This is a genomic window from Bradyrhizobium sp. (assembly GCF_004799445.1).
Taxonomy (GTDB): Bacteria; Pseudomonadota; Alphaproteobacteria; order Rhizobiales; family Xanthobacteraceae; genus Bradyrhizobium.
On record NZ_SSNA01000017.1, the window covers coordinates 1 to 57,402 of the forward strand.

The 57,402-nt window shown below is 63.1% G+C and carries 52 protein-coding genes and 2 pseudogenes (1 of these 54 only partly in view); 24 read left to right on the top strand and 30 right to left on the bottom strand.

Annotated elements, in window-relative coordinates; genetic code table 11:
- Positions 1-900: 900 nt before the first annotated feature.
- The 3 genes from E8A46_RS01185 (at position 901) to E8A46_RS01195 (ending at position 4,548) form a co-directional block, all read left to right on the top strand.
- Positions 901-1,848 carry a BBP7 family outer membrane beta-barrel protein gene (locus E8A46_RS01185; protein WP_291556351.1) on the top strand — a complete coding sequence of 316 codons (948 nt, stop codon included), beginning with the start codon at positions 901-903 and terminating at the stop codon, positions 1,846-1,848.
- Between the two features lie 1,170 nt (positions 1,849-3,018).
- The gene (locus tag E8A46_RS01190) at positions 3,019-3,774 is read left to right on the top strand and encodes a proteasome-type protease (RefSeq protein WP_291556353.1); all 756 of its coding nucleotides are present in this window, start codon (positions 3,019-3,021) and stop codon (positions 3,772-3,774) included.
- Between the two features lie 15 nt (positions 3,775-3,789).
- Entirely contained in the window at positions 3,790-4,548 is a 759-nt protein-coding gene (locus E8A46_RS01195) for an SDR family oxidoreductase (protein ID WP_291556355.1), read from the top strand.
- A 170-nt stretch (positions 4,549-4,718) separates the two neighbouring features.
- Here the strand turns inward: E8A46_RS01195 and E8A46_RS01200 are convergent, their stop codons facing one another.
- A complete protein-coding gene (locus tag E8A46_RS01200; protein ID WP_291556357.1) occupies positions 4,719-5,942 on the bottom strand; it encodes an MFS transporter in 1,224 nt (407 codons plus the stop codon).
- 114 nt (positions 5,943-6,056) lie between these two features.
- On the opposite strand from E8A46_RS01200, the gene E8A46_RS01205 reads away from it, so the two are divergent.
- Entirely contained in the window at positions 6,057-7,307 is a 1,251-nt protein-coding gene (locus tag E8A46_RS01205) for a nucleoside transporter C-terminal domain-containing protein (protein ID WP_291556359.1), read from the top strand.
- 4 nt (positions 7,308-7,311) lie between these two features.
- On the opposite strand, the gene E8A46_RS01210 is transcribed toward E8A46_RS01205, so the two are convergent.
- The 3 genes from E8A46_RS01210 to E8A46_RS01220 form a co-directional block, all read right to left on the bottom strand.
- Positions 7,312-9,222: an acyltransferase family protein gene (locus tag E8A46_RS01210; RefSeq protein WP_291556361.1), complete on the bottom strand. Its 1,911-nt coding sequence runs from the start codon at positions 9,220-9,222 to the stop codon at positions 7,312-7,314.
- 103 nt (positions 9,223-9,325) lie between these two features.
- Positions 9,326-9,874 carry a cupin domain-containing protein gene (locus tag E8A46_RS01215; RefSeq protein WP_291556363.1) on the bottom strand — a complete coding sequence of 183 codons (549 nt, stop codon included), beginning with the start codon at positions 9,872-9,874 and terminating at the stop codon, positions 9,326-9,328.
- A 168-nt stretch (positions 9,875-10,042) separates the two neighbouring features.
- Positions 10,043-10,327 (bottom strand): usg protein, encoded by a 285-nt coding sequence (locus E8A46_RS01220; RefSeq protein ID WP_291556365.1) that lies wholly within the window; start codon positions 10,325-10,327, stop codon positions 10,043-10,045.
- A gap of 381 nt (positions 10,328-10,708) precedes the next feature.
- Between E8A46_RS01220 and E8A46_RS01225 the strand changes: the two genes are divergently transcribed.
- Both E8A46_RS01225 and groL read left to right on the top strand, forming a co-directional pair.
- Positions 10,709-11,026, top strand: coding sequence for a co-chaperone GroES (locus E8A46_RS01225; protein WP_291556367.1), 318 nt, complete (start codon positions 10,709-10,711; stop codon positions 11,024-11,026).
- Positions 11,027-11,066: 40 nt separating this feature from the next.
- A complete protein-coding gene (groL, locus tag E8A46_RS01230) occupies positions 11,067-12,713 on the top strand; it encodes a chaperonin GroEL (RefSeq protein WP_291556369.1) in 1,647 nt (548 codons plus the stop codon).
- A gap of 204 nt (positions 12,714-12,917) precedes the next feature.
- Here groL and E8A46_RS01235 read toward each other — a convergent pair whose 3' ends face one another.
- Positions 12,918-14,063, bottom strand: a complete 1,146-nt coding sequence (locus E8A46_RS01235) for a tlde1 domain-containing protein (protein WP_291556371.1) — start codon at positions 14,061-14,063, stop codon at positions 12,918-12,920.
- A 734-nt stretch (positions 14,064-14,797) separates the two neighbouring features.
- Between E8A46_RS01235 and E8A46_RS01240 the strand changes: the two genes are divergently transcribed.
- A complete protein-coding gene (locus E8A46_RS01240; RefSeq protein ID WP_291556373.1) occupies positions 14,798-15,631 on the top strand; it encodes an FkbM family methyltransferase in 834 nt (277 codons plus the stop codon).
- An 18-nt stretch (positions 15,632-15,649) separates the two neighbouring features.
- Here E8A46_RS01240 and E8A46_RS01245 read toward each other — a convergent pair whose 3' ends face one another.
- Positions 15,650-17,155, bottom strand: coding sequence for a glycosyltransferase family 39 protein (locus E8A46_RS01245; protein WP_291556375.1), 1,506 nt, complete (start codon positions 17,153-17,155; stop codon positions 15,650-15,652).
- Between the two features lie 7 nt (positions 17,156-17,162).
- Positions 17,163-18,296: a glycosyltransferase family 2 protein gene (locus E8A46_RS01250; protein ID WP_291556377.1), complete on the bottom strand. Its 1,134-nt coding sequence runs from the start codon at positions 18,294-18,296 to the stop codon at positions 17,163-17,165.
- A 358-nt stretch (positions 18,297-18,654) separates the two neighbouring features.
- Between E8A46_RS01250 and E8A46_RS01255 the strand changes: the two genes are divergently transcribed.
- The 3 genes from E8A46_RS01255 to E8A46_RS01265 all read left to right on the top strand — a co-directional run bounded on the left by E8A46_RS01255 (position 18,655) and on the right by E8A46_RS01265 (position 20,379).
- Entirely contained in the window at positions 18,655-18,921 is a 267-nt protein-coding gene (locus tag E8A46_RS01255; protein WP_291556379.1) for a hypothetical protein, read from the top strand.
- Between the two features lie 153 nt (positions 18,922-19,074).
- A complete protein-coding gene (locus E8A46_RS01260; protein WP_291556381.1) occupies positions 19,075-19,905 on the top strand; it encodes a DUF72 domain-containing protein in 831 nt (276 codons plus the stop codon).
- Between the two features lie 12 nt (positions 19,906-19,917).
- Positions 19,918-20,379 (top strand): DUF488 domain-containing protein, encoded by a 462-nt coding sequence (locus E8A46_RS01265; protein ID WP_291556383.1) that lies wholly within the window; start codon positions 19,918-19,920, stop codon positions 20,377-20,379.
- Positions 20,380-20,511: 132 nt separating this feature from the next.
- Here E8A46_RS01265 and E8A46_RS01270 read toward each other — a convergent pair whose 3' ends face one another.
- The 5 genes from E8A46_RS01270 to E8A46_RS01290 all read right to left on the bottom strand — a co-directional run bounded on the left by E8A46_RS01270 (position 20,512) and on the right by E8A46_RS01290 (position 24,828).
- Positions 20,512-21,678, bottom strand: coding sequence for an ABC transporter permease (locus E8A46_RS01270; protein WP_291556385.1), 1,167 nt, complete (start codon positions 21,676-21,678; stop codon positions 20,512-20,514).
- Positions 21,675-22,619, bottom strand: a complete 945-nt coding sequence (locus E8A46_RS01275) for an ABC transporter ATP-binding protein (RefSeq protein WP_291556387.1) — start codon at positions 22,617-22,619, stop codon at positions 21,675-21,677. The genes E8A46_RS01270 and E8A46_RS01275 overlap by 4 nt, the downstream gene beginning before the upstream one ends.
- Complete coding sequence (locus E8A46_RS01280; protein WP_291556389.1) at positions 22,616-23,404, bottom strand: efflux RND transporter periplasmic adaptor subunit; 789 nt, start codon at positions 23,402-23,404, stop codon at positions 22,616-22,618. Before E8A46_RS01280 ends, E8A46_RS01275 begins: the two co-directional genes overlap by 4 nt.
- Positions 23,401-24,126, bottom strand: a complete 726-nt coding sequence (locus E8A46_RS01285) for a TetR/AcrR family transcriptional regulator (protein ID WP_291556391.1) — start codon at positions 24,124-24,126, stop codon at positions 23,401-23,403. Before E8A46_RS01285 ends, E8A46_RS01280 begins: the two co-directional genes overlap by 4 nt.
- Positions 24,127-24,210: 84 nt before the next feature.
- Positions 24,211-24,828 carry a GNAT family N-acetyltransferase gene (locus tag E8A46_RS01290; RefSeq protein ID WP_291556393.1) on the bottom strand — a complete coding sequence of 206 codons (618 nt, stop codon included), beginning with the start codon at positions 24,826-24,828 and terminating at the stop codon, positions 24,211-24,213.
- A 175-nt stretch (positions 24,829-25,003) separates the two neighbouring features.
- Here E8A46_RS01290 and E8A46_RS01295 point away from each other — a divergent pair, with 175 nt between their 5' ends.
- On the top strand, positions 25,004-27,235 hold the full coding sequence (locus E8A46_RS01295; protein WP_291556395.1) for an outer membrane beta-barrel protein: 2,232 nt from the start codon (positions 25,004-25,006) through the stop codon (positions 27,233-27,235).
- A 71-nt stretch (positions 27,236-27,306) separates the two neighbouring features.
- On the opposite strand, the gene E8A46_RS01300 is transcribed toward E8A46_RS01295, so the two are convergent.
- The 10 genes from E8A46_RS01300 to E8A46_RS01345 all read right to left on the bottom strand — a co-directional run bounded on the left by E8A46_RS01300 (position 27,307) and on the right by E8A46_RS01345 (position 35,234).
- Positions 27,307-27,717: a DUF2000 family protein gene (locus E8A46_RS01300; protein WP_291556397.1), complete on the bottom strand. Its 411-nt coding sequence runs from the start codon at positions 27,715-27,717 to the stop codon at positions 27,307-27,309.
- Between the two features lie 139 nt (positions 27,718-27,856).
- Positions 27,857-28,249, bottom strand: coding sequence for a DUF4189 domain-containing protein (locus tag E8A46_RS01305; RefSeq protein ID WP_291556449.1), 393 nt, complete (start codon positions 28,247-28,249; stop codon positions 27,857-27,859).
- A 105-nt stretch (positions 28,250-28,354) separates the two neighbouring features.
- Entirely contained in the window at positions 28,355-29,959 is a 1,605-nt protein-coding gene (locus E8A46_RS01310) for a molybdopterin-binding/glycosyltransferase family 2 protein (RefSeq protein WP_291556399.1), read from the bottom strand.
- Positions 29,956-30,654, bottom strand: coding sequence for an XdhC family protein (locus tag E8A46_RS01315; RefSeq protein WP_291556401.1), 699 nt, complete (start codon positions 30,652-30,654; stop codon positions 29,956-29,958). The genes E8A46_RS01310 and E8A46_RS01315 overlap by 4 nt, the downstream gene beginning before the upstream one ends.
- Positions 30,655-30,656: 2 nt before the next feature.
- Positions 30,657-30,980, bottom strand: coding sequence for an XdhC family protein (locus tag E8A46_RS01320; protein WP_291556403.1), 324 nt, complete (start codon positions 30,978-30,980; stop codon positions 30,657-30,659).
- A 12-nt stretch (positions 30,981-30,992) separates the two neighbouring features.
- Positions 30,993-32,192: a VWA domain-containing protein gene (locus E8A46_RS01325; RefSeq protein WP_291556405.1), complete on the bottom strand. Its 1,200-nt coding sequence runs from the start codon at positions 32,190-32,192 to the stop codon at positions 30,993-30,995.
- 135 nt (positions 32,193-32,327) lie between these two features.
- Positions 32,328-33,236, bottom strand: a complete 909-nt coding sequence (locus E8A46_RS01330; protein ID WP_291556407.1) for a MoxR family ATPase — start codon at positions 33,234-33,236, stop codon at positions 32,328-32,330.
- A gap of 37 nt (positions 33,237-33,273) precedes the next feature.
- Positions 33,274-34,080 carry a xanthine dehydrogenase family protein subunit M gene (locus E8A46_RS01335; protein ID WP_291556409.1) on the bottom strand — a complete coding sequence of 269 codons (807 nt, stop codon included), beginning with the start codon at positions 34,078-34,080 and terminating at the stop codon, positions 33,274-33,276.
- Between the two features lie 45 nt (positions 34,081-34,125).
- The gene (locus tag E8A46_RS01340) at positions 34,126-34,611 is read right to left on the bottom strand and encodes a (2Fe-2S)-binding protein (RefSeq protein ID WP_291556411.1); all 486 of its coding nucleotides are present in this window, start codon (positions 34,609-34,611) and stop codon (positions 34,126-34,128) included.
- Between the two features lie 176 nt (positions 34,612-34,787).
- Positions 34,788-35,234, bottom strand: a complete 447-nt coding sequence (locus E8A46_RS01345) for a carbon monoxide dehydrogenase subunit G (protein WP_291556413.1) — start codon at positions 35,232-35,234, stop codon at positions 34,788-34,790.
- A gap of 167 nt (positions 35,235-35,401) precedes the next feature.
- Between E8A46_RS01345 and E8A46_RS01350 the strand changes: the two are divergent.
- From E8A46_RS01350 to E8A46_RS01360, 3 genes and pseudogenes are all read left to right on the top strand, one after another.
- Positions 35,402-35,668: pseudogene (locus E8A46_RS01350) on the top strand (3-carboxy-cis,cis-muconate cycloisomerase); the annotation flags it as partial.
- Between the two features lie 174 nt (positions 35,669-35,842).
- Positions 35,843-36,625, top strand: a complete 783-nt coding sequence (gene pcaD, locus E8A46_RS01355) for a 3-oxoadipate enol-lactonase (RefSeq protein WP_291556415.1) — start codon at positions 35,843-35,845, stop codon at positions 36,623-36,625.
- Positions 36,626-36,642: 17 nt separating this feature from the next.
- A pseudogene (locus tag E8A46_RS01360) lies at positions 36,643-37,033 on the top strand (carboxymuconolactone decarboxylase family protein); the annotation flags it as partial.
- Here the strand turns inward: E8A46_RS01360 and E8A46_RS01365 are convergent.
- From E8A46_RS01365 to E8A46_RS01375, 3 genes are all read right to left on the bottom strand, one after another.
- On the bottom strand, positions 36,998-37,525 hold the full coding sequence (locus tag E8A46_RS01365) for a hypothetical protein (RefSeq protein ID WP_291556452.1): 528 nt from the start codon (positions 37,523-37,525) through the stop codon (positions 36,998-37,000). The pseudogene E8A46_RS01360 and the gene E8A46_RS01365 overlap by 36 nt on opposite strands.
- Before the next feature lie 241 nt (positions 37,526-37,766).
- On the bottom strand, positions 37,767-38,810 hold the full coding sequence (locus E8A46_RS01370; RefSeq protein WP_291556417.1) for an SMP-30/gluconolactonase/LRE family protein: 1,044 nt from the start codon (positions 38,808-38,810) through the stop codon (positions 37,767-37,769).
- Between the two features lie 254 nt (positions 38,811-39,064).
- Positions 39,065-39,220, bottom strand: coding sequence for a hypothetical protein (locus E8A46_RS01375; protein WP_291556419.1), 156 nt, complete (start codon positions 39,218-39,220; stop codon positions 39,065-39,067).
- A gap of 325 nt (positions 39,221-39,545) precedes the next feature.
- Here E8A46_RS01375 and E8A46_RS01380 point away from each other — a divergent pair, with 325 nt between their 5' ends.
- From E8A46_RS01380 to E8A46_RS01405, 6 genes are all read left to right on the top strand, one after another.
- Positions 39,546-40,463: a branched-chain amino acid ABC transporter permease LivH gene (locus E8A46_RS01380; protein ID WP_291556453.1), complete on the top strand. Its 918-nt coding sequence runs from the start codon at positions 39,546-39,548 to the stop codon at positions 40,461-40,463.
- Between the two features lie 11 nt (positions 40,464-40,474).
- On the top strand, positions 40,475-41,800 hold the full coding sequence (gene livM / locus E8A46_RS01385; RefSeq protein ID WP_291556422.1) for a high-affinity branched-chain amino acid ABC transporter permease LivM: 1,326 nt from the start codon (positions 40,475-40,477) through the stop codon (positions 41,798-41,800).
- Complete coding sequence (locus E8A46_RS01390) at positions 41,797-42,627, top strand: ABC transporter ATP-binding protein (protein WP_291556424.1); 831 nt, start codon at positions 41,797-41,799, stop codon at positions 42,625-42,627. Before livM ends, E8A46_RS01390 begins: the two co-directional genes overlap by 4 nt.
- Positions 42,624-43,370 carry an ABC transporter ATP-binding protein gene (locus E8A46_RS01395; protein ID WP_291556426.1) on the top strand — a complete coding sequence of 249 codons (747 nt, stop codon included), beginning with the start codon at positions 42,624-42,626 and terminating at the stop codon, positions 43,368-43,370. The genes E8A46_RS01390 and E8A46_RS01395 overlap by 4 nt, the downstream gene beginning before the upstream one ends.
- 160 nt (positions 43,371-43,530) lie before the next feature.
- On the top strand, positions 43,531-44,649 hold the full coding sequence (locus tag E8A46_RS01400) for a branched-chain amino acid ABC transporter substrate-binding protein (protein ID WP_291556428.1): 1,119 nt from the start codon (positions 43,531-43,533) through the stop codon (positions 44,647-44,649).
- 78 nt (positions 44,650-44,727) lie between these two features.
- On the top strand, positions 44,728-45,723 hold the full coding sequence (locus E8A46_RS01405; protein WP_291556430.1) for a P1 family peptidase: 996 nt from the start codon (positions 44,728-44,730) through the stop codon (positions 45,721-45,723).
- Between the two features lie 149 nt (positions 45,724-45,872).
- Here the strand turns inward: E8A46_RS01405 and E8A46_RS01410 are convergent, their stop codons facing one another.
- Positions 45,873-46,643: an EF-hand domain-containing protein gene (locus tag E8A46_RS01410; RefSeq protein WP_291556432.1), complete on the bottom strand. Its 771-nt coding sequence runs from the start codon at positions 46,641-46,643 to the stop codon at positions 45,873-45,875.
- 250 nt (positions 46,644-46,893) lie between these two features.
- Between E8A46_RS01410 and rpe the strand changes: the two genes are divergently transcribed.
- The 3 genes from rpe to E8A46_RS01425 all read left to right on the top strand — a co-directional run bounded on the left by rpe (position 46,894) and on the right by E8A46_RS01425 (position 52,470).
- On the top strand, positions 46,894-47,595 hold the full coding sequence (gene rpe / locus E8A46_RS01415) for a ribulose-phosphate 3-epimerase (protein WP_291556434.1): 702 nt from the start codon (positions 46,894-46,896) through the stop codon (positions 47,593-47,595).
- Positions 47,596-47,966: 371 nt separating this feature from the next.
- Positions 47,967-48,956: an AraC family transcriptional regulator gene (locus E8A46_RS01420; protein WP_291556436.1), complete on the top strand. Its 990-nt coding sequence runs from the start codon at positions 47,967-47,969 to the stop codon at positions 48,954-48,956.
- A 328-nt stretch (positions 48,957-49,284) separates the two neighbouring features.
- Entirely contained in the window at positions 49,285-52,470 is a 3,186-nt protein-coding gene (locus E8A46_RS01425; protein WP_291556439.1) for an autotransporter domain-containing protein, read from the top strand.
- Between the two features lie 273 nt (positions 52,471-52,743).
- Here the strand turns inward: E8A46_RS01425 and E8A46_RS01430 are convergent, their stop codons facing one another.
- The 4 genes from E8A46_RS01430 to E8A46_RS01445 all read right to left on the bottom strand — a co-directional run bounded on the left by E8A46_RS01430 (position 52,744) and on the right by E8A46_RS01445 (position 56,682).
- Positions 52,744-54,207, bottom strand: a complete 1,464-nt coding sequence (locus tag E8A46_RS01430) for a bifunctional serine/threonine-protein kinase/universal stress protein (protein ID WP_291556441.1) — start codon at positions 54,205-54,207, stop codon at positions 52,744-52,746.
- Positions 54,208-54,209: 2 nt separating this feature from the next.
- A complete protein-coding gene (locus E8A46_RS01435) occupies positions 54,210-54,950 on the bottom strand; it encodes a metallophosphoesterase family protein (RefSeq protein WP_291556455.1) in 741 nt (246 codons plus the stop codon).
- Positions 54,951-55,063: 113 nt separating this feature from the next.
- On the bottom strand, positions 55,064-55,660 hold the full coding sequence (locus E8A46_RS01440; protein WP_291556443.1) for a TetR family transcriptional regulator: 597 nt from the start codon (positions 55,658-55,660) through the stop codon (positions 55,064-55,066).
- Complete coding sequence (locus tag E8A46_RS01445) at positions 55,657-56,682, bottom strand: aldo/keto reductase (RefSeq protein ID WP_291556445.1); 1,026 nt, start codon at positions 56,680-56,682, stop codon at positions 55,657-55,659. The genes E8A46_RS01440 and E8A46_RS01445 overlap by 4 nt, the downstream gene beginning before the upstream one ends.
- A gap of 359 nt (positions 56,683-57,041) precedes the next feature.
- Here E8A46_RS01445 and purB point away from each other — a divergent pair.
- Positions 57,042-57,402 carry part of the coding region annotated (gene purB, locus E8A46_RS01450) for an adenylosuccinate lyase (protein ID WP_291556447.1) on the top strand (this coding region is incomplete at its 3' end). Its footprint extends 704 nt past the window's final position, so 361 of the 1,065 annotated nt are shown.

Genomic DNA, 57,402 nt, shown 5'->3' on the forward strand with positions numbered 1-57,402 from the left:
TGCTCTGACTGCGGTCATCGCCAACGACAAAGCGTGTCATCGAATCCTCCGGCCAAATCGCAGGAGAATCATATCATTTGATGGTGTTTTCACACAGCCTGGACCCGAAGGAGACATCGCAAGTCACCTCAATCATCGCGACCGTATGCGCTAGACCCCTGTCTCCCCGTAGTATTACGGTCCTGAGTGAAGTCGTCGGACCGACGTGCGGCAACGTATTTTTTTAACCTGTCGGGTGGACTACTGTAAGGCTGCATCCGCCTGTGACAAACGAAACCGGACAAGTGTCGTCCTGAGAATGTCTCGATAGCGGACGCGGTGGTTGCGTTGCCAACTTCCTGAGATCTTGAGCATCCCGTCGATAGGCCTGGGCGCATCTTCGGTTCAGATCCGAGCCTGTGTTATTCGCGACCGACGACCGAGAGCTTGGCCGGGATTGATTTGGAGCAACTCGTTAGCGGCGCGAATCACTTAGCGACCTTAGGTCGCGACCGTGTTCGACGGACACGTCCCAGGAGGCTGAGGAATTCAGATGGGCCACGACCTTCCGCGGACGCTCTCGATTTCGGTGCAATGGAATCGAACTTTCGCCGTTTACGGTAACGGCGACCCGCCAGGATGGCTTATCGAAGGGCAAACGCTTGGCGAACTCGAACGGCCGGCGACAAACCCATGAGAACTCTTTTTAGATCGTTTCGCAATAGACATCGGTTTGTCGCCAGCTGTTTCCTCTTCACTCTGCTCGCCACGCTATTTCTGCCGATGACTGCCTCGGCCGGAGACCAAGATAATTCATTCGGCAAATCGGGCGAAGGGTTGCACCCAACTCGGAGTCTTCCCGAACGCCAGTTGACCAGCAGCAGCACTCCGCGATGGACTGTCTCAGCCGAGGCTATCGTCTTGGGCCGTTTTGGCGGCGTCAATCAAACGCTCGTTGCACGAGTGCCGGGCGTCGTACCGTTCTACCTTACGTCAACCGCCCCCGGCACCGAAGCTTTCAACAGCAACCAGTTCCAACAAGGGTTTTCCGCCGGACCGAAAATAAGCCTAATTTACCATGGTGATTCCGGCTACGGTGCGGAGTTGTCGTATTTTAACATCTTCAACCAGAGCGCCACCAAAGCCATCGGCCCCGACAGTCCTGCAGACTGGCTGGTGATGAAGGCTCCCGGCTTCTGGCAAACTCAAGATTTCCCGTACCAAGCAATGGAATGGAAATCCACCACGAACCTCTATAATGCCGAGGCCAACGGGCGGTTGGATCTCTCCAGCCAAGTGACCATGCTGGCCGGGTTCCGCTGGCTCCAACTGAATGACAATCTTCAGGGTACATTGCCCCCCGCAGATCTCACCGCACCTACATGGAAGCAGAATTATGGTTTCAATATTTTTCAGATCACACCGGGTGGGCCAGCAGGAAATTACCCCCCCTTCTGGAATACGCGCACGACGAACAACCTTTATGGCGTCCAAATCGGCGTGGATGCAAAAATGCTGGAGCTTGGTCGCTTTTCGCTTCACGGACTGATGAAGACCGGAATATTTGATAACAATGCCCTGCAGTCAACCGGGGTCAGCCTCGAGAAGGTGGTGTACCCATCGCAAGCCACGACGAACCACGTCGCCTTCGTCAGCGAAGCCGGCTTGCAGTTGAAATATCAAGTTAGCAAGGGGCTGGCACTAAAGGTGGGCTACGAAGCGCTATGGCTCGACGGCGTTGCTTTGGCGCCTGGACAGATCCAGCAAACTTCTTCTTCGATGCCGTCGACTGTGCGTGCACTTGGTGTCAATTGCGGGTCAGGTGTGCTCTTTCAAGGAGCTACTGCCGGATTGGAATATTCGTTTTAGAATTGGCTGTGCGGCCAAATGCTCCATCGCATGAGTCCGCTATCGGTACTTTTCGGACCTCGCGCGATGTCCGACATGAGTCCGCAATACGCACCAAAGCGGACGTCCGCCGCTCACGCAGAATTTCCGTGGTTTCTAACCGCTTGCGCTGCATGCTCCGGCTGGCCTGCACCGCCGCGCTTGATTTGCCCGTCGGGCAAATCAGCTGATCATTTTTCCGCGCGACGCCTGGTTTGACGGATCGAAATCTCCGCAAACCGCGTGCGCGTAAACCGGAATTTGCGTAACCGATTCAATCTGATTTGGGCTGTCCAGTCCTTCAACGCAAAAAATTCCGCTTTCATCCGCCCTCGACCGGTGGCTATTTCGGCACTGTTCCGGCCCGCCAGAGGGGCGTATCGCGATCGTCACGGACGTTGGGCACGGAATGCGGTGGACGCGGCAGCGACGCGAGACGAGCGGCGCTGATCCGCCTTCGCTGAAGCTTCGGCGGGACTGGTACCAAGACCGTCGAGTGGCTTTTGTGAGGACGGGCGCGGACGGTGAAGTCGTGTGGTCCTGACGCCCCGACGCTGGCGTCAAGTTCCTGGGAAGCAAGCTTCTCAGGGGCGACGGTGGCAAACAAGCCCGGTCGCCGGGGAGAGCACGAAGCAAACCGTTAAAACCATTGCGCGGGGAATGCCGGGTGTTTCCGGTGTGACCGTGGTGACTAACGCGCGTGTTTACTACCACTACACGCGCGGCTGCGGGCGCATCGGGCGCCCGGCATTCCCTGCGCCCTCTGTCGAGAGGGCGGGAAGTTTTCGGCACAACCCGCGCGAATCGCGCCGCGGGATCGAGAAGGTGTGTTTGCCGTCGTTGCGAGGAGTGCAAGCGACGAAGCAATCCATTCTTTCTTGGTGCGGTACGATGGATTGCTTCGCGGAGCCTGTCATCGGGCGGCGCTTTGCGCCGACCCGTTGGCTCGCAATGACGGCTGCCTGTTGTTTGAAACCCGAATCGAATTGTGATGCTGGCGAAGAATATTCCCTGGTGGCCGTCGCGGTGGAGGGGCCCGATAGCAAGACGCTGGCGGGCCGGGACGACCTCGAACACCGGAATGGGGTTGGACGCCCCCAACGAAATTGGCTAGTAATTTGCGCGCCGTCGATGCGCATCGGGGATACGAAAATGACCTATTGCTGCGGAGTGCTGGTGCGGGACGGGCTGGTCATGATCGCCGACACCCGAACCAATGCCGGGCTCGACAATGTCTCGACCTTTCGCAAGCTGCACATCTTTTCAAAGCCGGGCGAGCGCGTCATGGCGATCGCGAGCGCCGGCAATCTTGCGATCAGCCAGTCGGTGCTGTCGACGCTGACCGAGGGGCTGGAGGATCCGCACAGCGGCGAGATCGAGACGCTGCTGAACGCGCCGACCATGTTCCAGGCGGCGCAACGCATCGGCAAAGCGATCCGCGCCGTGCACGCCACCGAAGGCACCGCGCTGCAGTCCGAGGATATCAATTTCGACGTGTCGTTCCTGTTCGGCGGCCAGATCAAGGGGTCGCGGATGCGGCTGTTCATGGTCTACCCGGCCGGCAATTTCATCGAATGCACCACCGACACCCCTTACCTGCAGATCGGCGAGCACAAATACGGCAAGCCGGTGCTCGACCGCGCCATGCATTACGATGTCGAACTCTATGAAGCGCTCAAGACCAGCCTGATCTCGATGGATTCGACGATGCGCTCCAATCTCGGCGTCGGCCTGCCGATCGACGTATTGGTAGTGCGATCGGACGTCTGCGACGCCGACCTCAATCACCGCATCGAGGCCGGCGAGCCGTATTTTCACGACCTGCGCTCGCGCTGGTCAGCGGCGCTGCGCGCGGCGCATCAGAATATCCCACGACCGCCCTACAAGACCGAAACTCCAAAGACATAACAAGGCAGGAAGCAAATGACCGAAACCAAAAACAAGATCGCGGTGGTGACCGGCGCCGGCACCGGCGTCGGACGCGCGGCATCGCTGGCGCTGATGGGCGCCGGCTTCACCGTCGTGCTCGCCGGGCGGCGCCTGGAGAAGCTGGAAGAGACCCAGAAGCTCGGCGAAAAACTCGGCAAGAGCCTGCCGGTGTCCGCCGACATGGCCGATCCCGGATCGATCGCCGCTCTGTTCGCCAAGGTGATGAACGTCTATGGCCGGCTCGACGTGCTCTTCAACAATGCCGGCATGGGCGCGCCGCCGGTGCCGTTCGAGGATCTCGGCCTGGCGCAATGGCAGGCGGTGGTGAATACCAATCTCACCGCGCCGTTTTTGTGCACGCAGCACGCGTTCCGCATCATGAAGGACCAGACCCCGCGCGGCGGCCGCATCATCAACAACGGCTCGATCTCCGCGCACGCGCCGCGGCCGTTCTCATCGGCCTATACCTCGACCAAACACGCCATCACCGGCCTGACCAAGGCCACCAATCTCGACGGCCGCGGCTACGATATCGCGGTCGGCCAGATCGACATCGGCAATGCCGCCACCCCGATGACCGACCGCATGGTCGACGGCGTGCTGCAGCCCGACGGCCGCAAGATGCCGGAGCCGCGCATGGACGCCAAGGCGGTCGGCGACGCGGTCGCCTATATGGCCAGCCTGCCGCTCGACGCCAACGTGCTGTTCATGACGGTGATGGCAAGCAAGATGCCGTTCGTCGGACGGGGGTAGGCAGCCCCCTCACCGCCGTCATTGCGAGCCAACGGGTCGGCACAAAGCGCCGCCCGATGACAGGCTCCGCGAAGCAATCCATCCATCCGCACGGAAGGTGTGGATTGCTTCGTCGCTGCGCTCCCTTGCGCAAACGCTTCGTGTTTGTCGCAGGCAATTACGCCTGCCCCCTACTCCAGCCGCTCGACGTCGCGCAGCGTCGGAAACAGTTTCATCCACAACAACGCGGTCACGACGGTCGCGACGCCGCCGAGCACCGCTGCCGGCATCGCGCCGAACAATGCGGCGGTGACGCCGCTTTCGAACTGTCCGAGCTGGTTGGACGCGTTGATGAACAGGAAGTTCACGGCGCCGACGCGGCCGCGCATCTCGTTCGGCGTCGAAAGCTGAACCAGCGAGAAGCGGATCACCACGCTGACGGTATCGGCCGCGCCCAATACCGCCAGCGCCACAACCGAGAGCCACATCCACTGCGACAGCGCGAACACCACCGTCGCCACGCCGAAGACGATGACGGCCTGAAACATCCGCATGCCGATGCGGCGGCGGATCGCGCGTCGGGCCAGCACGGCGGTCATCAGCAGCGCGCCGACCGCGGGCGCGGCGCGCAGAATTCCAAGTCCCATGGGACCGGCCTGCAGGATATCGCGCGCATAGATCGGCAGCAGCGCGGTGACACCGCCGAACAGCACCGCGAACAGGTCCAGCGAGATCGTGCCGAGGATGGCGGAATTGCCGCGGATGAACCGGACGCCAGCGAAGATATCGCCTGGCGTTGCCGTCTCCCTGAGAGCGACGGGTTGGGCGACAAGGATCGCGCCGGTAAACAACATGCCCAGCAGCCAGAACACCACCATGATGCCATAGGGCAGACCGGGCGACACGGCATAAGCCAGGCCCCCGAGCGCGGGGCCAGTGATGGTCGCGACCTGGGCAGCGCCGCTCGACAGCGCGGTCGCCCGCTGCAGCGAGCCTTGCGGCGCGATCAGCGGCAGCAGCGCGGCGGTGGCCGGACTTTCGAACGCGCCGGCTGTCCCCAAGAGCGCGGTGGCGATGAATATCTCGGTCACGGTCAGCCAACCCGCATAGGCGCCCCAGGCGAGAAACAGCGCCGTCAGCGCTTCGGCGAGCTGGCAGAGCTGCACGACGCGCTTGCGCTGGTAACGATCGGCGGCGTGTCCGGCGACGAACACCAAAAGCGCAGTGGGCAGAAACTGCACCAGCCCCACCATGCCGAGCATGAAGGCGCTGCCGGTGAGATCATAGACCTGCCAGCCGATCGCGACGCCGGCGATCTGGCTCGAGAAGCGCGAAAGGCTCCGCGACAGCAGGAAGAAAACAAACGCGCCTTGCTTGAGGAGCGTGCCGCCGGGCGCCGGCATCGTGGAGGACATGGTGGATCGGTGGCCGACCGTCGCGGTGTTGTCAATGGCCGCAATGACGGCAGCGCATGGCATTGCGCTTTGATCTGCGCCACTGCCATAATCGCCCTCGGCTTCGGGGGAATCATGCTTCAACTGCAATCGGCGTTCGGCGTAGTTGCGTTGCTGGCGATCGCCTGGGCGTTTGGCGAAAACCGCGGCGCGGTCTCGTTGCGGCAGGCGGCCATCGGCCTCGCCGTCACTTTGCTCACCGCCGTGGCTCTCATCAAACTGCCTTTCGTGGCGCATGCGTTCGGCGCCATCAACGACGCGGTCGGCGCGATCTCGTCCGCCTCGCGCGCCGGCACGTCGTTCGTGTTCGGCTATCTCGGCGGCGGCGCGCTGCCGTTCGACCTGAAGGCGCCGGGCGCGGATTTCATCCTGGCGTTCCAGGCGCTGCCCGTGGTGCTGGTCATGAGCGTGCTCACCACGCTGTTGTTCTATTGGCGGGTGCTGCCGCCGGTGGTGCGCGGCATGGCCTGGCTTCTGGAGCGCACGCTCGGGGTCGGCGGCGCGGTGGGCCTGTCCACCGCCGCCAACATCTTTCTCGGCATGGTGGAAGCGCCGCTGTTCATCCGGCCCTATCTCGCGCAGCTGACGCGCAGCGAACTGTTCCTGGTCATGACCGGCGGCATGGCGGGGATCGCCGGCACCGTGCTGGTGCTCTACGCCACGCTGCTGGCGCCGCTGATATCGGATTCGGCGGCGCATTTTGTCATTGCCTCGGTGCTCGGGGCGCCGGCGGCGATTCTCGTCAGTCTGATCATGGTGCCGGAGATCAGCGACGTCAGAACCGGCGGCGCATTGAATGATCCGGAGCTGCACGCCTCCTCCACCATGGACGCGATCGTCAAGGGCACGGCGGCCGGCCTTGAACTCCTGCTCAACATCGTCGCGATGCTGATCGTGCTGGTGGCGCTGGTTTATCTCGCCAATGCGCTGCTCGGGCTGTTGCCCAATGCCGGCGGCGCCGGGATCACCCTGCAGCGGATGCTCGGTTACGCGATGGCGCCGGTGTGCTGGCTGATGGGCCTGCCATGGCCGCAGGCCATCACGGCGGGCGGCCTGATGGGCACCAAGACCGTGCTCAACGAACTCATTGCCTATGTCGATCTGTCGAAACTCGGCGCCGACGCGCTCGATCCCCGCTCGCGGCTGATCATGCTCTATGCGATGTGCGGCTTTGCCAATTTCGGCAGTCTCGGCATCATGATCGGCGGTCTCGGCACCATGGCGCCGCAGCGCCGCGACGAGATCCATTCGCTCGGATTGAAATCGATCGTCTCGGGCACGCTGACGACCTGCCTGATGGGCGCGATCGTCGGGGTGCTGACGTGACGCGTCACTTCCCTGCCCCCAGCATCGGCGCCACCTTGCCCATCACGTAAGACGATCCCTCCGCGGTGAGATGGGCATGATCCCAGGAAAGCGGAATGCCGCCGTCGACCGTCAGCGGACATTGCCGCGAGGGACAGACGGCATCGACCACCGATATGTAGGCGAATTTCGCCTGCGCCGGCAGCGCGGCTTTCATCGTCTGATCGAGTGTAAAGATTTCCGGCAGCACGAAGTCGTCGGGCCGCGCCTCGATAGAACGCAGATGCGCACGCATCAGCATCGATGGCAGCCGCGCCCTGAATTGCACGGCCGGACCGAGCAATACCACGGCGATGCCACGTTCATTGAGCTTGGAAATCGTTTGCCTGAGATCGGCGATCATGCCGTCGATGCGCGGCGGGCGGGCGTATTCCAGCCAGTCCGCGGACATGATGACGAGGTCGGGCCTGCGGTCCCGAAAGAAGGCCTCCATCTGCGCGGCAAAACTACGGCAGGACGCATTGCCTTGTGCTGCCGCGTTAAGCGTCGGCATGCAGGCCGCCTGTGTCGCCTGCAGAATGTTCACGGCTTGCGGATTGGTTGTCTTGGTCAGCCCGTAGAAATAATGCGCGGCCAGGCTGTCACCCCACAGCAGCCAATTGGTCTTGCCGGCTGCCAGCGCGAGACAGGAATCGCCGAACACACCGCTCACCGGCGCAAAGCAGTCTCCGAAGCGATACAGCGGCTGGTGATTATAAGCATTGTAGGACTCAAGCTGCAGCGCGGCGCGGTCGGCTTCCGACGGGGTCCGGCTCAGCGCGATTCCAAGGGCGCTACCCGCGAGCAGAACCACACTCGCAAGGCCCGCGGCCTGAAACGCGGCGCGCCGCGTCGGCGCCAGGGCTTTCGATCGGAATGGCTGTTCGATGAACCGCCACGACAAATACGAGATTGCAACCGTCAGCGCGAACAGCGCGACCTTGTCGGTGGCATCCAACACCAGGCTATTCTTCGAAAATCGCGCGAAGGTGAACAGCGGCCAGTGCCAGAGATACAGCGAATATGAAATCTGTCCGAAAAATCTGGCGACATTGAGCGGCGAAGCGGCATTGCGCTTCAGCGTGGGCACGCCGATGCCGCTCCAGATGAACACCGCCGCGCCGACACAAGGCGCCAGTGCATTGAAGCCGGGAAAGCCCGGCCCCTGGCGCAACGAAAAGATCGGGATCGCGATCAGCACCAGCGCGACGCCGCGGGCTATCTGTTGCGCCAGCGCGTGACGCAGCACCGGAAAGCCCGGGGTTGCGACGAGGCCGCCGATCAGGAATTCCCACGCCCGCGGCGGGCTCATGAAGAAGGCGTTGGCGGAACGGTCCGAATTCATCAGCCAGATGCTCAGCGCGAAAGATGCCAGCGTCAGCGCGCCGAGCGCTGCAGACAGCGCGAGACGGCGGCCGGCGACGCGCGCCAACCCCCACAGCATCAGCGGCAGCGCCAGGTAAAACTGCTCCTCGACCGCAAGCGACCAGGTATGCAGCAAAGGCTTCTCCACCGCGGCGTGGTCGAAATAGCCGGTCTGGAACCAGAAGAAGAAGTTCGAGGTGAAGGTCACGACCGCCGCGACCGAGCGGAAAAACTCGGCGCGTTCGGAGGTCAGGAGATAATGGAAGGACGGGATCGCCGTCAGCGCCACCATGGCGTACAGCGCCGGCAGCAGCCGGCGCACCCGGCGCTCGTAGAACCGCGCAAAGGAAAACGTGCCGCCTTGCAGCTCGGACTGGATGATCCCGGTGATCAGATAGCCCGAGATCACAAAGAAGATGTCGACGCCGACAAAACCGCCGAACACCGCCGGCGCCTCGAAATGGAACGCGACCACCGCCAGCACGGCGATGGCGCGCAGCCAGTCGATGTCTTCACGGTAGTCGCGCCTCACGATCGCTATGCCGCCCAAGCCTGATTGAGACAAGCCCGAATCAGACAAGCCTGATGGAGGGAAGTCCGGCTGCGCGTTGAGCACATCTCGAGGCGCGGATGCATCATGCCCCGAGTTCGACCGTCTTGAATTCCGCCGGCAGGATCACCTCGAGCATTTCGACGTCGTCGGAATAGTCCATGATCAGGTGCTTGATGCGCGGCGGCTGGGTCCAGCTCGAGCCTTCCTTCATCAGCGTCTCGCCCTGCCCCTCCATGTAGGTTTTGACCCAACCTTTGAGGACATAGACCATCTGAAAGTCGACGTCGTGGAAATGCAGCTTTGAAACTTCGGCCGGATCGCACGGCCCGATCAGCCGGATCACATGCGCGCGCGCCAGGCCCTGGCTTGCCTCGGCGATGCCGAGATCGCGGTATTTCGCGTAAGTGCGCAAACCGTCGGCTTTGAAATCCTCGTCGCGATGATGGCTGATGGCGATGCGCTGCTTCGGACGGGCGCGCTTGACCGGCGCCGGCGTGCGCGCCTTGGCCTTGAGTTTCTTGCGGGCGGTGGATTTCGCGGCGGTCTTTCCGGCAGCACTCTTGCGCGCGGGCGATTTCTTCTGCGCAGGCTTGCGGGCCGCGGCCCGCGATTTGTGCTTCTGCTTGGCCATTGACGTCCTCCCCTTTCCGTTCGATGAGGAAAGGTTAGCACATATCGCCGTTTGTAGGGTGGGCAAAGGCGCACTCGCGCCGTGCCCACCGCATGCACCATCGGTGGAGATGGTGGGCACGCTTACGCTTTGCCCCACCCTACAAGCTATCCTGCGTCTATCTCTGTCTCAGTGCAGCCGGAACACGCCATCGACGGCGCGCAGCTCGGCGGGCTTGATCAGCTTGGAATGGGCGACGGTGACGGCGTAAAGCGGGCCTTCGAGCTTTTGCTGCCAGAAGCTGAGAAAATCCTTCAGCACGGGGAAGTTCGGAAACAGATCGTAGTTCTGCCAGACATATGTCTGCAACAGCGAGGGATGATCGGGCATCCGGTAAAGAATCTCCGCCGTCGTCAGCCCATAACCCAGCACCTGTTTCCGGAAGTCTTCGGAAACCCCAACCCGCGAGACCATGCCAACCTCCATTGCTGGAGCGCATTTTCCAAAGTGGCCGCCGACCGGGAGCCACCCGGTGGAGATGCGCTCACATGAGAGAAATGTGACGCACGATACCAACCCATCACAAGCCTAAATGTTTAACGATCTGTTGAAAAAGGGTGCGTTAGCAGCAGCTTACCGCACGTGCTAATACTGGGTTTCCCGCTCTGTTCCGGCTGGTTAACGATGACGGAGAAAATTGGCAGGCGTCATATTTGAGTGCCAGTTTTTCTGCTAAAGGCTCTTGTTCCCCACACAAGTCTGGCTTATGTCCACTTCGCCTAGGCTGGCACTCGCTGGCTGGGACTGCTAATTTTCAGAAACTCGACAACATCTTCAAAAGCTTAGGAGGACTGCATGAAATTCCGTCCGCTTCACGACCGCGTCGTGGTCAAGCGCATCGACGCCGAAGAGAAGACCTCAGGCGGCATCATCATTCCGGATAGTGCCAAGGAAAAGCCCTCGCAGGGCGAAATCACCGCCGTCGGTCCGGGCGGCCGCGACGAAGCCGGCAAGCTGATCCCGATCGACCTCAAGGTCGGCGACCGCGTGCTGTTCGGCAAGTGGTCGGGCACCGAGGTCAAGCTCGACGGCCAGGAGCTGCTGATCATGAAGGAGAGCGACATCATGGGCGTTCTCACCGACCTCCCCGCCGCCAAGAAGAAGGCCGCTTAAGCGCCTTTTCCCGCAATCCAGATTTCAAGGAAGCAACAATATGTCAGCTAAAGAAGTCAAATTCGGCGTCGATGCCCGCGACCGCATGCTGCGCGGCGTCGACATTCTCGCCAACGCCGTCAAGGTGACGCTCGGCCCCAAGGGCCGCAACGTCGTGCTCGACAAGTCGTTCGGCGCTCCCCGCATCACCAAGGACGGCGTCACCGTCGCCAAGGAAATCGAACTTGAGGACAAGTTCGAGAACATGGGCGCCCAGATGGTGCGCGAAGTCGCTTCGAAGTCGGCCGACGCGGCCGGCGACGGCACCACCACCGCGACCGTTCTGGCGGCAGCGATCGTCCGTGAAGGCGCCAAGTCGGTCGCCGCCGGCATGAACCCGATGGATCTGAAGCGCGGTATCGACATGGCGGTGGAAGCCGTCGTCGCCGACCTCGTCAAGAACTCCAAGAAGGTCACCTCGAACGAGGAAATCGCCCAGGTCGGCACCATCTCCGCCAACGGCGATGCCGAAATCGGCAAGTTCCTCTCCGACGCCATGAAGAAGGTCGGCAATGAGGGCGTCATCACGGTTGAGGAAGCCAAGTCGCTCGAAACCGAACTCGATGTCGTCGAAGGCATGCAGTTCGACCGCGGCTACATCTCGCCCTACTTCGTCACCAACGCCGACAAGATGCGCGTCGAATTCGACGACGCCTACATCCTGATCAACGAGAAGAAGCTCTCCAACCTCAACGAGCTGCTGCCGCTGCTCGAGGCCGTGGTGCAGACCGGCAAGCCGCTGGTCATCGTCGCGGAAGACGTCGAAGGCGAGGCTCTCGCTACCCTCGTCGTCAACCGTCTGCGCGGTGGTCTGAAGGTCGCCGCCGTCAAGGCGCCGGGCTTCGGCGATCGCCGCAAGGCCATGCTGCAGGACATCGCGGTTCTGACCGGCGGCCAGGCGATCTCGGAAGATCTCGGCATCAAGATGGAGAACGTCACGCTCGCCATGCTCGGTCGCGCCAAGAAGGTGATGATCGACAAGGAGAACACCACCATCGTCAACGGCGCCGGCAAGAAGGCCGACATCGAAGCCCGCGTTACGCAGATCAAGGCGCAGATCGAGGAAACCACCTCGGACTACGACCGTGAGAAGCTGCAGGAGCGTCTGGCCAAGCTCGCGGGCGGCGTCGCGGTGATCCGCGTCGGCGGCGCGACCGAGGTCGAGGTCAAGGAGCGCAAGGATCGCGTTGACGACGCGATGCATGCGACCCGTGCGGCCGTGGAAGAAGGCATCGTACCGGGCGGCGGCGTCGCGCTGCTGCGCGCCTCCGAGCAACTCAAGGGTCTGCGCACCAAGAACGACGACCAGAAGACCGGCGTCGAGATCGTGCGCAAGGCACTTTCCTGGCCGGCCCGCCAGATCGCGATCAACGCAGGCGAGGACGGCTCCGTCATCGTCGGCAAGATCCTCGAGAACAAGGCCTATGCTTACGGCTTCGACTCGCAGACCGGCGAATACGGCGATCTCGTCAAGAAGGGCATCATCGACCCGACCAAGGTGGTCCGTGCGGCGATCCAGAACGCGGCTTCGGTCGCGGCTCTGCTGATCACCACCGAAGCCATGGTGGCCGAACTGCCGAAGAAGAACGCCGGCGGCGGCGGTGGCGGCATGCCTCCGGGCGGCGGCATGGGCGGCATGGATTTCTGATCCATCCGTTCAGGCGGTTATCCAAGAATGCAAAACCCCGGCAGCGATGCCGGGGTTTTTTTGTCATTCCAGGGACGCCTCTTAGCGCGAGCCCAGATGCTCGTGGTTATGGATTCCGGGCTCGACGCTGTGCGTCGCCCGGGAATAACGGGCCAATATGCAGCACGACATCAAGCCCGGAAGCGCGATGTCCGCCTCCCGCCTTCAATCCACCCGTGCGACCACCGCGAGTCGCTTGATGCCCTGGTTGCGGTAGGCATTGAGGAAGGCGTTGTAATCCCTGAACGACACGCAGCCGTTGGAATCGCCGTTGGGGCCGAGCATGAAGGTATGGGCCAGCAGGCCGGACCGGCCATAGATCGATTCCTCGCCGCCGATCGGGTTCAGCCGCAAGGCCGGCACGCCGTGAAACAGCGCCTCGCGCGGCGTCAGTTCGTAGATGTGCGGTGGCGTCACGCCGCGCATCCTGATGTTGGCGGAGCTCGGGTCATCAAGCTTCGAGCCAAGGCCGGAATGCGCCTCAAGTTTTGTGCCGTCGGGCAGATAGACCGTATGCGCGGAGATGTCGTAGACCGCGGTCGATTGATCGTAGCGCGGCGTGTTGCCCGCCAGCGCCGGATTTTGTGTCGGGCCGAGGCTGCCGGTCACGCTGGCGTCGGCGGACGCGAACGACAGCAGCGACGGCCCGTGCGGCTGCGGTTGCGGCCTGCCCCAGAGTTTTTCGACGATCGTCTGCCTGTCGTTCGAGGCGAGCGACATCACCGCCGCCTTGGCGCGCTGCGCCATGTCGCGCACCGTCGTTGCCGGCGTCTTCGCCGGCTGAGATTCGGCGGGACGCGGGGCCGGCGCGATCGCGGCCATTCGAACCGGCACCGGTGGCGGCGAAACTTCCTTAGGCTTTGCGGCCTCTGCCTGCTTCGGCGCTCGAATTGGCGGAGACGCATCCGCAAGCGTCAATGTTTCGGCCGGCGCGACGGACGCGACGCCTTGCCGCGCCGCGGCCGAAAATCGGTCATCGAACGAAAGCGAGGGACCCGACGGGATGGTTGCGGGTGCGGAAATCAGTGGCCGCGCTTCGAGCCGAGCCGTTCGGGTGTTGTCGACGACCGGCGGCGCGTTGCGGACCGCAACACTCTCCGGACGCCTCATCAAAACTGCATCGGAGCCCGCGTTGCCGAGCTGCGGATAGGGGCTGGCCGCAAAAATATTGGCATAGACGGTCCAGGCGCAGCCGAGCACGAGAGCTGTGACCGCCGCGCTGGCGAAAAAACTCTGCGAGCTGGCTTTCGGGGCTGATCTCCTGGGTTCGGGCGCCGCGAAATTGTAATACGCAACTGTACTGGTACTCATCCGCTTCGCATCCAGACTGGTTCCACCTTGTTGCCCCTGCGGCCGGCGTTCGACGGAGTGCCCTCCTCGGGCACATTCGAAGACCGATCCGCGCGAGATGATCAGCCGAAGTTCCGACGAAGCATCTCGCAGAGGGGCGGAGCATCATTAAGGCGACTTTTAGTTAAATGCGGATTAAGTGCAGGGCGTTGTCGGGCAGTCCCAATTTGAGACGTAAATGCACGGGCAGAGCCCGCACATTTACGGAGTAAGCCGCCCCAAAAATGCCAGATTGTGCCAGCTTTCCGCGTTAACGCATTGAACGCCGCGTCATCGTCGCGGTGTTCGATCAGGCGTGATCGTTGCGGCTGAACTCGCCGGACGTCGGGCCGACAGAGGGCGGAGATTTTTTCGGACCGTCATACGCGAGTTTTCATGTCCCGGTTCTGCGATGCAGCGCGCAGCGGTGCATCGCAGAACCGGGACCCACAGCTCGACTATTGAGCGACTGGACCCCGGATCAGCAGCGCACCGCAAGAGGCGCTGCGCCGCATCCGGGACGCGTAACTTCGCCACCCGTTCTGGGCTGCGCGGGTATGCATGCCAATCCGGAAATGGCGGCTCACCCCCATTTGCCCGGGAAGAATGGGAAAGAACCGCCAAGCCATGGCCGCCCGCGCGAAGTGTTTGTAAGCTCCGCATTAAGGCGATTCGTTTGCGGTTCGCTGTGCTTCCCCAGCCTTCAGGAGACACCAATGCAGAGCGTGGCCCGCAAGCTGGCCTTTGTGCTGGCTTCGTCCAATCACGGCACCTTGATTGTTAACCGGTTCGACTATCACATGGTCGGTCCGCAGCAGGGCTATGGCGTGGGCTTTCAGATTCTGGAAACAGCGTCCTTCGACCCCTTGGAAGTCAAGCTGCTGGTTGACCTGCTTGCCCTTCGCCGCAAGCATCACGGCGACGGCGTCGTGGCGATCGATTGCGGCGCCAATATCGGCGTCCACACCATCGAGTGGGCGACGTCAATGACGGGTTGGGGATCGGTCCTCTCCATCGAGGCACAAGAGCGCGTCTACTATGCGCTTGCCGGCAATATCGCGATCAACAACTGCTTCAACGCCATTGCGGTGCACGGCGCGGTATCATCCCAGAGCGGAATTATGCAGATTCCGAATCCCAATTATTCGGTTCCGTCCAGTTTCGGCAGCCTCGAGCTGCGCGAGCGCGACGGCAACGAGTCCATCGGCCAGCCAATCGATTATAAGAATACCGTCGCGGTCAGGGAACTGAAACTGGATGAGTTCAATCTGCCGCGCGTCGACCTCATCAAGATCGACGTCGAAGGCATGGAATTGGACGCGTTGGAGGGCGCAAGCCGCACCATCGACCAAAGCCACCCGATCATGCTGATCGAGAGGATCAAGACAGACGCCGCAAAACTTCGTCAATGGCTGGGAGATCGCGGCTACGAGATCATCGACGCCGGGATCAACATGCTGGCGATCCACAGGAGCGACAAGACGCTCTCGGAAGTCAGGCCGGCCCAGCCGTCGGCCGCGCAGCCATCAGCCGCGCGGCCCGTGGCCTGAACTCCGGCGAAGGGCCGTTCACTGCAGCAATTCCGGCGGCGGGGAGCGGTCGAGCACGTCGCGCTTGGCGCCGTCGAGCAGATCAAGCGCAAAGGTTTCGATCGTCAGCGGCCCGCGCATCCGCTTGAGCTCGGCGACCCGCTCGATCCGCGCAAACGTCTCTTTCACATAGGGCTGCACGGTGCTGCGCACTTCATCGACATATAACAGCTTGCCCGACAATTGCGCCGGATCGGGCTCCGGCATGTTGACCCAGCGGATACGCTGTGTTGGCTGCACCACACAGGTGTCCTTCGGCAAATAGAAGGCGAGCCAGCTCGTGGTGCCGTAGTCCGGCGCCAGCACGCACGCCGCACCGGTGCGGACGCGCACCGCCTCGATTCCAGCGGCGAGCTCGGGCCAACCGACGCCGACGCTGCGAACGGTGGCATCACGGCGGAAGCCCGAGAGCACACCGGTGTTGGCCTGCACGATCAGGAGCGCAAACATCAGGATGCCGACCGGCGAGGCCCACCGCAAGCAAAAATCGACGACGCGCTGCCGGCGCAGGTCCCATCGCGTCAGATGGGCGGCCACCGCGGCCGCTATCGCGAATGCCGGGTAAACCGGCGCGAACCAGTTGGCCTCGACGCGGGCATGCAGCGAATGCCACATGAAATAAACGACGATGGTCCAGAATATCGCATTGATCAACGCGCGCGCGGCCAGTGCGCCGCTGTCGCGCTTGAGCAGCGCGTAGAGTCCCATCGCGCCCAGCACGAAGACGAGCGGAGTTGCGAATGCGATCTGGGTCGGTATCAATTCGCCGATGAATGACGGCTTGAAATCCTCGATCCGCGACCGGCCGATCTGCTTGACGAAGGAAACCCAACCATGGTCGGCATTCCACAGAATAACCGGAGAGAATATCGCTAACGCCACGGCCCCGCCGAGATAGGGCCATGGCGAGACCAGCCAGCGGCGCAGTTTTGGGACGCTCACCAGCCAGACCAGGATCGCGGGACCGAAAAACAGCGCGGTATATTTCGACAATAGCGCCATACCTACCGCGGCGCCGACCGCGAGCCACCACGTGCCGCGTCCGGTCTCCAGCACCTTGGCGAGAAAAAACATCACAAAGCTGGAGGCCACCAGCAACGGCGAATCCGGCGTCACGATCAGGGTTCCGACCGCCGCCATCAGGGTGACGTTGAGCAGAATGGTGGCGGTTGCCGCCACGCGCTGGCCGCCGAACAGGATCGCGGCCGTGCGATACAGCGCAAAGCTCATCGGCAATGCCAGCAGGATCGACACCAGCCGCACACCGAGCTCGGTGTCGCCGGCGATCAGGGTGCCCGCGCGTATCACCAATGCGACCATCGGCGGGTGATCGTAGTAGCCGAAGGCGAGGTGCTTCGACCACATCCAGTAGTAGGCTTCGTCGAAGGTCAGCGGCGTCCAGGCCGCACCGACCAGCCGCAGCGCCACCAGCGCCAGAACCGTGACCGTGGTGTTGCGGACAAGCCGAGCCTCGTTCGGACTCATGGCAGGTTCATCGCTTGCGCCAGACGAACAGTCCGGACATCGCGTAGTTCCAGACCACGCCCATCAATGCGCCGGCCGCGCCCGCCAGCCACCAGATCGGTTCCTGATCGTAGACCGAGAACGCCACGCCGACATTGGCGAGCAGGCCGACGCTGCAGACGAGATAAAACAACAACAGGCCGCGCAGGATCGCAAACCCCTTCAGGCGCTGATCGCGGTAGGTGAGAAAATTGTTGAGGATGAAATTGCTGGTCATGGCCGAGATCGCCCCGCAGGCCTGCGCTTCCGCAAACGGCCAGTCAAACGCGACTAACGCTACAAACAGCATCGCGAAATGCACGATCAGGCCGATCGATCCGACCATCGCAAACAGCAGGAAGCGCAGCGACACCACGTCATGGGTCAGCTTCGCCAGCACGAGACCGAGGAAATCCAGCGCCACCATGGAATCGAGCTTGCTCTCGCCGTGCAGCCGCGAGCCGAAGCTGTAGGGAATTTCCTTGATGCGCAAATTGCCGCGCGCGGTGGCGACGATATCGAGCAGGATCTTGAAGCCCTGGGTGGACAGCTGCGGCGCCAGTTGCTCGAAGCGATCCCTGCGGATCATGAAGAACCCGCTCATGGGATCGGCGATCTTGACCCGCAGCACGCGCTTGGCGACCTCGGTAGCAAGCGCGCTGGCGCCTGCCCGCTGCTTGTTGAAGCTGTCGGCGCTGCCGCCTTCGATGTAGCGGCTGCCGACCACGAGGTCGAACTCACCGCCTTGCAGCAGCGCCAGCATTTTCGACAGTTGGGTCTCGTCGTGCTGCAGGTCGGCGTCGATCACCGCGGCGCATGGCGCGCTCGACGCCAGGATGCCCTCGATACAGGCGCCGGAGAGGCCGCGCCGTCCGATCCGCCGGATACAGCGCACCCGGCTGTCGTCGTGCGCCAGCGCCCGCACGACTTGCCAGGTGCCGTCAGGGGAATTGTCATCGACGAAGATGACTTCGAACGCCGTGCCTGTCAGCGCGGCTTCCAGCCGCCGAAACAGCGTGGTGACGTTGTCGCGCTCGTTGAAGGTGGGGACGACGACCGAAAGCTGAGGCAAACCAGCGGCCTGCGGCGGGTTCACGGGCCCCGGTTGGATGGCGACATTCATGCCGCCAGCGTATATCCGATAGCCCTTGGGGATGCCAAGGCAGAGTTCCCGAAAGACCGGTGGGGAACCGGCGAAAAGCGGCCCGGATTTTTGATCGGACGCGGTTTCTTGACGCGAACCGGTACCCACTTCGCTTGAAAACGCTTTAGAAATGCCAACGACCACGAACAGAGGGCGCGCGTACATCCGGCGCAGCCGAGCTATTCAGTGGTCGTCCCAGCGCCGGAGCTATCAAGCATCGACGTCGCCGTTAAAGCCTAGATAGGGACCGCCGGGGCGTTTCGCAAGGGGGTGGGCGTTTAGCAAGTGTTTACAGGGGCAGGCTAGATTGGACGGATAAAGCGCGCCGAGGCTGAGCATGTTTGGAGAAGGCTGCCGGATCATCTATGACGCTCCCGCCGACCTCAAGAAATGGCCGTCGCTCAACGGCCAGCGGCTCAACGGCGGCCGCCAGCCCTATCTGGTGTTCAAGGGCACGCTGGCCGACTGTATCCGCGAATTGCTGGCCAAGCCCGTGAAGGGCATTTCGCTGTACGACATCGTCACCGACCCCTTCGACAAGAACGTGCTGTCGCCGGCTGACGCCGCCGAAATCGCGATGCGCCAGGATTTTCCGAAGGCCTGAGCCGTTCAACAGCTGCCGTTTCTCCCCTGAACAGCGGGAACGCGGGCGGCGCCGCAACGCCGGCGCGACGCCTCAGCGAACTGGCCAATCCCCGCCGATTTCTTTAGGCTTCACCCGACATTCCCTTTTGCCCTTTTGCGACGAGAGTGACCGGTGAGCAAGACCCCCGCCTCCAAATCCGCTTCGAAACAATCGGGCCGCATCTATATCGGCGTCGGCGGCTGGACCTTTGCGCCGTGGCGCGGGGTGTTTTACCCCGAGAAGCTGACCCAGGCGAAGGAGCTGGAATACGCGGCGTCGAAACTGACCTCGATCGAGATCAACGGCACCTACTACGGTTCGCAGAAACCGGAGAGTTTTCGCAAATGGGCGCGTGAGGTGCCCGACGGTTTTGTGTTTTCGGTGAAGGGACCGCGCTTTGCCACCAATCGCCGCGTGCTGGCCGAGGCCGGCGATTCCATCAAACGGTTTTATGATTCCGGCGTGCTGGAACTCGGCGACCGGCTCGGTCCGGTGCTCTGGCAGTTCGCGCCGACCAAGAAATTTGACGGGGCGGATTTCGGCAAATTTCTCGAGTTGCTGCCGCGCAAGCTCGAGGGCCGCGCGCTTCGCCATGTGGTCGAGGTGCGGCACGACAGTTTTTGTGTCCCCGATTTCGTCGCGCTGTTGCGCCGGTTCGAGACGCCGGTGGTGTTTGCCGAACACGGCAAGTATCCGGCGATCGCCGACGTCGTTGGCGATTTCGTCTATGCGCGGCTGCAGAAGGGCAATGACGAGATCAAGACCTGCTATCCGCCGAAACAGCTCGATGCCTGGGCCAAGCGGCTGCAGTTATGGGCCGACGGCGGCGAACCGGACGACCTGCCGCGCGTCGATCCGGCAAAAGCGAAAAAAGTCCCGCGCGACGTCTTCGCCTATGTCATCCACGAGGGCAAGGTTCGCGCGCCGTCCGGCGCAATGGAATTGATCGCGCGCGTGGCCTAGTCAGGTGCCCCCATGGCCAAATCCAGAAAACTCTTCACCATCGGGTATGAGCAGACGCCGGCCAGTTCCGTGCTCGACGAACTCGAACAGGCCGGCGTGAAGCTGTTGGTGGATGTGCGCGCGGTTGCCGCCTCCCGCCGTCCCGGCTTTTCCAAGAACCAACTGGCGGCAGGACTAGACGAGCGCGGCATCTCATACCTGCATCTCCGCGGCCTCGGCACGCCGAAGGACGGCCGCGACGCCGCTCGCGCCGGCCACTTCGACACGCTTCACAAGATCTATGCGAAGCATCTGAAGACGCCACAGGCGAAAGAAGAGCTCGACGAATTGTCGGCGCTGGTCAGGAAATCCGGCCCGGTCTGCATCCTCTGTTACGAGCGCGACCACCGCCATTGCCACCGGCAATGGATCGCCGAGATCATCGAAGACCGCGACGGGGTCAAGGTGGAGAATTTGGTGGCAAAGCCGGTGTAAGGGCTCGTCATTGCGAGCGGCAGCGATGCAATCCAGAGCCTCGAAGGAAGCATGGATTGCTTCGTCGCTTCACTCCTCGCAATGACGGAGGGAACCACCCGTCCTTGCCATCGGCCGAACAACGCCGCGCCCTTAATCCAGGGTGCGGCGGAAGCGCGTCACCGCGATCGTCATGGCGAGCACCATCAATGCCAACAGCGCGAGCGAATCATATTCCAGGTTATGCAGTGTCGCGCCCTTCAGCATGATGGCGCGGACGATCCGCAGGTAATGCGTCAGCGGCAGGCCTTCGCCGATATATTGCGCCCAGACCGGCATGCCCATGAATGGAAACATGAAACCGGAGAGCAGGATGCTCGGCAAAAAGAACATCATCGACAGCTGCATCGCCTGCAGCTGGTTCTGCACAATGGTCGAAAACGTGTAGCCGATCGAGAGATTGGCGGTGATGAACAGCGTCGAGAGCAGCGTCAGCATGACCAGGCTGCCGCGCACGGGCACCCCGAACAGCAGCACGCCGATGCCAATAATCAGCGCGGCCTGGATGAAACCGACCAGCACGTAAGGCAGGATCTTGCCGAACATGATCTCGACCGGCTTGATCGGCATCGACAGCAGGCTTTCCATGGTGCCGCGCTCGACCTCGCGCGTCACCGAAAGCGCGGTGAAAATCAGCATGGTCATGGTGAGGATGGTGCCGACCAGACCCGGCACGATATTGAGCCGCGACGACGCCGCCGGGTTGTAGCGCGCATGGGCCCGGATCTCGAACGGCAAGGACGGCGGATCGCCCGCGAACAGGTCGTGCGCAAGCGCGGTCTGAACCACGACACCGAGCGCCGACATCGCCGAGCCAGCCGCCACGGGATCGGTGGCGTCGGCGGCGACCAGCAGCGCCGGATAGTCGCCGCGCCGCACCGCGCGCTCGAAGCCGCGCGGGATCTCGACGCCGAACAGCACCTTTCCCGACGTCAACAGATCGTCGAACTCGGCAACATCGTGCACTTCCCGGGTGAAGTGGAAATAGGAGGTGTTCTCGAGCGCCTTCAGGATCGAGCGCGCGAGGTCGCTGTCTTCCTGCAGTAGGACCGCCGTGGGCAGATTGCGCGGCGTGGTATTGATGGCGAAGCCGAACAGCAACAGTTGCATCACCGGAATGATCACGATCATGGCGAACGACACGCGGTCGCGCCGCAGCTGGATGAACTCCTTGACCACCATCGCGTAAGAGCGCCGCCAGAAGCCGAAGCGCGGCTCCGGGATTTCGCTTCGATGTTTCGGGGGGCTCGTCACGCTCACTGGAAATTATCCTTCGAGCGGGTCATCAGTTCGATGAACACGTCCTCCAGTGACGGCTCGCCGTGCTGCCAGTGCAATTCCCTGTGCTCGCGCCAGGGCGCGATGGTGGCATCGAGCGCCGCCCTGTCGCGGCCGGACACATGCAGGCTGGTCCCGAACGGCGCCACCATGTCGACCCCGGGCTTGCCGGTGAGCTGGTCCTGCAGCGCATGGAGATCGTCGCCGGTGACGGTGTAGGTCGACAGCGCCGATTTGGCGATCACTTCCTCCACGGTGCCATGCGCCAGCAAATAGCCATAGGCGATATAGGCGATCTCGTGGCAACGCTCGGCTTCATCCATGTAGTGGGTTGAAACCAGCACCGTCAGCCCGCCCGCCGCCAGCGCGTGGATCTCGTTCCAGAAATCGCGGCGTGCCTTGGGGTCGACGCCCGCGGTCGGCTCGTCCAGGAGCAGCAATTGCGGATTGGGCAAGGTGCAGGTGCCGAGCGCCAGTCGCTGCTTCCAGCCGCCCGAGAGTTCGCCGGCGAGTTGCTCTTCGCGGCCGCTTAAGCCAAGCCGCCTGATCATCTCGCGCGCCGCCCCGTGCGCATCGCGCATGCCATAGAGCCGCGCGACGAATTCCAGGTTCTCCCGCACCGACAGATCCTGGTACAGGGAAAAGCGCTGCGTCATGTAGCCGACCTGGCGCTTGATCTTGTCGGCGTCGCGGCGAATGTCGTAGCCAAGGCACCTGCCCTCGCCGCTGTCGGGCGTCAACAGACCGCACAGCATGCGGATGGTGGTGGTCTTGCCGCTGCCGTTGGGACCGAGGAATCCGTAGATGGTGCCGCGCTTCACCTGCATCGAGAGGTCATGCACGACCTCGCGACCATCGAATGATTTCGACAGGCCGCGAACGTCGATCGCGATGTCGGAGGTGGACGCCGGCATCGCGGTCATCGCTTGTCCGCAACCGGCGTCTTGGGGTTGATAAATACGCTGATCGGCTGGCCGACCCGCAAGGCATCGGGCCGCGAGGGCCGCGCCTGAACGAGGTAGACGAGCTTGTTGCGCTCATCCAGGCTGTAGATGACGGGCGGGGTGTATTCGGCCGAGGTCGCGATGAAGTAAATTCTCGCGGTGAGGTCGGCGGCGCAGTTGTCGCAGGTCACCCGGACCTCCTCGCCGATCGCAAGCTTCGGCAAATCGGTCTCCGGCACGTAAAAGCGAACTTTCATGTTGCCGGGCGGCATGATCGAGAGCACCGGCCGCTGCGCCGGCACCGTCTCGCCTTCGCGGAAATAGATCTGCTGAACGGCACCGCTCACCGGCGCATAGCCGATCCGGCGCGCCAGCCGCGTCTGCGAGGTCACGACCTGCGCCTCGGCCACGCGCAGCGCCGAGACGGCAGCATCAAGCGTAGCCTGCGTGCCGGATCCCGTTTTGCTCAATGAGGATGCCCGGTCATAGCTTTGCTGCGCGTTAGCGAGTGTCGCCTTGTTCTGGTTGAGATTGGCCTGCTGCATGTCGTCATCCACGGCATAGAGCTGATCGCCGGCCTTGACCTCGTCGCCCTCGCGAACGTTGAGCTTGGTCACGCGTCCGGATTCGTCGGGGCTGACGAAAATCATGTCGGCCTCGACCCAGCCCTGATAACCGGGATTCCGCGTATCGTTGCAGCCGGAGAGCACGGTCCCAAGCGTGAGTGCCATCAAAATTCGCAATACCGCTCGCGACGAGGTCATGCCGTCCTCCGTTCGCCAAAAATCATGTCGAGATGCACGCCAAGCATCTCGGTCGCGTCCAACGGCGCGTGCCTGCCGAACAGGCTTTGCCAGATCACCGCGATGAGCGCGGGTGCGACAAGGATCTGTGGAAAGCGGGCCAAATTCTTTTGCTTGATTTCACCGCGCGCGACGCCCAGTTCGATCAACGCGCGGATGGCGGCAAGGCCGCGCGAAACCACTTCGCGGTAGTAGAAATCGGCGATACTGGGAAATCGCGGCCCTTCCGCAACGATCAAGCGCACGATCTCGCCGCGCCGGGTGGACGCTACCTCCTGGACGAAGGTGCGGGCGAAACCTTCGATCGCGTCCCGAACCGATCCGCCGATGGCTGGCGGCGCGTGCAGCCGACCGATCAGCGGCACGAGCGCCGTCCGGATCAGTTCCTCAAACATCGATTCCTTGTCTTTGAAATGCAGGTAGATCGTGCCCTTGGCGACGCCCGCCCGCTTGGCAACGTCGTCAAGCCGCGTGGCGGTGAACCCCCGCGAAATGAATTCGTCCAGCGCCGCATCGATGATCGCCTGCCGCCGGCCCGCCGCGCGCTCGGCGCGGCTCGAGGCAGGTTCGGACGAGGACGCCTTGGCCGGCTGCGGCGCCCTGGCCGAGCCAGCCTTCTCCCCGCGCCGATGATCGGCCGGTTTTGATCGGGTTTTCGCGGTCGTTGTTCGGGAACTTGGCATGAATCAAATATGACTGACTGGTCAGTCATTGTCAATCCGCCGCTGATGCCGGGGCATCAAGTCCTGGGCCTGTCCCGGCCAGGTTTATTCCGGCTTGGGCGCCATGGCGGCTTGGCTGCGGCCAAGCCTGGCCTTCTTCCATTCGTGCCAGGCTTCCCGGCTCTGGCTGAAGAAGCAGAGGTCGAACATCCGATCGTCGGTATTGGATTTGACGTGCCGCTCGATGGTGCGGTCGAGCGTCCAGCCGGTGCTGTAGAGGTAATGAATGATCGGGCGGTTATGGGCGAGCGCGGTCGCCAGCATCACCTTCATTCCCAGGGTCTCGAAGAAATAGTCGCGGAACGGGATCGTCACCGAGTTGGTGACGCCCGAATGGCGATATTCCGGCTCGCCGATGATCATGCTGACCAGAAATTGGCCGCTGGCAAAATCCACATCGTTGCGCAGGAAGCCGAGCAGCAGTCCGCTCGCCTTTTCGAAAATGCCGATCAGGATGTGCGTCCGCTGATCGAAGCCCTTGATATAGGCGACGATGTCCGCCTTCGTCATGGTCCGGGGCGCCGCGTTCAGCATGATGCTCGCCTCCGGATCCGCCATCCAGTTCGCCCATCGATCCGAGGCATCCTCGACCGTAATGGTGCGGAGGATATATTTCCCGCAGTCGAGCCAGACTTTTCGCTTCGGAAATTTCGGTTGGGGCATTGGCAGTCCTGGGAGGTTTCTCGCCTAATTTGTGAACAATGGAAGCCAATACGGCATCCGGCAAATTTCGGCGGCTGTGTCCCATGCGCAACAGGCCTGGCACAAGCTCGGTGCTATGTTCGTCAGCATACTGCGCCGTTGCTTTGGCTGTCGATTCGAAATGGGGCTGGATTTGATGAGGCATTTGCTCTCAGGCGTTGCGGTCGTGGCATTGGCCGCTGCGAGCCCGGCCCTCGCCGCCGATCTGCCATTGAAGGCACCGCCGCCGGCCGTTGCCGCGTGGGGCTGGAGCGGCTTCTATGTCGGCGGTCATGGCGGCTACGGCTGGGGCCACGATTCGCAGACCGACCCCAACGACCCGTTTTTCTTCGGCAAAGTCCCGGGCTTTGGCGGCTTCACGGGTTTCGATCCGAAGGGCGCCCTCGGCGGCGTTCACGCCGGCTTCAACTGGCAATCCGGAGCCATTGTCGGCGGTCTCGAAGGCGATCTCTCCTTCACCGATATCAAGGGCTCATCGTTAAATTCCGCGAGCGCGGCGACCACGTTTTCCGTCAACTCGTTGACAGCGACCAATTCCGGAGCGTTCGACATGCTCGGGTCCGGCCGCGGCCGGCTCGGCTACCTCGTGTCGCCGAATGTGCTGCTCTACGGCACCGGCGGACTGGCATGGACCCGTTTCGTCAATAACCAGGACTCGACCTCTCTTTCGGTCAACATTCCGCCGCCCGGAGCCTTCGGCATTAATACATCGGTCTCGAGCCCGAGCTGGCGGTTCGGGTGGGTTGCCGGTCTCGGTGTCGAGACCCGGCTCTTCGACAGCAACTGGCTCGCGCGTCTGGAATACCTGCATTACGACTTCGGCAACTCCGGCAGTTCGGCGAGATCGGACTTCCTGTCTTCGCAGACCACCGGCAATCTGACCCTCGATGTGGTTCGCGCCGGCATCAGCTACAAGTTCGGTCAGGACTCCTTCGCCGGCGGCGCATCGAATCCCGCTTTGGTCTACAAGGCAGCGGCGCCCGCGTCGCAACCCTGGACATGGAGCGGCTATTACCTAGGGGCCCATGCCGGTTACGGATGGGCGAGGGATCCCTTCACCAATTTCCTGGTCAATTTCGTTCCCTTGAACGGCGTCGACTCCCGCGGTTTCGTCGGCGGCTTCCAGGCCGGCGCCAACTGGCAATCCGGTTCATTCGTGGGCGGCCTCGAAATCGATCTTTCGGGCACCGGCATCAAGGGGTCCACGTCAAATTCGACGAGCGCCAATGGTATTATCGACCAGGGGACGCAAACTGACAAACTTGATTGGTTCGGTTCGGCACGTGCCCGCCTTGGATATCTCGTCACATCGGACGTCCTGCTCTACGCCACCGGTGGTCCCGGATGGGCGCGCATGGTCACCGATCAGGAAGGCGTCGCCACGACCGTTGGATTCCCTCCTCCCACCACGACATCGTCCGTATTCCCGACATGGATATTCGGGTGGGTCGCTGGCGCGGGTGTCGAGACCAGACTATGGAATACCAACTGGCTCGCCCGGCTCGAATATCTGCACTACGACTTCGGCTCAGGCAGCTCGTCGCAGAACATTCCAGCAGGCGGCGGTCTTGTCACCACCAGGACATCTGGTCATCTGACCAACGACGTGGTGCAGGCCGGGCTTAGCTACAAGTTCGACTGGCCGGGAATGGGCGGCGGTCCCCGCTCTGCCTACAACGCCATGGCGGCGATGCCGCCTGCCGCTGCAATCTGGAGCTGGAGCGGCTTCTATGTCGGCGTGAATGGCGGTTATGGCTGGGGCCGCGATCCCATCAGCGACGTTGTGGCGACAACGCCGTCCGGCGCAAACCTCATATTGTCCGGCGTGAATTCCCAGGGCTTCATCGGGGGCTTCCAGGCCGGCGCCAACCTGCAAATGGGCTCCGTGGTCGGCGGGCTGGAAATCGATCTTTCCGGCAGCGGCATCAAGGGCACTTCGTCGATCGCGGGCCTCGACGGCAGCGGCTTTCCGATCTCCCAGATGCAGACCGATAAATTCGATCTGCTCGGCTCGGGACGCGCCCGTGTTGGATATCTGGTTTCGCCAAACACCTTGCTCTATGGCACGGGCGGTCTGGCCTGGACGCGGATCACCCAGACCACAACCATCGTGAATTCCGACGGCACGACAATCGATACAACGCCGAGCTGGCGATTTGGATGGGCCGCGGGCGCCGGTGGCGAAATGCGGCTGTGGAATACCAACTGGCTGGCCCGCGTCGAATATCTGCATTACGATTTCGGCGATTCCGGCAACGTGATCGCAGCCTTCACCAACGGAACCACCAGCTTCAACTTCGCCAATATGACGTCGCATCATCTGACGGCTGATACCGTTCGCGCCGGCTTCGGTTACAAGTTCAATTGAGGTCCCGACGCCGATAGTAAGGCGGGCGGCCTGCAGGCGAACGGTCGCTCGACGGTGAAGCGCTGAGCCTGCTAGCTATGGAACTTGAGCCCGTCGACGATCTTGTCGATCACCTTGCGTTCGGCGCGCATGGCAAGGCCCACCAGATTGAGTTCGGCGCGGATCACCGCCCTCACCGCTTCGCGGTTGGCGGCATCATGCGTCGTCTTGAACATCTCCTCGGTATAGACCGCAGGCGTGACGTTTCGCGCCAGCGCCCGCTCCAGCGCGCGGGTCAGCGCCGCACGGTCGCCGCCAAAGATCAGAACGGGTTGACCGATCAATGACATGTAACGCGTACCTGAACCATCAGAATAGGGTTCGCCAATGCATTCGGGAAAGGCGGCCGCGATCCCGCTGCTCAGGAACGCCGCGACGTTGAGCTTCTGCCACGCTTCAAGGTCAGTCCGGATCACGATCGCGATCTTGGTGTCGAATTGCATGATGGGGTTTCCCGCCGTCATTCCGGGATGGTCCGAAGGACCAGCCCCTGAAACGCGACTTGATCATATCGGGATTCTCCGATGTGCAACTGCACATCGGAGTTCGCGCTGATGCGCGCCCCCGAATGACGTAAGAGGCCTACCCCTTGGCGTCGCAGGCCCAGGCGCGGATCACGCATTCCTTGCCGCCGAACTCGTAGCACTTGCGCGTCGCGGCGTTGAGCGAACTCGATATCCGCGGCTTGACAGCGTAGCCGTGGGCGCCGCAGGGATTGGCCATGTCGACCGCGAATGCGGCGCAGGCGCGCTTCATGGTCACCGTGGTGGGGCAGTTGCCCTTGCATTGCCTGCGCGCCGCGGCCAGCGCCACGTTCTCGGCCGGATAGTCATAGGCCTGGCCATAGGCGCCGCATTTGCCGATCGCGAAGGCGCCCGCCGCCCAGGTTTCGCTGACCAGCCGCGATGCGCCGAGCACCAGGGTCAACGCAAGAATGCACAACGCGCGGCGTTGCGCGACAGCCGTCGAAACGATCAACATCCCCTCCCCGAGATCAGTCCGCCGCAAATCTAACGGAGAGGACGTTTCAACTTGGTGAACGGGAAATTGCAACCGGTCGACGCGGGAGCGGTCACGCGCTCAGCCGCGCCGCGCGGCTTCCAGCGCCTGCGGCGTATCGATATCGAGAAACGCGCCAAAGCCTTCGACTGGGACTTCCGCCACCGCCTCACTGTGCTTCGCAATCAGATGACGGGCGCCGATATCGCCGTCGAGCGTCATCAATTCGTTGAAGAAGCGGCGCGACCACAGCACCGGATTGCCGCGCCTGTTATCGCTGACGGGGACCGCGATCAAATTGCCGCGATCGGGCGCGAAGACTTCGATCAGGCGGTCGATCAATGGTGCCGAGATCATCGGCATGTCGCCGAGACAAATCACCGCGCCATCGGCATTGTCGGCCACCGCCGCGACTCCGGCCTTGACCGAACTCGCCAGTCCCAGCGCGAAATCCGGATTGCGGACGAATTTCACGTCGAGACCCTGCAGGGCCTTCTCGACCAATTCAGCCTGGTGGCCGGTGACGACAATGACCCCCTTGGCTTTCGAGGCGAGTGCCTGCTCGGTCACGATCCTGACCAGCGGTTTGCCGCCGAGTTCAGCCAGCAGCTTGTTGGGACCGCCCATCCGGGTCGAGCGGCCCGCGGCAAGAATGATCGCGGCCACATGGTGGTTGCCGTCGGTCCCGAGACTGGCGCGCGGCTGCGGCCGCGTCACGATTTCCATCAACAGCCCGCCAACGCCCATTCTGGTGAGTTCGGCGCGGCTGACCTTCAGCCCGGCCAACAGCCGCATCAGCACCCAGTCGAAGCCGTTCTCGACCGGGGAGCGCGCGCAGCCGGGCGCGCCGAGCACCGGCACGCCGTCGGCATTGCCGATCAGGAGCAGGTTGCCGGGATCGACCGGCATGCCGAAATGCTCGATGGCGCCGCCGATCCCGGCGATCGCCGCCGGGATCACATCGCGCCGGTCGGCGATCGCGGAGGCACCGAACACGATCACGAGCTCCGCGCCAAGGCCGAGCAATTCCTTGATCGCAGTCTTGAGCGCCGCCTCATCATGCGGCACGCGACGCTCGGCTATAATGGCGGCGCCGGCCGGCGCCAGCCGCTCCGCCGTTACCCGCAAGGTCTTTTCCACCACCTTCGGCGCCAGCCCCGGCAGCAAGGTCGAGATGACGCCGACGCGCTTGATGACATAGGGCGCAATCCGCAACGCGCCGCCGCTTGCCGCCTTGACCGCGGTGTCGCGCAGCTTCGCCTCGACCCCGAACGGAATCAGTTTGACGGTTGCGACCATTTCACCTTCGACCACGGATTTGAAGGCGGCAAGGGTGGCAAAAGTAATGGCCTCATCGACGCCATTGATGCGGTCGACCGCGTCGCGGTCCACCACCAGCACACCGGCGCGGCCTGCGAAAAGATTGGCGCGGCCGGTAAAGGCGCGCTCGACATTGACGCCTTCGCCGGCGACGGCCTGCGCGATGCCAGCGGCGGCGACGTCCTCGGAGACGTCACCCTCTTCGAGCCGCACGACCACGATTTCCTTGACCCCGGCGCGGATCAGCGCCGCGACCTCGGCTGCACCGATCGTGGTGCCTTTCTTGAGCACCAGCGAGCCCTGACGCAGGGTGTGGACGGTGACGCCGCCGATGGCGTCCGTCGGACTGGCGGGACCGAATTTCATGCCGCGGCTTCTTTTTCCTTGGGCAACCGCAACTGCGCGGTGATCTCGGCCATGATCGAAACCGCGATCTCCGACGGCGAGACCGCGCCGATCGGCAGGCCAATCGGTGCGTGGATGCGGGCGATGTCGCTATCCTTGGCACCTTGCGCCCTCAGGCGCTCGCCGCGCTTGGCATGGGTCTTTCGCGAACCAAGCGCCCCGATATAGAAGCAGTCGCGCTCAAAGGCATGCAACAGCGCCGGATCGTCGATCTTGGGATCATGCGTGAGCGCCACAAAGGCGGTGTAGTGATCGATATTGAGCGGCGGCAGCGCCACGTCGGGCCATTCCGCGATCAGCGGCACATCCGGAAATCGCTCGGGGCTGGCAAAGGCGGTGCGCGGGTCGACCACCGTCACATCATAATCCAGCGAGCGCGCCAGCGGCGCCAGCGCCTGGCTGATATGGACGGCGCCGACAATCACGAGCTTTGCCGTCGGCGCGTAGACGTTGAGAAACAGCTTTTTGCCGCCGGCCTCGATGGTGCCGCTCTTGCCCGTGCGCAACTGTTTGGTCAGCTCGGTCCGCAGCGGATCAGCGGCGAAATCTTTGACCTTGACCAGCCGCTGTTCGCCATCGGCGGTATCGGTCACGACAATAACCGGCCGCCGCGCGGCGCGTTCGGCATTGAGTTCAGCTAGCGTCTGAAGCTTCACGGCTAACCGACTTTCTCAACGAACACGCGGATGGTGCCGCCGCAGGACAGGCCGACATTCCAGGCGGTCTCGTCGGCGACGCCGAATTCGAGCATTTTCGACCGCCCGCTGGCGATCACATCCAGCGCCTCGGTGACGACGGCCCCTTCGACGCAGCCGCCGGAGACCGAGCCGAGAAACGTGCCGTCATCGTTGATGACCAAGCTCGATCCGGCCGGCCGTGGCGCCGAACCCCAGGTCTCGACCACGGTGGCCAGCGCCACGCCATGGCCGGCCTTCTGCCAGTCCTCAGCCGCTTTGAGAATGTCTTGGTCGCGATTGAGCATGGAAAGCCTCTTTCAAGCTGCGGATCGGATCAGGTTGCGATGATGCGGCGCCGGCACCGAGGACAGGGCCGCGATCAGCCCTTCGATAGAACTCAAATTATGTACCGGACGGAATTCGTCAACGTGCGGCAGCATCATTTTGATGCCCTGTGCCTTGGCCTCAAAGCCGCCATAGCGCAACAGCGGATTGAGCCAGATCAGGCGGCGGCAGGACCGGTGCAACCGGTCCATCTCGAATGCCAGTCTGGCATCGGCTTCGCGTTCTAGCCCGTCGGAGATCAGCAGCACGATGGCGCCCTGCCCCAGCACCCGCCGGCCCCAGAGCTTGTTGAAGGTATGCAGCGAGGTCGCGATCCGGGTGCCGCCGGCCCAGTCCTCCACCGACGACGAACAGCTGGCCAGCGCCTCGTCGGGATCCCGAGCCCGCAAGCTGCGCGTCACATTGGTCAGGCGGGTGCCGAACAGGAACACCGACACGCGCTTGCGCGCATCGGTGATGGCATGCAGGAAATGCAGGAACAGCCTGGTATATTCGCTCATCGACCCCGAAATATCGAGCAGCGCCACGATCGGGGCCGGCTTGTCGATCCGCCCCAGCCGACGGATGTCGACGATGTCGCCGCCGGTGCGCAACGATGCGCGCAAAGTGCGGCGCATGTCGAGCCGCAAGCCCCGCGCATCCGGCTGGTAACGGCGGGTGCGCAATTCGGCCTGCGGCAGTTTCATTTTCGCAATCGCGCGGGTCACTGCCGCGATCTCGGCCGCGCTCATCTGCGCAAAATCCTTTTTCTGCAGCACTTCCCGATCGGAGACAGAAAGCCTGAGTTCCTGCTCCTGCGCTTGCGGCGTCTCGATGATCTGGGATTGCGACAGCGCCTCCTGGACGCGGCGCGAGGCCGGCGGCGGCTTCTTACGGGCCTGATCGGGCAGCGGCACCGAATCCAGCATGTGCTTCCATTCCTCGGCGGCGCGAAAGAACAGGTCGAAGGCCTGCGCGAAGATCAAAGCATGCTCATGGCGTTTGACGAAGATCGCCTCCAGCGTCGTGAACACGTCGGCGCGGTTGCCGATCTCGATCACCCCCAGCGCGTTGAGGGCATCGATGACGGCACCGGGTCCGACCGGAATCCCGGCCGCGCGCAACGCCCGGGCAAAGCCGATGACGTTGTCGGCCATTTGACCGGTCGCGGGCGAGAGATGATTGATAGCCATCGGACAACTGATTCCTGTCATTCCGGAGCATGCGCAGCATGAACCCGGAATCTCGCGCCGCAAATTCCAGATTCTCCGATGTGCAATTGCACATCGGAGATGGCTCGTTTTACTCGCGCCCCGGAATGACGAGCGTCAATTCTCGCTCGTCGCCTCTTTCAGGACCTTCTGCAAGCCGTCGCCCTGCATGCGCGCGATGTCATCCTGGTATTTCAGGAGCGCGCCGATGGTATCGCCGACCACTTGCGCGGTCAGCGAGCGGGCATCGAGTTCGGTGAGCGCGGTCGCCCAGTCGATGGTCTCGGCCACACCGGGCGATTTGTAGAAATCCTGATCGCGCAGCGCCTGCACGAAATTGACGACCTGCTGCGACAATTTTGCGGAAATACCAGGCACGCGCGACTTCACGATCGCGAGCTCGCGTTCGGCAGAGGGATAATCCACCCAGTGATAGAGACAGCGGCGCTTCAGCGCGTCGTGGATTTCGCGGGTGCGGTTCGAGGTGATGATGACGATCGGCGGATGCGGCGCTTTCACGGTGCCGAGTTCGGGGATCGTGACCTGGAAATCGCTGAGAATTTCCAACAGATAAGCTTCGAACGCCTCGTCGGCGCGGTCGAGTTCATCGATCAGAAGCACCGGCGCCCCCGCGACATCCGGCTCCAGCGCCTGCAACAGCGGCCGCTTGATCAGATAGCGCTCGGCGAAGATGTCACTGGTGAGCTGCTCGCGATCGGTATCTCCGGCCGCTTCCGCAAGCCGGATCGCGATCATCTGCGCCGCGCTGTTCCACTCATAGACCGCGGAGGCCACGTCAAGACCTTCGTAGCATTGCAGCCGGATCAGCCTTCGCCCGAGCGCTGCCGACAAGACCTTGGCGATCTCGGTCTTGCCGACACCGGCCTCGCCTTCGAGAAACAGCGGCCGGCCCATCCGCAGCGCCAGATAGGTCACCGTCGCCAGCGAGCGCTCGGCGAGGTAGCCACGCGAGGACAAGAGCTCGAGCATGGCATCGACGGAATTGGGCAGCGCCGATGCGGTCATGGGAGAGCCAGCCTTGATGAGCCAGAAATTGGCAACGTCACGATTTGGCGGTCGCGGCCTCGACCGCGCGCCGCGCCAGCACCGCGATCAGATGCGCGCGGTACTCGGCGCTGCCATGCAGGTCGCTGTTCAGGCCTGTCGCCGGTACCGTCAAGCCATCGAGCGCCTTCGGCGAGAAGCGCTTCTTCAATGCCTCTTCGAACGCGGTGACGCGGAAAACGCCTTCGGAGCCGGCGCCGGTGACGGCCACGCGCACGTCCGACGGACGCTTGGCGACGAACACACCGACCAGCGCATAACGCGAGGCCTGGTTGCGGAATTTGATGTAGGCGGCCTTCTTCGGCACCGGGAACATCACCTTGGTGATGATCTCGTCACCCTCGAGCGTCGTTGTGAACAGCCCCTGAAAGAACTCCTCGGGCTTGAGGCGGCGCTTGTTGGTGACGATGGTGGCGCCAAGCGCGAGGCAGGCGGCCGGGTAATCGGCGGTCGGATCGTTATTGGCGAGCGAGCCGCCGATGGTACCCTTGTGGCGCACCGCCGGGTCGCCGATCAGGCCGGCGAGCTCGGCCAGCGCCGGGATCGCCTCGCCGACCAGGGCGGAGGTTGCGACCGCATGGTGGGTCGCGGTGGCGCCGACGACGAGCGAACGTCCCTTCATCTCGATGCCGTCAAGCCCCTCGATATGGGAGAGGTCGACCAGATGCGGCGGGCTGGCGAGCCGCTGCTTCATGACTGGCAGCAAGGTGTGGCCGCCGGCGATCACCTTGGCGTCTTCATTTTTGACCAGGAGATTGGCGGCCTGCCGCACGGTCGCCGGACGATGATATTTGAATTCGTACATAGGGTAATCCTTGGAATATTCCTGATCGCCGTGCGGTGACCTGCTTTACGCGAGATCGGAGTTCGCCATCGCCTTGGCGCCGGCCGCGATCGATTGAACGATGTTCTGGTAGCCGGTGCAGCGGCAGAGATTGCCCTCGAGCTCTTCGCGGATGGTATGGTCGGACAGGTCGTGGCCCTTGCGATGGACCAGATCGACCGCGGTCATGATCATGCCGGGCGTGCAGAAGCCGCATTGCAGGCCGTGATGCTCGCGAAACGCCTCCTGCATCGGATGCAGCGGCGCGCCGTCCGCGGCAAGCCCCTCGATGGTCCTGACCTCGTGCCCGTCAGCCATTACCGCAAGCGTGGTGCAGGATTTGACCGCCTTGCCATCGAGATGCACGACACAGGCGCCGCATTGCGAAGTGTCGCAGCCGACATGGGTGCCGGTCAGCCGCAGATTCTCGCGCAGGAACTGCACCAGGAGCGTCCGGGGATCGACATTGGCATTGACGGGATTACCGTTGACGATGATGGAGATTTTGGCCATTCAGCACTCTCTTCATCTGTACCGCTGCGTTGCACGGCAGCACAGTCATTAAAATCATTGCAAAGCCATAATATGGGCCATCCCGGCAATGAGCAACCTCATCGCGGCATGGCCCCCCATGACCAAGGAGACCTCGCCCGGGGCCAGTCTTTTCAGCAAATTAGCCTTACCAGAGATCAGCCCTGCACCGCCTTGGCGAAATTCGCGAAAAACTCGTCGGCCAGTTTCTTTGCCGAACCGTTGATCAACCGCTGGCCAAGCTGGGCCAGCTTGCCGCCGATCTGCGCCTCGACGTCATAGGTCAATAGCGTGCCGCCGTCCTTGTCGGCGAGCGCTACCGTCGCGCCGCCCTTCGCAAAGCCCGCGACCCCGCCCTCGCCTTCCCCCGATATCTTGTAGCCATTCGGCGGATCGAGGTCGCTGAGCGTCACACGGCCCTTGAAGCGGGCCGATACCGGACCGACCTTCATTTTGGCCACGGCGCGGAAACCGTTGTCTTCGGTTCGCTCCAGCTCCTCGCATCCGGGAATACAGACCTTGAGTACCTCCGGGTCGTTCAGCTTGGCCCAGACCGCCTCGCGCGGCGCCGCAAGCTGGACTTCGCCGTTCATCGTCATGGCCATGGCTGCCTCCCGGTTCGCTTACGGTCTTTCAACCAAGTAAAGCACGCCCGGCCCAAAAGGAAGGGGATGAATGGACGAGGAGTGTTGCATATTCGCGGCGCAGCAGACTTGCCTGACGTGCTTTGGGATTGGCAGAGGCCGGCCGGGATGGTTAGGTCGCGCCCGACATGAGCACCTCGCTTTCGCCCCTGCTCGCCCCCATGCTGTCGAGCCCCGCCATGCGCGCCGTCTGCGACGATGTGGCATGCCTCCAGCAAATGCTCGATTTTGAGGCGGCCCTTGCGCGCGCGGAAGCCGCAACGGGCGTGATCCCGGCGGCCGCCGCAGGCCCGATCGGACGCGCCTGCAAGGCAGGTCGCTTCGACCTTGCCGCCCTCGCCGAGGCCGCGACGCGATCCGGCAATCTCGCAATCCCCCTCGTCAAGGCGCTGACCGGGGATGCCAGGGTCACCGCGCATCTAAGTGCAGACAAGATCGCACAATTATTTGAGCCGATGGCCTATCAGGGCGTCTCGCAGGCCCCGATCGATCGTCTGCTCGCTTCACTCGACGACAAGCAAAACGCCTGAAATAAGAAAACTTGAAACAAGAATCCTGGAGAAATGCCGATGCCGATGATCGACGCCGACGGTTGCCTGCTCAACGTATCCGTCGAAGGCCGCGATGGCGGTCCCACTTTGATGCTGTCAAACTCGCTGGGCTGCACCATGCAGATGTGGGAGCCGCAGATGCAGGCGCTCACGCAGGTTTTCCGCGTGATCCGCTATGACCGGCGCGGCCACGGCAAATCAAGCGTTCCCCCGGGTCCCTATTCCATGGAGCGCTTCGGCCGCGACGTGCTGGCGATCCTCGATGATCTCAACATCAAGAAAGTGCACTGGTGCGGGCTTTCGATGGGCGGCATGGTCGGACAGTGGCTGGGGGCCCATGCACCGGAGCGAATGGCCAAGATCATTCTCTCCAATACCGCCTGCTACTATCCCGATCCGACCAATTGGCTGAACCGCATCAAGGCGGTGAAGGAAGGCGGCATCGCGGCGGTCGCCGACACCGTCATCGCAGCCTGGCTGACGGCGGATTTTCGCGAGCGCGAGCCGCAGATCACCGCGAACCTGAAGGCCATGCTGCTGGCTTCCCCGGCACAGGGCTATATCGCCTGCTGCGAGGCCCTGAGCACACTCGATCAGCGCGCGCTTTTGCCTGGCATCAAAAGCCCAACGCTGGTGATCGCGGGCCGCCATGACATGTCGACCCCGGTCGCAGCCGCTGAGTACATCCGTAGCCAGATCCCCGGCGCCTCGCTGACGATCCTCGACGCCGCACATATTTCCAACGTCGAACAGCCGCACGCCTTCACCGACGCCGTGATCGGCTTCCTGACGCAACCCTGATCCGAGAGGGGCCAACGATGGGCGATCAGAAGCGCCGTGACGACGACATGGTCCAGCGCCGCAAGGAGCTTGTGGACGCCTAGGTCGATAAATCCATCGCGGGCAGGAATTTCTTCAACGCTGATTTCATCGACCTGATCACGCGCCACGCCTGGGGCGAAAATCTGGACCCGGCCGCATTTCGATCAGCGCACCCGGCGCGTGCTGGTGATCGGCACCATGGTTGCGCTCGGCCAATGGGACGAATTCCGTCTTCACGTCCGTGCCACGCTCACCGAGGGCGGATTCACGCCTGATGATATCAAGGAAATCCTGCTGCAGCAGGCGCTCTATTGCGGCGTGCCGGCCGCCAACCACGCGGTCAAGGAGGCATCAGCCGTTATGGCTGAGCTGGGACTGCTCAAGAGCTGGCGAGTCCGACGTCACGGCGGGATTTGTCCGGGGCTGTGCCGGAGGTTCGAACACCAGCACGACCGCGGTGCCGAGCAGCATCAAGAGTTCGGTCGCATGCAGCCGAAGGGCCGCGGTCTCGCCGACCTGCGACGCCATCCACATGCTGGCAAAGCTGATCAAGCTGCCGATCGCCAGCGCCATCGCCAGCGCCTCGTCGCAACCGCCGGTCTTGCGGATCGAGGCGCGCGCGGCGAAAAACACGAATATCGCAAAGAACCCGACAACGGTGAGCCTGCCCAGCGCAAGCAGCCACGCGACGCGCACCGTGGCCATCGATGCCATGTGCAGATGGTCGCTGATGAACAGCGCCACCGATATGCTGGGCCGATCATAGAGGCCGTGGACCGGCGCGACCATGATCCTGAAGGCGATGATGGCCCAGGTCGGAATGAAATACGCCGCCAGCAGCACGCCGTTGAATGAACTGATCCGCCAGTTTGTGGGCATGTCGCTTCCCGTTGGTCCGCCAGCTGGTGGGAGAGCTGCGGCTTCTCGGGTGACGTAACGCCCCTAAACAGCGACGGGCAATTTAAACCCTTTATTTACCTTAACGGCGGGGCCGCGCGGGGTCCGGGAACCGGAATTTGCCGGAATGCAGCCAAATCTCCACGCTAGGCCGCACGGGTCAGCGCGGCCAAGGCGGATCACCTGCCAAAGTGCAATTTGCCCGGCGCCTGCATGAGCTGTTTCAGACGGCGCCCCTCGCCTCGACATACAAGGCGTAGAGCGAATGCGAGCTCGCCATAAACAGGCGGTTCTTCTTGGCTCCGCCGAACACCAGATTGGGGCAGCGCTCGGGAAGGCGGATGAAGCCGATGGCCTTGCCTTCGGGATTGAACACCTTGACCCCGTCCAGTTCCTCAGGCTTGGCCGTGGGCGCGCCATTGCTTCCCCAGCCGCACCAGATATTGCCGTCGGTGTCGACCTTGATTCCGTCGAGCGCGCCGGCGCCGTTGGCGTCGATCACCTTGGTCTTGTTGGACAGCGTGCTTCCGTCCGCTCCGACGTCGTAAGCCCATACCAGCCGGTTCGGCTGCGCGCGCGATTCAACGATGTAGAGCTTCTTTTCATCCGGCGAGAACGCCAGCCCGTTCGGGCCCGCAAGATCTGCGGTCACCAGTCCGAGCTTGCCGTCGGGCGCGATGCGGTAGACGGAATGCGGCAATTCCGGCGTCGCCTTGTCGCCCTCCCACTCTCCCGAAATGCCGAACGGCGGGTCGGTAAACCAGATCGAGCCGTCGGACTTGCACACGATATCGTTGGGCGAATTGAAACGCTTGCCGTTGAAATTATCGGCCAGGACCGTGATCTTGCCGTCGTACTCCGTGCGCGTCACGCGGCGGGTCAGATGCTCGCAACTGATCAGCCGCCCCTGCCGGTCGCGCGCGTTGCCGTTGGCAAAATTGGAAGGCTGGCGAAAAACGCCCCAGGCCCCGGTGGCTTCGTCGTATCGCATGATGCGATTGTTCGGGATGTCGCTGACCAGCAAATAACGGCCGTCGCCGAACCAGACCGGCCCCTCCGCCCAACGCATCCCCGTGGCCAGTTGCTCGACGGTGCTGCTGAACAGACGATATTTGGCAAAGCTTGGGTCGAGGATCTCGACCGACGCGTCGGGGTAACGCTGGTTCGGCTTGAATTCAAAGGACTGCGCGTTAGCGCGCTGTTGAAAAGCAAAAGCGGTCGCGGCAGCACCTGCAGTAGCGATCATACCCCGGCGGGTCACGTTCATCGACTTTCCTCCCTGATTTTCGCACGGTCGTTTCGCCGGCGAATGGTGGAAACCCTCGCGCCGGCGCTGCCGCTTGCGCGGAACGTAGTTGAGGTTCCATTGCAGGTCCAGAGCACCCGACGGGGCGGCCGAGCCCGAGTGGCGAGAAAAGCCCGCGCTCCTCCTCCAAAAAGAAAAGTCCCGCCTTCCGGCGGGACCTTCCCTCACTCACTCCTTCGACCAGCCTGGTTCGACGAGGAGTTAACGACCGCGAATTAACGACCGCCCTTGCCTTGCTGGTTGGGGTTCTGGCCCTGACGGTTCGGATCTTGCTGCTGCTGTCCGGGTTTCTGGCCGCCGCCCTGCTGCTGGCCCGGCTTTTGGTCCGGTTTCTGATTCTGCTGGCCCGGATTCTGGTTCTGGCTGGACATCGGGATCTCCCTTGTTGAATGTCGCGGGAGATAACCGGGAAATCCGCAGTTGGTTTCACGGAAACCCGGTTCCCGCGGCAAGATTTCCATGGCGATTCTCCTGCCGCATTTGAGGTTTTGCGGAGCCCGGGCGGGAAACTAGCTCTGTACAAGCCCTCGAAGCGGTCCCCGGCGCTGTTGCCGCCCCGGGTCGTCACTGTTAGAAAATGGCACGACGCGCCGTCCGGCTGCCGGGGCCATCGCCGCGTAACCTATTGAAGTGGATGCTTTCTTTGCGGCAAACTGGATCAGTCTGGTCTGGAAGTGCCCCAAACAGCGGCAGCGCATGGATTATTTCGCCCAGCAACTGATCAACGGCATCGTACTCGGCTCGATCTACGGCCTCATCGCCATCGGCTACACCATGGTCTATGGCATCGTCGGCATGATCAATTTTGCTCATGGCGACATCTTCATGATCGGCGGCTTCATTGCGCTGATCTCATTCCTGATCCTGGTCTCGATCGGGCTGACCGTGGTTCCCGTGATCCTGCTGATCGTGCTTCTGGTATCGATGGCGATCACCGCGCTTTATGGCTGGACGGTGGAACGCATCGCCTACCGGCCGCTGCGGCACTCGTTCCGGCTTGCACCGATGCTGTCGGCGATCGGCATGTCGTTCGTCCTCACCAACTATTCGCAGATCGCGCAGGGCGCGCGGGTCAAGCCGGTGCCGCCGATCATCACTGGCGGCTACACCTTGCATGAGGGCAGCGAGGGCTTCGTGGTCCGGCTGTCCAATGTGCAGATCATTGTCGTCATCACCACCGTGGTGCTGCTCGCGATCTTCACCTGGCTGGTGTCCCGGACCCGGCTGGGGCGCGACATGCGCGCCTGCGAACAGGACCAGACCATGGCGGCACTGCTCGGCGTCGATGTCGACCGCACAATCTCCATGACTTTCGTCATCGGTGCCGCGCTGGCTGCGGTGGCGGGCATGATGTACCTGCTCTATTACGGCCTGGTCGATTTCTTCATGGGCTTTGTCGCAGGCATCAAGGCGTTCACCGCGGCCGTCCTCGGCGGCATCGGTTCGTTGCCCGGCGCGATGCTCGGCGGGCTCCTGATCGGCCTGATCGAAACGCTGTGGTCGGCCTATTTCTCGGTCGAATACAAGGATGTCGCAGCGTTCTCGATCCTGATCGTGGTGCTGATCTTCCTGCCCACAGGCCTGCTCGGCCGGCCCGAAGTTGAAAAAGTTTGACAGGCGAGCGCGTGACAGCACCCGCGCCCGGACCTGTGCAAGCCTCGCGGCTACCTGGCGTCGCCTTCATCTTCAAGAAAGCCCTGATCAGCGCGCTGGTGGCGCTGGTGCTGTTCTCGCTGATGATCGGAATCCGCACCGAGGCGGGGCCCACCGGCCAACTGATCTATTGGACGCGGTTCGGCGACCTCGCGGCCATGGTTGCGACCGTGTTTGGCGGCAGCATCGTCGTCGAATTGCTGCGGCAATGGTGGGGGCCGGTCGGCACCGTCAGGATCGTTCCGCCATCCGTGCAAAGCACTCTTGCGGTCGCGCGGCGTGCGATCGCGCCGATCCTGCTGATCTTCACCTTCCTGGTGCCGGTGATCTTCTACGATCAACGCTACATTCTCGATCTCGGCATCCTGGTGCTGACTTACGTGATGCTGGGATGGGGACTGAATGTCGTGGTCGGCCTCGCCGGCCTGCTCGACCTCGGTTACGTCGCCTTCTACGCGGTCGGCGCCTATTCCTACGCGCTATTGTCGACCAATTTCGGGCTGTCGTTCTGGGTCTGCCTGCCGCTGGCCGGCATCCTCGCCGCGTTCTGGGGCGTGCTTTTGGGATTTCCGGTGCTGCGGCTGCGTGGCGACTATCTCGCCATCGTGACGCTGGCCTTCGGCGAGATCATCCGGCTTGTCATCATCAACTGGCAAAGCCTGACCGGCGGCCCGAACGGCGTGTCCGGCATTCCGCGGCCGTCGTTCTTCGGCATTCCGCTGACGCCGGGCGATGACGGGCTGGCCGCGAAGCTCGGTATCGAATTCTCCACGACCCATCGCATCGTATTTCTGTTCTACCTGATCCTGGCGCTCGCGCTCTTGACCAACTGGGTGACGATCCGGCTGCGCCGCCTGCCGATCGGCCGCGCCTGGGAGGCGTTGCGCGAGGACGAGGTCGCCTGCCGCGCGCTCGGCATCAACACCACCACGACCAAACTGACCGCGTTCGCCACCGGCGCGATGTTCGGCGGTTTCGCCGGCGCGTTCTTTGCCACCCGGCAAGGCTTCATCAGCCCGGAATCCTTTACCTTCCAGGAATCGGCGCTGGTGCTGGCAATCGTCGTACTCGGCGGCATGGGCTCGCAGCTCGGCGTCGCGCTTGCCGCGCTGACCATGATCGGCGGTTTCGAACTGTTTCGCGGCTTCGATCAATACCGCATGCTGGTCTTCGGCCTGGCGATGGTGCTGCTGATGATCTGGCGGCCGCGCGGTCTGATCGGGCACCGCGCGCCGACCGTGTTCCTGCGGCACAGCCAGGCCATCTCCTCCGAGCTTGCCAGGGAAGGCCGGGGATGAGCGGCGATCACATTCTCAGTGTCGATCACCTGACGATGCGCTTTGGTGGTGTCGTCGCGGTCAACGACCTGTCGTTTGAGGCCGAGCGGCGCAAGATCACCGCGCTGATCGGACCGAACGGCGCCGGCAAGACCACCGTGTTCAACTGCATCACCGGATTCTACAAGCCAACATCGGGCGCCATGCGCCTGACGCATGATGACGGCCGCAACATCCAGCTCGAACGGCTGAACGATTTCCGGATTTCCAAACAGGCCAAGGTCGCGCGCACCTTCCAGAACATCCGGCTGTTTCCCGGCATGACCGCGCTCGAAAACCTGATGGTCGCGCAGCACAACACGCTGATGCGCGCCTCCGGCCTCACCTTTCTCGGGCTGATCGGCGCACCGTCATGGCGCGTTGCCGAAAAACGCGCGATCGATCAGGCGACGCGCTGGCTCGAGCGCATCGGCCTGCTGGCACGCGCCGACGACGCCGCCGGAAATCTGCCCTATGGCGATCAGCGCCGGCTCGAAATCGCGCGCGCCATGTGCACCGAACCGGCTTTGCTGTGCCTCGACGAGCCGGCCGCCGGGCTGAACACGCGCGAGAGCGCGGCGCTTAGTGAGCTGTTGCTGTCGATCCGCGCCGAAGGCACCTCGATCCTGCTGATCGAGCACGACATGTCGGTGGTGATGGAAATCTCCGACCACATCGTGGTGATGGATTACGGCGTCAGGATCGCCGAAGGCGCGCCGCAGGATATTCGTGACGACCCGAAGGTGATTGCGGCCTATCTCGGCGCCGACGAACAGGAAGCCATCGCTGTCATGGAGAGCGGAACGTGACCGCGCCCTCCGCCGCGCCCATGCTCGAGGTCCGCAGCCTTCGCGCCGCCTACGGCAAGATCGAGGCGCTGAAGGGCGTCGATCTCGACATCAGCGCCGGCGAGATCGTCGCGCTGATCGGGGCCAACGGCGCCGGCAAGTCGACGCTGATGATGACGATCTTCGGCAAGCCGCGCGCCCGCGCCGGATCGATCCTGTTCGATGGCCGCGATATCACCGATGTGCCGACTCACGAAATCGCGCGGCTGCGCATCGCGCAATCGCCCGAAGGCCGCCGCATTTTCCCGCGCATGAGCGTGGCGGAAAACCTGCAGATGGGCGCGGACGCCACCGACAGCAGCGAGGTCGACCGGGCCGCCGGGCTGGAGCGCGTGCTGACGCTGTTTCCGCGGCTGAAGGAGCGCCTGAGCCAGCGCGGCGGTACCTTGTCGGGCGGCGAACAGCAGATGCTGGCGATTGGGCGAGCGCTGATGAGCCGCCCTCGTCTGTTGATGCTGGACGAACCCTCGCTGGGCCTCGCCCCCTTGATTGCCCGCCAGATTTTCGACGCCATCCGGACCCTGAACCGGCAAGACGGCCTGACCGTGCTGATCGTCGAGCAGAACGCCAATCATGCCCTGAGGCTGGCCCATCGCGGCTATGTCATGGTCAACGGCCTGATCACCCTCAGCGGAACGGGCGCGGAACTGCTGCAGCGCCCGGAGATCCGCGCTGCCTATCTGGAAGGCGGAAGGCGGGGGTAGGCCCCGCCACCGGCCCTCGTCCCGGCGAACGCCGGGGAACGTGGATTTGCCCGAAATTTGCCGATGACTTCGCCGCAAATTCAGTCGACAATGGCCGTGCTTTTCGAACCCGGCGGCCTGCCGGCGACTTCCCATGGCGAACTAATCGCGAGGATCCCTCATGAAATCACTAAAGCTCATCGGCTTGGCATTGGGCGCGTCGCTTGCGCTGTCGACGGCAGCGCTTGCGCAAGACATCACGATCGCCGTGGCGGGTCCGATGACCGGCGGCGAATCCGCTTTCGGCCGCCAGATGAAGAACGGTGCCGAACAGGCGGTCAAGGATCTCAATGCCGCCGGCGGCGTGATCGGCAAGAAACTGGCGCTGGATGTCGAGGACGACGCCTGCGATCCCAAGCAGGCGCGCTCGGTGGCGGAAAAAATCGCCAGCGCCAAGATCCCGTTCGTTGCCGGCCACTACTGCTCGTCGTCGTCGATCCCCGCGTCGGAAGCCTATGCCGACGGCAACGTGTTGCAGATCACGCCGGCCTCGACCAATCCGCTGTTCACCGAGCGCAAGCTCTGGAACGTCGCGCGCGTCTGCGGCCGCGACGATCAGCAGGGACTGGTCGCCGCTGCGTACATCGCTAAATTCTACAAGGGCAAGAACGTCGCCATCCTCAACGACAAGACCACCTACGGCAAGGGCCTCGCCGACGAAACCAAGAAGGCGCTCAACAAGATCGGCTTTACCGAAAAGATGTTCGAGTCCTACAACAAGGGCGACAAGGACTTCACCGCGATCGTTTCGCGCATGAAGCGCGACAACATCGACCTGGTTTACGTGGGCGGCTACCATCAGGAATCCGGACTGATCGTGCGCCAGATGCGCGATCAGGGACTCCAGACCGTGTTGATGGCCGGCGATGCGCTCGCCGACAAGGAGTTCGCCTCGATCACCGGACCCGCCGGCGAAGGCACGCTGTTCACCTTCGGCCCCGACCCGCGCAACAAGCCCACCGCGAAGGCCATCGTCGAGAAGTTCAAGGCCAACAACATCGATCCCGAAGGCTACACGCTCTATACCTATGCCGCGATGCAGGTGTGGTCGCAGGCGGTGGCGAAGGCCGGCACGACCGATCCGAAGAAGGTCATGGAGGCGATCAAGGCAGGCTCCTGGGATACGGTGATCGGCAAGATGGAGTTCGACGCCAAGGGCGACATCAAGCAGATTGATTATGTCGTCTACAAGTGGGACGCCAAGGGCGGCTACATCGAGATCAATCCGAAGGGGTCGTAAGGCCCGGCCATTTGATCGAGTCCTGCATTGAGCGCCCCGGTTCGCCGGGGCGTTTTGCCTTCCGCCGGGAGAGTTTCGTTGAACAATCTCCTCACCGACATTGCCGGGGTTCGCGTCGGTCACGCCGATGATGCCGCACTTGCATCCGGCGTCACCGCGGTGATCTTCGAGCGGCCCGCGGTGGCGGCCATGGACGTGCGCGGCGGCGGCCCGGGCACGCGCGAGGGCGCGCTGCTCGACCTCGCCAATACCGTTGAAATGATCGACGCGATCGCGCTTGCAGGCGGCTCGGCGTTCGGGCTCGAAGCCGGCGGCGGCGTCCAGGCCTGGCTCGCGGAACAGGGCCGCGGCTTTGCCGTGCGCGGCGCCATCATTCCGATCGTGCCCGGCGCGATCTGTTTCGATCTCCTGAACGGGGGCAACAAGCAGTGGGGCCGCTTCGCGCCGTACCGCGATCTCGGCTACGCGGCGGCCGCGGCGGCCGCCGGGACTTTCGCAGTCGGCAGCGCCGGTGCGGGCCTCGGCGCGCAGACGGCCAACTTCAAGGGCGGCCTCGGCTCCGCCTCGGCGAAAACCCAGGGCGGCGTCAAGGTCGCGGCGCTCGCGGTGGTCAATGCGCTAGGCGCCGTCACGGTCGGCGACGGACCGTGGTTCTGGGCCGCGCCATTTGAAATCGACGGCGAATATGGCGCGCGCGGATTTCCGCCGTCTTTCACGCCGGACATGCTGAAGATGCGTATCAAAGGAGGTCCCGACGCAACGTCCGTGGAGAACACGACGCTGGCCGTCGTGGTAACCGACGCCACACTGACGAAACCGCAGGCCAGGCGGCTTGCCATCATCGCGCAGACCGGATTCGCCCGCGCGATTTATCCGGTGCACGCACCGATGGACGGCGACGTGGTGTTCGCCGCGGCGACCGGCGAAAAGCCGATCGACCCGCTGGTCGGCCTCACCGAACTTGGCATGGTCGCGGCCAATGTCGTGGCCCGCGCCATCGCGCGCGGCGTCTACACGGCCGCCGCCCTGCCCTTCCCCGGCGCGCTGCCGGCATGGCGGGATCGTTTTGGGTAGAAGTTGGCGGCGGGAACGCCGCGCATCCCGAGAAATGGAAGGAGCTTGGGGGAGTCCGCGAGGTCACGATGATGAAAAAGGGCCGGGATCAGGCGTCCATCTGATCCAGCGCCATTGCTGTGCACCACAAGCTTGCGTGTCGAGCCTTCTCAGGCGTTGACCGAAAGCGGGGGTTTCGACAATGAAATCGCGTTTGCCTCACGCTGAATCATCTGCTCGATGATGTTGTAGGATGACGACGCGGCGCTGGATGACGTCGTCGGCACCGCCGACGTCATCGTGACCTTGGACCCGTCGGCATAGGTCAGCGATGTCGTGGTTGAACCGTCGCTGTTGGTTGCCGACGTAGAGGACGCGCCCTGCAATGCCTGCAGCAGCGGATCGGTGCTCGATCCGCTCGTGCTGCCTGCGTCGCCGCCGGAACCACCGATATGGGCGTGACCGTGATGGCCATGGCCGCCCGATCCCCGCAGCGCCGACGACAATTCGCCGAGGCTGACCGTGCCGTCGCCGTTCTTGTCGAGTTGGCTGAACACATGATCGGCCTGCGCGATGTTGGTTCCACCGGCGCCAAGGGCGCTTTCAAATTCCGATTGGGTGATCTGGCCGTCACCGTTGGCGTCAATCTGCGAGAACAGGCTTTGCAGCGCGCTCGCGTGGCTGGTCGGCGTGGCCGGCGTCGTTGGCGATTGGCTCTGGGCTGCGAGCAGCGCGCTCATGGTGGCCGGCGATATCTGCGAAAACCCGGTGGACCCGGCAGCCGCCGCCGGGCTCCCCGAAGCCGGGGCACCAGCGGAGAGACCGAACAGGTCCGCCGAGGCCTGGCTAAAGCCGGTGGATTGCGTCGGCGACGAAGCCGATGAAGTCAACGATTGGATGGCGTCCAGTGCGCTCGACGCAGCGCCAAGAGCAAACAGCATGGCAGAACTCCAACAAATGCCGCAAAGCGCGGCCCTCCTCTGGAAGCAAACGATCAGCAAACCCTGTGCCATCGTGAAAAGTCCAATAAAATGAGGCCGTTCTGCATCCAGAATGGTCCGGATCCGTCGGCAATTGATGCCGCCAGCGGCAGAATTTTCCGCCCCCATCGCCCCGCATTGCCCCCGGCCCTTGCGCGTGTTACGCGGAAATCGCCCTCGCCGCATCGAAGTGGTTTTGGAAAGAGCGGACATGTCTGCCCAATTTGCGTCACGCCCCCTCGTCATCGCGCCGTCGATCCTGGCGTCCGATTTCGCCAGGCTCGGTGAAGAGGTTCGCGCCGTCGACGCGGCGGGCGCCGACTGGATCCATCTCGACGTGATGGACGGTCACTTCGTCCCCAACATTTCCTATGGCCCCGACGTCATCAAGGCGATCCGACCGCACACCAAAAAGATCTTCGACGCGCATCTGATGATCTCGCCGTGCGATCCGTATCTCGAAGCCTTCGCCAAGGCCGGCTGCGATCACATCACGGTGCATGCCGAGGCAGGTCCGCATCTGCATCGCTCGCTGCAGGCGATCCGCGGGCTCGGCAAGAAGGCCGGCGTGTCGCTCAATCCGGGCACGCCGATCACGGCAATCGAGTATGTGATCGACATGATCGACCTAGTGCTGGTGATGTCAGTCAATCCCGGCTTTGGCGGTCAGGCCTTTATTCCCTCCGCGCTCGGCAAGATCCAGGATTTGCGCGCGATGACGGCCGGGCGGCCCATCGACATTGAGGTGGATGGCGGCGTCGGGCCCGATGTTTCCGGCCAGCTCGCCGCTGCCGGAGCCAACGCCTTTGTCGCGGGCTCCGCGGTATTCAAGGGCGGCACCATGGAAGCCTACAAGGCCAATATTTCCGCGATCCGCAACGCTGCGGCGTTGGCGCGCGGCGAAGCGATCTAGCGTTCGGTCCCGGACATACGCTGACAAGTCGCGCGAATCTTCCAAATCGTTGCCACACCAACTGGTTGTAGCCTTGCATGATCGCCATCAGCGGCAACCGGAATGATTCAAATTTGAGCAAAAGGGCCGTGCACGCACGCCCTGCCTGTGGCGGCACCGTCACATCGCCGCGGTAATCGAGCGCTGGCTGCAACTCGATCTTGCCGGCCCCAACTCCTGTCGCTTAAATCGGATAGAATGTGCGTGAGCACGTTGGGTTTGGTTGCATTGCGGGTTACCCAGAGCGCTGCAAAGCAAAGCTTCTGGCGATTATCAATCTCCGCAAGTTCGGGACAAGTCTTCGAGCCGGCTGCTTTTTGCGAGGTGCTTCGATGCCCGTTTTTCAAAGATTGTTTTTTGAAACGCAACCATCGGAGCAGCCGATCGATCCCGCGATACGTGCGAATATCTGGGCGGACCGGTTCAGGGAACTGATCACCAGCATGGACGTCGATTTCCTCGCGGGCGATGCGACGCTGTTTGGCCGTCACAATCTGCTCTCGGACGGAACGATCGTCGTCGGCGAGATGGTGAGTTCATCGTTCAGGGGAATACGGGCCAAGCAACATATTCAGCCGAACGACGACAGCCATGTCTATTTGAGTTTCAATATCGGAAATACGACGCAAGCCAGCCGGCAATTTGGCCGCGAGGCCGAAGCCCGGCCCGGAGAGGCGCTGCTGGCGGTGCTGGAAGCCGGCATCGAGGCTTTGGCGCCTGCCAACGGGCATTGCGTCAGCCTGAAAATCCCGGCCGCGCATTTCGTGCAATGGGGATTGTCGCCCGCGGATCTGGCTTGCCGAAAGCTCGACTGTTCGGGCGCAGACTATCGGCTGCTGACCGGCTATGCCCGCATGCTCATTGAAATGGGCGAACAGTTGGGTCCGGCACAGGCCGCCGCTGCCTCACGGCATCTCGTCGATTTGACCGGCTATTGGCTGGGCGCGGGCGACAAGGTCCGCGAGCAGAACGGCGACGCCGCCTCCGCTCACGGCCGCCTGTTCCTGATACGGCAATTCATCGTCGAGAACGCGCGCGATCCGCGGCTCGGCCTGCAATCGGTGTCGTCACGACTCGGAATGCCGGCACGCACCGTGCAACACCTGCTCGCCACGGCGGGCGAGAGCTTTTCTCAACTGCTGATGGGCGCGCGGCTTCACCGTGCCTACACGCTGTTGCTCGATCCCGCCTTCGACGACCTGCCCGTGGGCACGATCGCCTCGAATTGCGGCTTTGCCGATGTCACCAGCTTCCATCGGGTATTCCGCGCCGCCTTCGACAGCACGCCGGGAAATCTGCGCAAGAGCCGGCCGACACGGTAAACGATCTCTCCACATCGCGTCTTCCCGGCTTTCGACTCGCGTAGCTCCGATCCCAGTCGCGATGCGCAACTTGCGATGACGTGCCGGGAATTTGAGCTTGGCTTGCATTACGCGCAATCACGTTGCGCGTAATGCAATAAAGATGCGCGTTCTCGTTGCGGTGGGGCAACACTGCCTCGACAATCGTCGTTGCCGCGTGAGTTGTTATTGTTGGCGCAAGGCATTTCTTGCATCAAGTAAACCTTACCGTTCGTAGGCGTGAAACTTGGAGCACGAAATGTTTGGGAATGCGGATCACCGTCGGACGGCGGCTCCGGGACGACGTCCGATGACTGGCCGCACGGCATGGCTCGGAAGTGCCGCCGTATCGGCGTTCGTGGCGGCGACCGCGCCGGCTCAGGCGCAAGTAGTCTGCACCAACACTGGCCTCGACCGGAGCTGCGTCAATACCGGGATCAGTGCCCTTCCTCTCAGGTCTCAAACCGCAACGGGCGGTAACGCGTCCGGAAATAATTCCGGCACGATTAGTGGGGCCACCCCCGACAATATCGGCAGATCTGAGTCAATTCTGGTTTTCACGCAGTTCGGCGGCAACGCGACGGCAATCAATTCCGGAAGCCTTCCCAACTCGGGCTTCAGCGTCACCACCGAAAATCTGACCCCCGGCCCGAACGGAGATGCGACCGGGACGAATACCGCTTCCGGCGCGGTCGCCGCGTTCTTTCAGGTTGAAACCGGGTTTCAGTCGGCGGGGACGGGCGGCACCGCGACGGGAACCAATGCCGGCAGCGTCGGCCAGTTTTTTCAAGTCGACACACTCAAGGGCGGTAATGCCACCGGAACCAATTCCGGCACCGTCGGCCAGTTCTTTCAGGTCAGCAGCGCCACGGGCGGCGACGTGAGCGGGAATAATTCCGGCACCGTCAGCCAGAACTTTCTGGTCAACGCCGCCGCCGGCGGCAACGCGACCGGGACAAATTCGGGCGGCGTCGGTACGTCCTTTGTCGTCAGCACGGGCCTCGGGTTGATCGGCAATGTGACCGGGACAAATTCCAGCACAGGCACCGTCGGCACAGATTTCCAGGTCATCACAGGCTTGGGTGAGGTCAATGCAACCAATGCCGGCCGCGTTGGCGGAAACTTTCAGGTCCAAGACTCGAATTCTGGCGTCGTCCATACCGTGACCGCGCTGAACTCCGGCAGCGTCATCGGATCCGTCTCTGCTCTTAATGGATCCGGCGGCGACACGACAGGCACCAATACGGGTAGCATCGGCGGAAATTTCAAGGTCTCTGGCGCAGGCGGCAACGTGACCGCCACCAATACCGGCAGCGTCGGCCAAGTCTTCAACGTCAGTAACACCGGCAACGGCATTACCGGAAACTTGATCGCAAACAATTCCGGCACTGTCGGCTCAGCCTTCCTGACCCTCAACCAGAACGGCAGTACCACGGCGACCAATAGCGGCATCGTCAACGGCGTTTTCCGCATCAGCGCCGTCGCGGGCAACGCGACCGGCACCAATAGCGGGACGGTCAACGGCGATGTCCTCATGGGCAGTGGAACCAGCAGTTTCACCAATTCCGGGACGATCAACGGCGCGAACGGGACGGCCATCCAGTTCAGTGGCGGCACCAACAACGCGCTGACCTTGCTGCGCGGGTCCGCCATCACAGGCAACATCCTCGGCGCCGGCGCGGGCGACACGCTGAATTTCGCGGTCGGCCCGGGCACGTTTGCCTATGGCGCGGCCTTCGGCTTCAGCGGCTTCAACCAGATCAATCTCAGCTCCGGCACCGTGATCCTCAACGGCGTCAACAGCGCCACCAACATCGCGGTGACCGGCGGCAATCTAGGGGTCGGCGACGCCGCCGATCCCGCCGCCAAGCTGACCGGCACGGTCAACGTCACCGGCGGCACGCTGTCGGGCCATGGCACGGTGGTCGGCGATGTCAGCATCGGCAACGGCGGCACACTGGCGCCCGGCGGCTCGGTCGGAACCCTTTCGATCCAGGGTAATCTCGTCATGACCACGGCCTTGGCCTACCTGGTCGATGTCTCCTCCACTGGTGCGAGCAGCACCGCCGTGACGGGCACGGCGGCGCTCGGCGGCACGGTGCAGGTGTTCTCGTCCAACAACAGCTATCGCCTCAATTCACCTTATACGATCCTGACCTCGGCCGGACTGGGCGGCACGCAGTTCAACGCGATGGCACCGATGGCCGGCATCACCGAAGCCCTCTCCTATACCGCCAACAACGTTCAACTCACCCTCACCTCGGCGCTCGGCCAGCTCACCGGCCTCAACGCCAACCAGCGCGCCGTCGCCACGACGCTGGACGCCGCGTTCAATTCGGGCGGCAGCACCGGCCCGCTCGGCGGCATCTTCAACGGCAATATCCCGTTCAATCTCACACAGGCCTCCGGCGAACTCGGCACCGGATCGCAGCAGACCACCTTCGACGCCATGAACCAGTTCATGGGTGTGATGACGGACCCGTTCATCGCCGGACGCGGCGACGGCATCGGCAGCGGCGCGGGTACACCCTCATTCGCCGAAGAGAATGCCGGCGCGAGCGCCTACGCCGGCAACGGCAAGGCACGCAGCCAGAGCGAGCGCGACGCCTATGGCATGATGACCAAGGCGCCGCCGATGGCCGACACCTTCGCCCAGCGGTGGAGTGTGTGGGCGGCGGGCTTCGGAGGAGCGCAGAGCACGGACGGCAATGCGGCGGTGGGATCGAACGCCGTGACCAGCCGGATCGCGGGCACCGCGGTCGGCGCCGACTATCGCTTCTCGCCGTTCACGATCGCGGGCTTCGCGCTTGCCGGCGGCGGCACCAGCTTCTCGCTCGCCAACGCCTTGGGGACCGGTCATTCCGATCTGTTCCAGGCCGGCGCCTATCTGCGGCACACAGTTGGGCCGGCCTATATCTCGGCGGCGCTGGCGTACGGCTGGCAGGATGTCACGACGGACCGCACGGTCACCATCGCCGGCGGCAGACGGCTGCAGGCGGAATTCAACGCCAATGCCTTCTCCGGCCGCGTCGAAGGCGGCTACCGCTTTGCGACGCCGTGGATGGGCATCACGCCCTACGCGGCCGGCCAGTTCACCACCTTCGATCTGCCGGCCTACGCGGAAAGCGCCCTCTCCGGCTCCAATGGGTTTGCGCTGGCCTATAACGCCAAGAGCGTCACCGATACCCGCAGCGAGCTCGGCATTCGCACCGACAAATCCTTCGCGCTGGCGAACGGAATCCTGACGCTGCGCAGCCGCTTCGCCTGGGCGCATGATTTCGATCCCGACCGAAGCATCGCCGCGACCTTCCAGGCGCTGCCGGGTGCGAGCTTCGTCGTCAACGGCGCCGCGCTGGCGCCGGATTCCGCGCTGACGACGCTTTCAGCCGAAATGAAATGGATGAACGGCTGGTCGGCGGCCGCCACCTTCGAGGGCGAGTTCTCCGACGTCACCCGCTCTTACGCCGGCAAGGGCGTCGTTCGATATCAGTGGTAAGCTTCCGGTCTCCGTGCACGCACGACTACCGGGGCGCCGCAGCTACCGCATCGGACGGACAATGATGCGCCATCCGCAGGAACCTCCCCTGGACGTGACAATCCGGGGTTCCGACCGTGGTCAGGCTTTCGGCCGCGGGCGCACGGATATGAGACCAATGCTTGCTGTGGTGGGTGTGTTTGGCAGACGCCGCGGTCGCAAAGACGGCCGGCGCGAGCAGCAGACAGGTTAATAATACAATCTTGCGCATCCTCTCCACCTCATCCATCGACCTCACAAGGCCGGCATCGATCGATCATCGGAGCCGTCCTGCGGACGCTGGTCCGGCTCGTGCAGCGAGGCCAGCCGGGGCGGCCGCACCACGGTCACGGTACAGGGCGCCTCGGCCGCCACTCTGGCAGAGACGCTGCCAAGCAGCGTGCGCACCAGCGAATTCTGCCGCGCGCCGATGACGATGTGATCGACGTGGTTGGCTTGCGCAAAGTCCAGGATGGCGGCTGCCGGATCGACGGCTTCCAGAACATGCGTGGTCAACCTGTTCTGATCGAGCTTCAGCGGCGACGCCCAGTGCTTGAGCGTGACGAGCCGGTCGATATGCTTGTTGTTGCCCTCTTCATCCAGCGTCCTGTCGATGGTGACGCGGCCGAGCTTGAGCACGTTCAGGCAGGCCAGCCGCGCCGAGGGCAGTGTCGCGAGGATTCGTTCGGTGGTGACCCGCAGCGCTTCGTTCAGCGCGGCCGATCCCTCCGTGAGGTCGAGCGCGATCGCGACGATCGGACCTGAGGCCAGCTGGGCGGCAACGCCGGATTTGCCGCGCGGCTGTGTCAGGTTGCCGTTGAAGCGGCGGCGCCACACCGTGCTGATGGGGTCGCGGTTGAGCCGCTCTGCCCGCGCCGTGAGCTTGATCTCATCGGGATGGGCGAGTTCGAACGCCAGTTGCGAAGCGGTGGGGTAGCGCCAGACCGGATCGATCTCCAGACACCGCAGCACGACTTCCTGCAGCCAGGGCGGATAGTCCGGCCTCAATTTGCGCGGCGGATAGGGATCACGCCACAGCCGGCGCCGCATGCCGCGGATGGTTTCGCTTTCTCCGAACGGCCGCACGCCGGTCGTGAAAAAATACAGCAACACGCCCAGCGAAAACAGATCGCTGCGCGGATCGTCGCGCACCCCGAGCAGCCGCTCCGGCGCCATGTAGGGCGCGGTGCCGTAAGGCAAGCGGAATTCCTCCTGCAAGAGATCGGGCAACTGGTTGTGATGCGACAGGCCGAAATCGATCAACACGGCCTCGCCCGAGGGGCGAAACATGATGCTGCTCGGCTTGATATCGTGATGGATGACATTCTGCCGATGCAGGTCGGCCAATGCGGTTGCGATTTTCCAGCCGATGAGGCGCGCCTCCTCGTAGGCCAAAGGCAGCTCGCCAAGCCGGCTGTAAAGCGTCTTGCCCGGAATCGGCTCGATCACGACATAGGCCTGGTGCGCGAAATCGCCGGTCGCGTAACAGGCCGGCACGTGAGGCCCCGACAGCCGGGGCAGGATCATCTGCTCCATCTCGAAAGAGACGATGGCGGCGGGATCCTCGCCCTCGGACACCCGCGGAATTTTCATCAACAGCGGTGTCGGTATATCAGGACGGGTCACGCTCCACAGCGTCGCCATGCCGCCGCGATGAACACACTCCCCGACGATGAAGCCGTCTATGATCGCGCCGGGCTGAACCGAAACCTTCGCCATGGTCACCTGCCAACCGAGAGGCGATCGGCGAGCCAGATCGGCAGGCCATTTTCGCGAATTCGTTTCGCGGCCGCATCGACATCATACGGCACGCGGCAATAGGTGATTTCGCGGGAACTGGTATCGAACATGGCAAAGGATGCCGCCGGATCGCCATCGCGGGGCTGCCCGACCGAGCCGAGCACGGTCAGCCAGCGCCGGCCCTGCAGCAGTTGCACCGTGACGCCCGATGTCGGAACGAAACTCGTCATCTTCCCGGTCACCGACATCGAATAAAGCGCCGGCCGATGGATGTGGCCACAGAAAGTCACATGGGCGGCCGTCGCCAGAAGGCTCCGTCCGGCTTCCGCGGTCGACCGAACGTAGTGCCATTTCGCGGGACTGCTGGCCTCGGAATGAACGTAGAGGCGGTCGTCCTCCTGCAGCATCAACGGCAATTCCGCCAGGAAACGCCGCTGTGCCGTATTGAGCCGCCCGCGGGTCCACTCGATCGCGGCCTGCGCCTCGGCATTCATGGTTTCCGCAGACGTGCCGATGGCATTGTCGTGGTTACCGCGCACGGCGAGCGCGCCCTTCCCGACGAGATCCATGACCGTCTCGACCGTCCATTCGGGATCTGCGCCGTATCCGACATAGTCGCCGAGGCAGATGAATCGTTCGGCGCCGTGCGCGCGCGCGAAATCAAGGCACGCACTGAACGCCTGCCGGTTGGCGTGGATATCCGCAAAAACAGCCAGCAGCACGCTTTCCTCCGCAACCAATCCTATCATCCGGCGCTCGGCCGGGGTTGACGGATATCAAACAACGGAATGCGGGACGCGTGCAATTGGGCTGAGGGCTTCCGCGGGAAGCGGATCTAGCGCTTGCGCGGTGCTTCAAGACCTCTGAGCAACAGCGCCAGAACAGCGTCGATCCGCGCCGGGAGCTGCGGATCGCTCCATTCCTCGGAATGGGCGGGATGATGGAAGCGGCTGGTGGCCTCGAAAATCGCGCGCGCGGTGGCCTTGGCGTCGGTTACCTGGAAGGCGCCCTGCTTCACGCCGTCCGACAGGATGAGTTCAACCTGGTCGGTGAGGCTCTCTTTGTGCGCTTTCACCGTCTTGCAAGCCTCCCGCGCCAGCGTCAGATAGGTCGCGAACATCTCGGGGTCTTCGCTAACCCTCGTGTGCTTGGCTGCAAACAGCGTCCGCAGCCATTTATCGAGCCTCGCCGGCGCCGGCCCGGACCCTTCGGCGATTTTCGCGAGCGGCGCGCTGACGCGCTCCAGCCAGCGCTTTGCCACCGCCTCGCGTAGCGAGGCCTTGCTCGGAAAATGACGGTAAACGCTGCCGTGGCTTACATCGAGCGCGCGGGCAACGTCCACCACGGTCGCCTTGGCGAGCCCGAAGCGGCGCAGCACGTCCTCGGTTACTTCGAGAATTCGCTCAGGGGTCAAAGCCACGATCTCGTTCATGCGCGCACCATCGCTTTCTCGCTGTCGAGCATTGCCATTTGTGCCGGAGCATAGCGCGCGCCCGCAACAGCGTCGCGCGGAATAGCGCGCGCGAGTTCGGCCAGGTCTGCGTCCGAAAGGGTGACCTCAAGCGCCCCAAGCGACTCGGCCAGCCGTTCGCGGCGGCGCGCGCCGACCAGGGGAATGATATCGGCGCCCTGCGCCAGCACCCAGGCAATCGCCAATTGCGCCACCGAACAGCCCTTTCGATTGGCGATGTCGCGCAATTTCTCGACCAGGCCGAGATTGTGCGTCAGGTTGTCGCCGGAGAAACGCGGATTCATGGGGCGAAAATCGCGTCCCTTCTCGCTCCGCGCCGCCGACCAGTGGCCGCTGATCAGGCCACGCGACAGCACGCCATAGGCAGTGATGCCGATGCCGAGTTCGCGGCAGGCGGGGAGAATCTCCGCTTCAATACCGCGCGTCAGCAGCGAATATTCGATCTGCAAATCGCAGACTGGATGCACCGCATGCGCGCGGCTGATCGTATCTGCACTCACTTCGGATAGCCCGATATGCCGGACGTAACCGGCCTTGACCATCTCGGCGATGGCACCAACGGTGTCCTCGATCGGCACGTTCGGATCGAGCCGCGCCGGACGATAGATGTCGATATAGTCGGTACGCAAACGACGCAGGCTGTAGGTCAGAAAGTTCTTCACCGCGCCCGGCCGCGCATCATAAAGGCCGAAGCCGCCCGCGGGATCGCGGAACGCACCAAACTTGACGCTGAGTTGCACGCTCTGGCGCGAACGGCCGCGCAGGGCTTCGGCGATCAGCAGTTCGTTTTGCCCGGAGCCATAGAAGTCTCCGGTATCGAGCAGCGTGATGCCCTCGTCGAGCGCGGCGTGAATAGTGGCGATGCTTTCGGCTTCGTCGGCGTGGCCGTAGGCATCCGACATCCCCATGCAACCAAGTCCGATGCCGGAGACGCGGGGCCCATCGGCGCCGAGCTTTCGCGAAGCAAGCTGATGGGCTGTCATTGTCGTCCCCCTTACCGGGCTAACCGTTCGGCCTGCGCGGCAAGGTGACGGGCGACGCGGGCGTTGAGCCAGCGCTGGATTTGTGCGGTCAGGTGAAAAAGCTCGATCGTCATGGCAAAGTCCTCGTGCATTGCCTGGCTTGCTGCCGGTGCGGCCAGCCAGCGACGCCTCAACATCGGCGTCAGTGCCAATATAGGGCATCTCGCTGACAGATTACAATATCTGTCAGTCAATATTTCGTGAGCTGGGTGGCTTGAGGGCCTTTGGGAGTTAGCGGGGGTCCGCGCCCGGCCGGTGTTTGTCTCGCCTCGCCCGCTCTGCTAAAGCGCGGCGTAACCCCTAAAACCCCAGAGTCGTCGATGATATCCCGCTATACCCGCCCGGAAATGGCCGCCATCTGGGAGGCCCAGACGCGCTTCAAGATCTGGTTCGAGATCGAGGCGCATGCGGCTGATGCGCTGGCGGAATTGGGGGTCATTCCGAAGGAGGCCGCGAAGGCGGTCTGGGCCAAGGCCCGCGATGTCATTTTCGACGTGGCGCGGATCGACGAGATCGAGCGCGAAACCAAGCACGATGTCATCGCCTTTCTCACCCACCTGGCGGAAATCGTCGGCCCCGAGGCGCGTTTCGTGCACCAGGGCATGACCTCGTCCGACGTGCTCGACACCTGTCTCAACGTGCAGCTGACACGCGCGGCCGACCTGTTGATATCGGATATCG

Bases quoted from the DNA above. Each gene is read 5' to 3' on its own strand.
- E8A46_RS01265 (WP_291556383.1), top strand. From the start codon at position 19,918: ATGGCCAAATCCAGAAAACTCTTCACCATCGGGTATGAGCAGACGCCG.
- E8A46_RS01335 (WP_291556409.1), bottom strand. From the start codon at position 34,080: ATGTACGAATTCAAATATCATCGTCCGGCGACCGTGCGGCAGGCCGCC.
- E8A46_RS01290 (WP_291556393.1), bottom strand. From the start codon at position 24,828: ATGCCCCAACCGAAATTTCCGAAGCGAAAAGTCTGGCTCGACTGCGGG.
- E8A46_RS01215 (WP_291556363.1), bottom strand. From the start codon at position 9,874: ATGGCCAAGCAGAAGCACAAATCGCGGGCCGCGGCCCGCAAGCCTGCG.
- E8A46_RS01380 (WP_291556453.1), top strand. From the start codon at position 39,546: ATGGATTATTTCGCCCAGCAACTGATCAACGGCATCGTACTCGGCTCG.
- E8A46_RS01310 (WP_291556399.1), bottom strand. From the start codon at position 29,959: ATGAAATTCGGTCCCGCCAGTCCGACGGACGCCATCGGCGGCGTCACC.
- E8A46_RS01370 (WP_291556417.1), bottom strand. From the start codon at position 38,810: ATGAACGTGACCCGCCGGGGTATGATCGCTACTGCAGGTGCTGCCGCG.
- E8A46_RS01345 (WP_291556413.1), bottom strand. From the start codon at position 35,234: ATGGCCATGACGATGAACGGCGAAGTCCAGCTTGCGGCGCCGCGCGAG.
- E8A46_RS01390 (WP_291556424.1), top strand. From the start codon at position 41,797: ATGAGCGGCGATCACATTCTCAGTGTCGATCACCTGACGATGCGCTTT.
- E8A46_RS01240 (WP_291556373.1), top strand. From the start codon at position 14,798: ATGCAGAGCGTGGCCCGCAAGCTGGCCTTTGTGCTGGCTTCGTCCAAT.
- E8A46_RS01200 (WP_291556357.1), bottom strand. From the start codon at position 5,942: ATGTCCTCCACGATGCCGGCGCCCGGCGGCACGCTCCTCAAGCAAGGC.
- E8A46_RS01400 (WP_291556428.1), top strand. From the start codon at position 43,531: ATGAAATCACTAAAGCTCATCGGCTTGGCATTGGGCGCGTCGCTTGCG.
- pcaD (WP_291556415.1), top strand. From the start codon at position 35,843: ATGCCGATGATCGACGCCGACGGTTGCCTGCTCAACGTATCCGTCGAA.
- E8A46_RS01425 (WP_291556439.1), top strand. From the start codon at position 49,285: ATGACTGGCCGCACGGCATGGCTCGGAAGTGCCGCCGTATCGGCGTTC.
- E8A46_RS01320 (WP_291556403.1), bottom strand. From the start codon at position 30,980: ATGCTCAATCGCGACCAAGACATTCTCAAAGCGGCTGAGGACTGGCAG.
- E8A46_RS01285 (WP_291556391.1), bottom strand. From the start codon at position 24,126: ATGCCAAGTTCCCGAACAACGACCGCGAAAACCCGATCAAAACCGGCC.
- E8A46_RS01340 (WP_291556411.1), bottom strand. From the start codon at position 34,611: ATGGCCAAAATCTCCATCATCGTCAACGGTAATCCCGTCAATGCCAAT.
- E8A46_RS01440 (WP_291556443.1), bottom strand. From the start codon at position 55,660: ATGAACGAGATCGTGGCTTTGACCCCTGAGCGAATTCTCGAAGTAACC.
- E8A46_RS01275 (WP_291556387.1), bottom strand. From the start codon at position 22,619: ATGACCGCGATGCCGGCGTCCACCTCCGACATCGCGATCGACGTTCGC.
- E8A46_RS01250 (WP_291556377.1), bottom strand. From the start codon at position 18,296: ATGAATGTCGCCATCCAACCGGGGCCCGTGAACCCGCCGCAGGCCGCT.
- E8A46_RS01235 (WP_291556371.1), bottom strand. From the start codon at position 14,063: ATGAGTACCAGTACAGTTGCGTATTACAATTTCGCGGCGCCCGAACCC.
- groL (WP_291556369.1), top strand. From the start codon at position 11,067: ATGTCAGCTAAAGAAGTCAAATTCGGCGTCGATGCCCGCGACCGCATG.
- E8A46_RS01410 (WP_291556432.1), bottom strand. From the start codon at position 46,643: ATGCTGTTTGCTCTTGGCGCTGCGTCGAGCGCACTGGACGCCATCCAA.
- E8A46_RS01420 (WP_291556436.1), top strand. From the start codon at position 47,967: ATGCCCGTTTTTCAAAGATTGTTTTTTGAAACGCAACCATCGGAGCAG.
- E8A46_RS01280 (WP_291556389.1), bottom strand. From the start codon at position 23,404: ATGACCTCGTCGCGAGCGGTATTGCGAATTTTGATGGCACTCACGCTT.
- E8A46_RS01205 (WP_291556359.1), top strand. From the start codon at position 6,057: ATGCTTCAACTGCAATCGGCGTTCGGCGTAGTTGCGTTGCTGGCGATC.
- E8A46_RS01430 (WP_291556441.1), bottom strand. From the start codon at position 54,207: ATGGCGAAGGTTTCGGTTCAGCCCGGCGCGATCATAGACGGCTTCATC.
- E8A46_RS01225 (WP_291556367.1), top strand. From the start codon at position 10,709: ATGAAATTCCGTCCGCTTCACGACCGCGTCGTGGTCAAGCGCATCGAC.
- E8A46_RS01375 (WP_291556419.1), bottom strand. From the start codon at position 39,220: ATGTCCAGCCAGAACCAGAATCCGGGCCAGCAGAATCAGAAACCGGAC.
- E8A46_RS01245 (WP_291556375.1), bottom strand. From the start codon at position 17,155: ATGAGTCCGAACGAGGCTCGGCTTGTCCGCAACACCACGGTCACGGTT.
- E8A46_RS01255 (WP_291556379.1), top strand. From the start codon at position 18,655: ATGTTTGGAGAAGGCTGCCGGATCATCTATGACGCTCCCGCCGACCTC.
- E8A46_RS01190 (WP_291556353.1), top strand. From the start codon at position 3,019: ATGACCTATTGCTGCGGAGTGCTGGTGCGGGACGGGCTGGTCATGATC.
- E8A46_RS01300 (WP_291556397.1), bottom strand. From the start codon at position 27,717: ATGCAATTCGACACCAAGATCGCGATCGTGATCCGGACTGACCTTGAA.
- E8A46_RS01445 (WP_291556445.1), bottom strand. From the start codon at position 56,682: ATGACAGCCCATCAGCTTGCTTCGCGAAAGCTCGGCGCCGATGGGCCC.
- rpe (WP_291556434.1), top strand. From the start codon at position 46,894: ATGTCTGCCCAATTTGCGTCACGCCCCCTCGTCATCGCGCCGTCGATC.
- E8A46_RS01195 (WP_291556355.1), top strand. From the start codon at position 3,790: ATGACCGAAACCAAAAACAAGATCGCGGTGGTGACCGGCGCCGGCACC.
- E8A46_RS01295 (WP_291556395.1), top strand. From the start codon at position 25,004: ATGAGGCATTTGCTCTCAGGCGTTGCGGTCGTGGCATTGGCCGCTGCG.
- E8A46_RS01220 (WP_291556365.1), bottom strand. From the start codon at position 10,327: ATGGTCTCGCGGGTTGGGGTTTCCGAAGACTTCCGGAAACAGGTGCTG.
- E8A46_RS01365 (WP_291556452.1), bottom strand. From the start codon at position 37,525: ATGCCCACAAACTGGCGGATCAGTTCATTCAACGGCGTGCTGCTGGCG.
- E8A46_RS01325 (WP_291556405.1), bottom strand. From the start codon at position 32,192: ATGGCTATCAATCATCTCTCGCCCGCGACCGGTCAAATGGCCGACAAC.
- E8A46_RS01330 (WP_291556407.1), bottom strand. From the start codon at position 33,236: ATGACCGCATCGGCGCTGCCCAATTCCGTCGATGCCATGCTCGAGCTC.